Consider the following 57,671-nt stretch of genomic DNA (forward strand, 5'->3'; position numbering starts at 1 on the left):
CTTCCAGAGAACCACAGCTTGCAGGTTCTCGGCCTTGATATCGTTGGCGTCCGTCTTCAGGGGCGTACCCGTAGGGGCGCCTTCATAGATATCGTTGTAACCGGCACGGAAGTCGTAGCTGCCGCTGATACGGATGGCGAGCTTGTCTTTCACCACCGGGATCGACACAGCGGCGGAACCACGATAGTCGAAGTCATCCGCATCCTTGGTTTTGGACAGCGAAAGCTCGCCCTCCATCCCGAATTCCTCGAGGTCTGGATTCTTGGTGCGATAGATGATCACCCCGCCCATCGAGCCCTGACCATAGAGCGTGCCTTGCGGACCGCGCAGCACTTCAACACGTTCGATATCGAAATATTGCAGCGGCGGCGCGGCCTGGAAGTTCGGCACACCGAAGGGCGTATCGTCGAGATAATAGCCGACCATCCCGTCGCCGACCGGGCCGCCGGCCCCTGACCCCCGGAACGAGAAGATGCGGTAACCGGCACCGATTTCCTGTGCCTGCGATGCACCGGGGATCAGCTTGATCAGCTCGGCGCCTTCCCGGATGTTGCGGGCAGCGAGCGAGTCGCCGCTGAAGGCCTGAATGGCCATGGGCACGTCGCTCAGTGCCCGCGCCCCTGTTTTGGTGGCGGAGACGACGATTTCGTCGATAACGAATTCGGTGTCAGCGTCTGCTGCGCCCTGCTCTTGCGCATAGGCCGGAGCACCGGCCAGAGCCGCCAGAATGGCATAAGCAGCCACGCCGGATGAAAGACCCGGACGACGCATAGCTGTCGCCGTGAATCCCCGTTGGTTCATGCTGGAGGCAGAATCCAGCAGGCTCGCGTTGTTCATAAGCATAATCCCTCCCCAATGCTCTCTGTACAATCGATTGGCTTTTCCCTAGCACGGCCCAAAACCCTTTACAAGAGGCCAATACAAACGATTGTATTTTTGTTGGAAAAGTTCCGGACGCTGCTGAGGTGAATACCCCGGACCAACGTAATGGAAAGAACAAGGATTTTCTGAAAGCGCAGCAATCAGCCCTTACATGGCTAACCCAAACACTGAAGCCCCCAGCCGCGATAATCACCACTGAGCCAGTGATCTGAAAGGAGTGGCCTGAGCTTCGCCGCTACCCCAGCATCGGACCGGCAACTACTCTGCTGGCTGATTCAATAAAAACATCAATAAAATCAAAAATTTAAAGTCATTGGTGCCCGCTGCCGGCACCAGAGTCTTATTGAAATCAATAAGCTGAAGGCACTTGGCGCAGTTTTGGCGCATTCAGATCCGTGCTGTCACATGCGAAATCGACGCTAACAGTGCCCTGAGCAGGCCCTCGAGGAATTCTCGTGTCTTTGTGTCCACCAGGACCCCTTCCCTGAATTTTTCCGGCGCGAGGCCAATGGCAACTTCGGGGAAAGGAACAATCGGCGTGAGCGTTGCTGACAGGATGGTCTTCAGATGCTGCTGCGCCCTGACCCCGCCCGTAAGGGCTGGCGTGGCGCTCAGGATGGCGGCAGGCTTGCCCTTTAAGACTGACTGGTAGGCCGGACGACTGGCCCAGTCGATGGCGTTTTTGAGCACACCCGAAGTGCTGTAATTATACTCTGGCGTTGCGAAGATCAGGCCGTTTGCCGCTGCAATCGCCTCGCGCAGGCGCGCCACGCTTTCGGGAGGCGTTTCCCCGTCGAGCGCCGGATCATAGTGCGGCAGGCTGCCGATATCGGCGAAGGTGAACCGCACATGGGATGGTGCCAGCGCCGCCATTGCCTCAAGCGCCAGCCGGTTCCACGAGCCCCGACGCAGGCTGCCGGAAAAGGCGAGGATGGTGATCGGCTTCATGACAACGGCTCCACATCAATATCGCCCCAAAGGGCCGGAAACAGAACCGGCCTCCGAAGAGGCCGGCCATTTTTTGACTGTGCCCGGCCTTATTGGCCGAAGCGCCAGGTGAAGGTCACACCGTAGGTGCGCGGCGCCTGATAGTTGGCATAATAGGTGCCGAAGAGCTCGAGACGGCTGGCATAATTCAGCTCGTCCGTCACGTTCTTCACCCAGGCGCTCAGCCGCCAGCGGTCATCCTTGGCTGCCACCCCGGCATAAAGGTTCAAGGTGAATTCCGACGGGTTCTTCAGGTCCGCTGTATTGGTGTTCTCGAAATAATATTCATCGGTCCACTGATAGTCGGCACCAAGCGACCCGACGAGATTGTCAGCAAGATCCACCTCATAGCTCGCCCCGAGATTGGCGGCATGGCGCGGGGTGCGGCGGCAGGTGTTGCCGTCCACATCCGTGCCGTCTTCATCGATGATGAGCGTGCCGGTGAATTCGCAGCGGCTGTAGGCATAGTTGCCGGTGATGGCAAAGCCCGCACCAAGGAGTGCCTTGAAATCAAGCTCGAGGCCGTAGGCTTCCGCCCCGTTTGCCGCGTTCACAACGAAGTTGTCCGGTGGCCGGGTGGGATCAAGCTGCAGGAACTGCTGGGTCTGCAGGTCCTTGTATTTGGTGAAATAGGCAACCGCGTTGACCATCAGGCGGCGGTCTGCAAGCAGGAACTTGCCACCGGCTTCATAGCTTGTTGCGAATTCCGGTGCGAACGAAACGATGGCATCAAGCGGGTTGCCTGCGTTCTCGCCCGTATAGCCGCCAGCTTTATATCCGCGTTCCACCCGGGCGAAATAATTCTGGCCTTCAGTGGGTGCGTAACTCAGCGTCAGGCTCGGCAGCCAGGCGTCCCAGCTGTCCTTGTCGGTGACAGTAAAACCACCCGGAGGCAGTGGGCTGTCGAAGCTGTCGCCAAAGCGGTTCGACGTGAATTTCTTCTTGTCGTAGGCATAGCGGACGCCACCGTTGATCGACAGGCTTTCGGTGATGTCGTAGGTCACTTCGCCGAAGAGGCCGAGGTTGGTGGCCTTCGATCCCGTCCGCGCGTTGCTGGTGCCGCCAGCCGGTGTGGCCGGTTCACCGCCATAGGCAATCGCGAAAGCAAACTCGGTGATGCCGTCAAAATCCGGGAAGTAGAAGCTGACGCGTTCAAGCCGCTCGATATCTTCCTTCAGCACATAGGCACCGAGCGACCACTGGAGCCGTTCGCCGCCGCCAGAGAGGCGTAGTTCCTGCGAGAACTGCTTCACGTCGTCGGCCTTCTGCTGGTCAAACCAGCAATCCGGAACAGTATTCAGATAGGCGTCGATCCCGGCCGCCATGACGGCATCAATGACCGGTACCTGCGTTTCGGAATCGATCGGCACATTCCAGTACATGCCGCAACCATCTTCCCGCACCTCAATATCGCTTTTGCGGAATGAGGTGATGGAATTCAGGGTCATGCTGTCGCTGATGTCATAATCAACATTAGCCGCGATGCCATAAAGATCGGAATTCTGGTAGCCCGAGAAGTTGCGAGCTCCCTTGCGCGGGTCGCTGCTCTTGAACGGCGCATTCCGGGTCGGCAGCACGAAACTGTCCGGCAGGCCGGGGATCGGCGGTGCGAAGAAGGAATTGTAGGTGACGGCATGGCTGTCACCGGCCACATCCACATCAACCCAGCGCGCACCGTCACGGTGACGGGTATAGTCGGCCGTGATGGTGGCATCGAGCTTGTCGCTCGGGCGGAAACGCAGCGAGCCGCGCACCGACTGGACATTGATGTCCTCCTCATCGCCGCCCATTGTGTTGGTGGCGAAGCCGTCGCGGGTACGCGACGTGGCAGTGAGCCCAGCCGAGACCGTGTCGCTGACCGGCCCACGGATCGAAGCCGCAATATTCACGGCGTTATAATTGCCGTATGACGCCTCGACTTTGCCTTCCGTCTCATCGCCCGGCTTCTTGGTGATATAGTGGATAAGGCCGCCGACGATATTCTTGCCGAAACGCAAGCTTTGCGGGCCTTTCAGCACCTCGACGCGTTCGAGATCGAAAAGATCGACCAGCACGCCCGAAGAACGCGCCATATAAACGCCGTCGATAAAGATACCGACCGAACTGTCAGCGGCCGCGCCCTGAATGTTTGAGCCGATACCGCGCATGAAGATTTCGGGGTCGGTCGCATTCGCGATATTGAATTTGGCACCCGGAATACGGTTCGTGACCTCATATAGATCGCGAATACCGGCCTCTTCCATGGCCGAAGCATCAAACACCTGGACGCTGACGGGCACGTCCTGCAGGCCTTCGTCCTTGCGGCGGGCATTGACGATGATTTCCTCGAGATAGAATTCCTCACCCTGATCCTGGGCCATCACCGCCGGTGCCTCAATGCCACCTATCAGCGCTGCCCCACAGAGGCTGCTCAAGAGCGCCCTTTTCATTCCTGACTTCATATCGTGCACGTTACCCCTCCTGTTCATTGGGTTCTCGCACGGGCATTCGTACCGGCCCGCGCGACCGTCACCACAATGCATTCACTTCCCTTGCCCTTCGGCGCATTGCCTGTGGTTTCAAGAAAAAGCTTATGGGGGGCAGGAATAATAAAATAATATCGTTTCATGTGGGCTCTATTACGGTTTTGTTATACCGACCCGGCGTTATAACGAATGGCAGAATGCCTCTTTCCCTCTCATAGCTCCTATAAGAATCCGGAATATCAGAGGCCGATACCATTACTTTTTCTACCTGACCTGCCTCGCTAGTGTTCACCATTGGGGGGCGCTTGGGGCGCCTTGAAGAGATCAGGAAGGGAGATGACAATGTATCCTGAAAGAAGGACACCGAAAGGGGCGCGATGGCTGATGGCCACTGCCCTTTGCGCACTTATGACGGCACCTGCCGCCCAAACCGCCGACAAGGACGAGGAAAAGCCGGTGCGCTACGAAGCACCGGGCGAAGTGCATGCCCCGAGCCCCGATCCGGATATCCGGGCATGGCATGACCTTACCTACGACCAAAAGCCGCCCCGCCCGATCCCCGACAAGGATTATGGCTACAATCCCGAAACCGGCGCCTTCACCCACCCGAAGGCAACGCCGCTTGTAAAAGATGCCCCTTCCTTCACCGGGCAACTTACCTATTGGGACCAGAATTCCTACACGAAGAATGTCACCGTCCTCGGCTTCTATAACGAGGTCATGTCGGCCGGGCACACCTGGCAGAATATAGTCGACTTCAACGGGCGCCGTTACATGTATGTATCGGGTGGCCGTAACCTCGGCGTCTATGACATCACCGACCCCCGCAATGTGAAACTGGTGCACCTGAAAGGCACCCATGTGGTGGGCGAAGGCCGCGCCAAAGAACCGGAAGTCAATCCTTACGCCGAAAACGACATGTCCGGCGCCATGTCGATCCAGTGGAGCAAGAAGCTCGGCAAATATGTGGCCGTCGTCTCCCACGCCATTCCGCGCTACGGCATCATGGACGAAAAGCTGCTGGAGCCCGAAGGCGTGAAGACCCTGAAGCACTGGAAAGGCCTGAAGGGCTTCCAGGTTTTTGCAGTAAACAGCCCGAACCCTGATGACTGGGAACTTCTCGCCACCCGCACCACGGATGTGAGCCACCCCGATGCGCCGAACGGGCAGCAGCAGGGCTCGGGCTCGCTCGATGTGCCCTCGTGGTTCGGCGGGAAATACATGTTCCTGTCAGCCGCCCCCGACGACCGCTATATGCTGACTGAATTCCCGGATTATCTCTATTCCGCAGGCTTCCAGGCCTGGGATATGTCCGACCCCGCCGACCCGAAATTCGTGAGCCAGTTCACCGCCCCCGGCCAGATCCTTGGCGATCCGGCGCATGAAGAAGCCTATCTGATGAACCCGCGCGCGGGGAACCGCACCTCGTGGTTCGGCTCGCGCATGCCGCCGTTCCTTGTAAAACCGCTGGAAAAAGGCGGCAAATATGCTTTCGGCTCGATGGCATCGCTTGGCCTCTATGTCCTCGACCTCAGCGATCCGAAGAATATGAAGCCGGTCGGGCATGTGAACACGGCGCCGCGCTTTGCGGGCACCGAATTCGACAATGTCGACGTCAGCCAGTATGAGCGCACGGGGTATGTCTTCACCAACGGCTATCCGATGAACGACGAGTGCTTCGAGCCCTACAAGGATATCTGGGTAGTGGACGCCAAGGATGTGAAAAATCCTAAGATCGTTGCCAAATTCCCGCGCCCAACCCCGCCGGACGATGCCGCTTTCACTGATTTCTGCCAACGTCGCGGCAGCTTCGGCCCCAAACGACCGGGTTACCACACCACGCAACCGGGCAAATGGCGGCAGGGCATCATACCCTATGCCTTCTATAATGCAGGCGTTCAGTTCTTCGACGTCAGCAATCCGCTTGATGTGAAGATCGCCGGCTATTTCGTGCCGCGTTTCCCGAAGAAGGGGGAGGCGCCCTCCTACAGCTTCGGCAACCTCACCTACGGCATCTATGCGGAATACGACCGCAACATCGTCTGGGTCTTCACCAACAATGGCTTCTATGCCGTCAGCTCGCCACTCCTCGGCGAACCGCTTTTCGAAGCGCCCAAAAAGCCCTGGCCGCCGAAAGGCTGACAGGCACTCTGCAATAACGGAAAACCTTGCGCCGCTCCCTTGGGGGCGGCGTCTTTCTTTTTGGTGCGGCAGGCCATAAAAAAACGCCGGCAGGACTATCTCCGCCGGCGCAAGTCTGGGACAAACTACTTAAACAGTCAGATCAGGGGGCGACAGGCGTGTAGCCCGCAGCGTTCGAATGGGCGGGGCGTGTCTTGCCAACATGCCCTGCCATCTGCAGAAGGCTGAGGAGCGTGTCGTTATACTCCCCCGGACGTTCGAAAAAGGCCGAGTGGCCAGCGCCCACCACTTCCACAAGGAAGGAGCCTGCGATCCGTTCCTGCATCAGGCGGATGGCCTCAACGGGGAAGAGCTTGTCTTCATGCCCGGCGATGAAAAGCGTCGGAATGCCTGCTTCCGCCAGTGCCTCGGGCGCGATCGGGTAGAATGATCCCGTCACATTGTGGCGTGTCGTTGCGTTGAAACTGTTGATCAGGCGGTAAAGCCGTGCCATCTCCGGGCGTTCACGCGGTGTCCGGTCGCCGAGTACGCGGTCGATCAGGTCCATGTTGGCGGTCGCGTCGCGCGCCTTGTCCATGATCGTCTTTACATCATCCGGCTCGATCAGGCCGTGCAGCGAGGATGAAACGGCAAGGGCAGCTACCCGCTTCGGATAACGCGCCGCAAAGCCGATACAGGTCCCTGCCCCCATCGATTGCCCGAGAAGCGCCACCCGTTCCTCGCCAAGCGCGTCAAGCAGGGCTGCAAGGTCGTCGACGAAGGCACTGCGGCCGCGGCCATCCAGATCCTTCGACAGGCCGAAGCCGCGTTGATCGAACACGATCACCCGGTTGGTGCGGGCGAATGTATCGATCTGCTGGAACCAGATGGCATGGTTGCCGCCCATCCCGTGGGCAAGCACCAGCGCCGGGCCTTCGCCGTGGCTTTCATAATAAAGTTCTGCGCCTTCAATGCTGATGAACGGCATATTTCAATCCTTTCAGGCAACGCCCATCAGACGACCGAGTTCGGCTGCATATTCACCGAACAGCGGGTCCTTGCGGGTCTCGGAGGGATGACGGGGGCGCGGCAGGTCGATCCTGATGTCACGAATCACCCGGCCCGGACGTTCAGACATGACCAGCACGCGGTCGGAAAGAAGGATCGATTCCGCGATGCTGTGGGTCACCAGCACCACGGTCTTCTTCTCCTTCTGCCAGATTTTCAGAAGTTCCACATTCAGATGGTCCCGGGTCAGCGCATCAAGGGCGCCGAAGGGTTCATCCATCAAGAGCACGCGCGGGCTGCGGATCAGCGCCTGGCCGATGGCAACCCGGTGCCGCATGCCGCCCGACAATTCGTGCGGATAACTATCTTCGAAGCCGGTGAGACCGAGCGTCTCGACCATCGCTACAATCGCCGCCTCGTCGGGCTGGCTCGCCTTCCGGTCAAGTTCGGCAGCCAATAGCAGGTTCTTCCTGACATTCGCCCACGGCAGCAAGTTCGATGTCTGGAACACAAAGCCGACGTCGCCGGACGGACTTTCAACCGGCGTATCCAGCAGCGTGATATTGCCTTCCTCGTAGGGCACAAGGCCGGCCATCAGGCGCAGCAGGGTCGATTTACCACAGCCCGAAGGCCCGAGGATCGAGACGAACTCACAGTCGGCAATCTCGGCGTCAACGGTATCAAGGACCTTCAGGTCGCCAAACCATTTGCAGGCGCCTTCGATACGGATCGCCGGACGGCTTTCAGCCTGTACTGCCACCGGCCGGCTCATGTCGAGCGCCACCATACAAACCTCCCAAGGATTTCAACGATATAGAAAAGGCCCAGCGACAGGATGGTCACGGTCAGAAGCGCCGCAAAGGTGAGCGGCGTATTCGATGAGCCGGTCGCCAGCAGGATCAGGTTGCCGAGTCCGTCGTTCGAGCCGACAAATTCGCCGACAATTGCGCCTATCACGGCAAGCGGCATGGCGACCTTGCAGCCATCCACAAAGCTTGGCATCGCGGCGGGCACCCGCAGGCGCCAGAAGGTTTGCAGGGCACTGGCCCGCAGGGCCCGGAAATGTTCCTCCATATTGGCCGGCGTGCTCGCGAGGCCGCCGAGGGTCGAAATGACCACCGGGAAGAAGGCGAACAGGAAGGCCATCACCACTTTCGAGGAAAGGCCGTAACCGAACCAGACGACGATGATGGGGGCGAGGCCGATCTTCGGGATGCTCTGCAAGGCCACCATCAGTGGATAGAGCGTCCGTTTGGCAAGCGACGAGAAAAAGATGACAGCCGCCACAGGGATGCCGAGGCCGACAGCCAGAAGGAAACCCCACAGCACTTCACCCATGGTGATAATGCCGTGCTCGAAAAGCTCGCCCCGCGACACCCAGAGTTCGGCGGCAATCGCGCTTGGCGGCGGCAGCAGATAGGCCTTTACCTCAAAAAGGTCGATGCTGATTTCCCAGATGCCAATGAGGACGGCGAGGAAGAGTGCGCCTTCCATGAAACCGCGCACGGCGCCGGGGCCGTTTGACTTGCGGACCTTTTTCATGCACCGCCCTCCTTCGTGTCCTTGTCGAGGATCGCCTTGATGCGGGCGGGCGGCTCCACCACAAACTCCTGCAGGTTCCAGCGGTCGAACGTTTCCATCTCGCCGCCGTCCCACACGGCGGGCGTATGTGGCGTCTCGTCAGTCACCTGGATCATGTCGGAATAGAATTCGACATTGTTGCCGTCGGGGTCCTTGAACACGATAAAGGTGTTGCCGCCGGGCCCGTGGCGGCCGATGCCGCGATCGATCGGAATGCCGCGCGCCACCAGCATCTCGGTGATCTCGCGGATCTCATCGAGTGTCTCCACATGATAGGAGAAATGCTCGACCATCGGATACTGGCCCTCAGGTGCCGCCGTATGGCCCGGTGGCAGCTGCAGGAGGGCAAGATCGTGATGATCCTCGCCGCAGCGCAGGAAGACCATGTGGCTGCCGATCCAGTCGGAGACCTCGAGACCGACGACTTCGGTATAGAAAGCAAGCGACCGCTGGATATCGCGCACCTTGAGAACAAGATGGCCCAGCTTGCGGGGCTTTGGACGATACATCATAGCCTCCTATTCGGTGGAGTCAGTGGGCAGGAATGCGGTGGAATAGATGTCCCCGGCGGCGATCGGCGCGCTCAGCGACCCTGCTTCGGTGAGGATGTCGAGCGTGCCCTGGATGCGCGCGGCCTCGATATGACCGGGGCCGCCTTCGGTCGCGAACAATTCGCCCGTTTCCACAATCTGCTGGCGGGTGACGGCAGCATCGAGAAGGCTGTGGGCCTCCTTCATGATCGTCACCGCCTCATCGGGATGATTGAAGGCATAGGCATAGCCCCGGTAGGTCGCCCGCAGGAATCCGCGCACCATTTCAGGCTTTTCAGCGATCAGACGGTCGCTTGTGACAATGCCGCTGCCATAGATATCAAGGCCGAAATCGGCATAGGGCAGCCAACCGATGCTGAGACCGGCTTCCATCGCACGCTTCTGGAAAAGCGCGATGGAATTGCCGAGCCAGCATTCACCAAGGTCGATCTTGCCTTCGATGAGCGAGGCAACCACAACGGCAGGATCAAGCTGCATGATGGTCACGTCGCCGGCTTCCATGCCATTGCGGGAGAGCCAAGCGGGCAACAGGGCCTGTACCGGGCTTGCCTGCCCGCCACCGAAAACGAGGCCTTTCATGTCAGCAGGAGTCGCAACACTATGGCGTTCTGTCACAAAACAGGCCCCGGCGGGCCACCGGCCATTGATGGCGCCGACCATACGGGTCTGGCCGCCATTGGCACGGTTGAGCGCGACCGCCATGGGATCGCCGTAACCGAATTCGAACATGCCTTGGTCGAGCTCGTTGACGGTGCGGATACCGCCGAAGCCGCGCACGGCTTCAACCGTCAGGCCTTCCTCGGCATAGAAGCCCTTGGCTTCGGCCACGAAGATACCTGCCATACTGCCTTGCGGCAGCCACGCCATGTTGAAGCGCACTTCGGTCAGACCCGTCTTTTCCTCGGCGCCGCCACACCCGGCAAGCAGAAGCCCGGTCATCAGCACCGCTGCTGCTTTCGCCTTTACGGCCACTCCCAGCCTGTTCATCATCCCCTCCCTTTCATGCGTCATGGTTCGATGCGTTCGGCGGCAACCGGATTGACGATCTCGCCAATCCCGTCGATCCAGGCGCGCATCACGTCGCCGTCTTTCAGGTAAACGCCCCGGCCCATGCCGACGCCTGCGGGGGTGCCGGTCGCGATCACGTCGCCCGGCTGCAGGGTAAGGATGGCCGACAGATACTGGATTTGTTCGAAGACGTTGAAGATCATCTCGCCGGTACTGCCGTCCTGCATCGTCTCGCCGTTGACGGAGAGCCCCATGCGGAAGGCATGCGGGTCACCAAGGCAGTCGCGAGGCACAAACCAGGGACCGAGCGGCAGGAAGGTGTCGTAGCTTTTGCCGCGGAACCAGTCATGCTTGAACGGGAAATCGTTGCGGCGGGTCTGGTCGCGCGCCGACACATCATTGACGACGACATAGCCCGCGATGTGATGCACAGCGTCAGCCAGCGCAATCCGCTTGCCCGGCTTGCCGATCACGACGCCGAGTTCCACTTCCCAATCGGCGCGCTCGACCTGCGCGGGGATCACCACCGTTTCGCCAGTCGCAATCGCTGAATCCGGCGACTTCATGAAAACATAGGGCTGGCTGTTGACCTTCTCGGCCAGCACCGTTTCCATCTCGGCCGCATGCTCGATGAAGTTCGAGGCGGTCGCAAACACGCGGCGCGGGTGGAACGGCAACAGCAGCGATGGGTCGGCGACAACAAGCCCCGAGAGACGGCCATCCTTCAGCGCGTCGGCAGCAACGGCAGCAAGCGCCTTGATGCTGCCGTCCACATCCACCCAGCTCCGGATAAGGCCGTCCAGTGTCGCGTCCACCGGCAGCGCATGGCCGAGCCGGCTGGCGGCACCCACGAGATCAATCAGATGATCGTCAATGACGATCCCGGTGCGGGCTGCGCCGTCATCAGCGCGGTAAGTGGCAAGGGCAAACCAGTTCATAAAAACATTCCTTCTAGAGCGTCAGCGCCGCGCGGTAGAGCATCCGCGCCGCAACGATGGCGAGGAAACAACCGAACGCGATGCTGAGATGACGCGGTGTCATGGCGTGCGCGAGTTTCGCGCCCCAGGGTGCAGCGACCCAGGTGGCCGGTGTGATAACGAGAAAGCCGATGGCATTGACAAAGCCGAGGCTGCCGGCGGGCAGGCGCGGGTCGCCCCAGCCGGTGAGGATGAAGCCGATGGTGGCAGGGACACTGATCAGCAACCCGAAAAGCGAGGCTGTACCGACAGCCCGGTGGATCGGCTGCCCCATAAGGGTCATGGCCGGCACGCTGAGTGTCCCGCCGCCAATTCCCATCATGCTGGAGAAAAGCCCAACAAATGCGGGCGGCAGCATGCCGGCAACCCCGCGCGGGACGGATGACGTGATATGCTTGCCATCAAGCGGGAGGATCATTTTCAAGGTCACGAGTGCAGCGATGGCACCGAAGACCAGCGACAGGACACCACTTGATACCTGCGAGGCGACCAATACCCCGGCTGCCGAGCCGATCAGGATCGGGGCAGCCCAGAGCCGGGTGACATCCATATCGATCGCGCCCTTGCGCTGATGCGCCCTGGCCGAGGAAACTGATGTCACCATGATCGTCGACAGCGACGTGGCGACAGCGACATGCATGCGGATTGCCGGGTCAACGCCCACAAGGCCAAGCGCCACTTCCATCACCGGGACGATCACAATGCCGCCACCAACACCAAGAAGACCGGCAAGGATACCCCCGGCGAGCCCGGTGCCGATCATCATGAGAAGAAGCGGCAGGGCATCGATCAGCTGTGCGCCAAGGGTGTGGTCCATCGGAGGGCCTTTCGGACTGTTCTTTCCTCCTTTCGGACTAGCTCAAACAGGGCAGGTCATAAAATTATAATACCGGCGCGCATTATTCCCGTTCGGCATATCTCGCCATTCAGCCATCTATATGTTTTTCGTTATAACGAAGCCCGAAGCTAATACTTCATGGCATAGAGGAAACTGCCTAGCTTGACGGAAAGCCCCGCGCCCATCGCGCGGATGTGTTTCTCGCTCGCGAAAGGCAGAATTGATGAAGAAAGTTGCAATTGCAGGACTGGGCACGATCGGCCTTGTCGTGGCCAAAAAGCTGGACGCGGGCATCGAAGGACTGAAGCTGGTCGCGGTTTCGAGCGGTAACCGGGAAAAGGCTGAAGCGAAGCTTGAGGCGCTTGCCCACCCCGTGCCCGTCGTTTCCAACGAAACGCTCGCCACCCTTGCCGATATCATTGTCGACTGCGCGCCGACAAAAGCGTTCAATGCAGTCGCCGAATCCGCGCTCAAGGCCGGTCGCACGCTTGTGACGGTTAGTGGTGCAGCGATCCTCAAGAACCCGGGCATTGTGGATGTCGCGCGCACCCACGGTGGCCGCATCATACTGGCCACCGGCGCCCTTCTCGGGCTCGATGCCGTGCGGGCCGCCGCCGAAGGCACCATCCATTCGATCCGCATGCGAACGGCTAAGCCGCCGAAGTCGCTCGTCACTGCCGAATATGTGGTGAAAAACGGGATCGACCTTTCGGGCCTCAAGCAACCACTGAAGCTTTTCTCCGGCACTGCCCGCGAAGGGGCAATGGCTTTTCCTGCCAATGTGAATGTGGCGGCCGCCCTTGGCCTTGCCGGCGTCGGCGCCGACCGGACCGAGCTCGAAATCTGGGCGGATCCGGCGCTTGAGCGGAACACCCACACCATCACCGTCGATGCGGACAGCGCAAGCTTCGAGCTGCGTATCCAGAATATCCCGACGGACGAGAATCCCGGCACCGGCCGGATAACCGCGCTCAGTGTGATCGCGGCCATCAAGGCGCAAGTCGCGCCGCTCCATGTAGGAACGTGACGATCCAGAAAGGAAATTCCATGACCGTTCGCCTGCGCCATGTGGCCATTGCCTCGGCAGACCCCGACAATGCTGCCAAATTCTTTGAAACAGTCCTTGGCTGGACCATTGCCGGCAAGGTCGATAGCCGCAATGCCCGCGGCTATTATGTAACCGACGGCACAATCAATATCGCCCTCCTGAATTTCAAGAACCGCCCGGCGGCGGGCATGGAATTCCCCGAAGGCTACACGGGCCTTCATCACCTGGGCTTCCAGTGCGACGACATCGAAGGCCTTGTCGAGACGTTCGAAGGTTCCGGCTATGCGCCGCGCCACGATGTGAACATGGCCCAGGGCCTTGGCAAGAATCCGTCCAAGGACAATGCCGAATACAAGATGAAGGGCCCGGAAGGCGTGATGATCGATGTATCGGAACGCGGCTGGGTCGGCACCGACAGTTACAAGAAACTCGACTGACCTCCCCCCATTTCCAAGCCCGTCAGTCGGGTAAAAGAGCGGCGCCTGTGACATCACAGGCGCCGCTTCAGTTTTCGGGGGTAGAGTTAGATAGATCTTCAGATATTGAAGAAGGTTGCGGCGTTGCCGCCCAAGATGCGCGCCTTGGCGGTGGCATCAAGGTCCGCATGGTGACGCACCAGATCGCCGATCTGCTGTTCGCCCAGCGGGAAAGGATAGTCCGAGCCGAGCATAACCCGTTCGTCGCCCATCACATCAACAAGGAGCTTGAGGGCCTCATCGCTGAACACGGCGGAATCAACATAGAAGCGATCCAGATAGCTGGACGGCCGGCTGGGGCAGTCCTCCCGCACGATATCGCGGTACTGCCAGGCGTTGTCGACGCGCCCCAAAAGGAAGGCGAAGCTGCCGCCGCCATGCGCGAAACAAAGCTTCAGGCTTCTGGGCAGTCGTTCAAAGGCACCCGAAAGGATCAGCGACAGGATCGAAAGCTGTGTTTCGGCCGGCATGGCGACCAGCCATTGCAGCATATATCTCGGCATACGCTCGCGCGCCATCATGTCCCACGGATGGATCAGCACCGGGGCACCAATCGAGGCCGCATGTTGCAGGAAGGTCATCAGGCCTTCGTCATCAAGGTTACGGTTGCCGAGATGGTTGCCGATATGAACACCGATGTGCCCTGCCGCCATCGCCCTTTCCAGCTCCTTGCAGGCAAGATCGGTATCCTGCAGGGGAACCTGACACATGACCTTCAGACGCCGTGGGTCAGGCGCACAAAGATCGAGTGCGAGATCATTGAAGAAGGCCGCACTTTCGGCTGCATCCCTAGCGGGCCGCGAATAGCCGAACATAACGGGCGTTGCACTCATCACCTGAACGTCCACACCACAGCGGTCCATATCCTCAAGCCGGGCAGAGGCAGCCCAGCAGGCACTGGTGATGGGCCGGAAATGCCTGTCACCGACCATGATATAGCCGTTCTCGGCGTCGGTTTTTAGGAGCCACGGCAGTCCGGAAACCCGGGCCTTTTCCGAGCGGGAAGCGTCCATTTCCGGAAAGAAATGGCTGTGCATGTCAATCACTGTCACGGCGTCAGTCCTTTCCCGGATGGAAAGTGCCGCACTTGGGGCAAAGCCGCTTGTCGTGCCGGTCGTGGAAGGCCTGATAGATCGGCGGCAAGTCTTTCTCGATATCGGTTACCGGTCGTTCCTCCCGATGCAAGTGCGTGTGGCACTTGGGACAGAACCAGTGGAAAATCTCGGTCGGGCGCACCCGCTCCACCACGATGCCGACACTTGAAGGGTCGGGCCGCTGCGGAGAATGCAACAGGCGCGGTGGCAGCAGGAAGACGTTGCCTTCCGGAATATCGATCCGGTCGAGGCCCGCGTCCGTCATGATATTCAGATGGATGTCACCCTTGATCTGGTAGAAGAATTCCTCGTGCGGATCCTCGTGGTAATCGTTCCGCCGGTTAGGGCCGCCCACGAGAAACACGATGAAATCAGTGTCCCGCCACAGGGCCTTCACGTTCGTCGGCGGCGTTTTCAGGAGTTCTTCGTTCTCCCGCATGAAGCGGTGGAGATCGAAAGGAAGCGTGTAGGGTTTCTGGAACAGTGTCATTGTTGGCTCTTCCCTCTTTGCGTCATCCGCGCGGGCGGTAGGCAACCGCCTTGATTTCGATCAGCAGGTGCGGATGGGGCAGCTGATGCACCGCAACGGTGGTGCGGGCTGGCCCCGTTTCGTCAAAGAACTCCCCATAGACTTCGTTATAGCCCTTGAAGTCGTTCATATTGACAAGATAGGCGGAAATTTCGACCAGATCTTTCAGGTCCGCCCCCGCATCGGCGAGAATTTCACCAATATTCAGGATCACCGCCCGCGTTTGCGCCCTTATGTCGAGGGTCGTGGCCCCGAAGCCGTCGGCTTCCGCCCCCGCAATCGTGTTGTCAGCACGGCGCGAACTGGTGCCGGACACGAAGATGAAGTCGCCGGCCCGCCGATAGTGCGGGAAACGACCACGCGGAATAGCTCGCCCTGCGATCACACGTCCTTCGCTCATGCTGCTTCCCCTTTCACCTTCAGGTCCACCCGCCCGAGCCCTTCGGCTTCAAGCGAGACATGAAGCCCGGCTTTCAGGGGCTGCGCCGCCGTTGCGGCCCCCGCCAGCACAATATGTCCCGGTGCAAGGTGGAAGCCGTAGCGCCCGGCAAGCCGGGCCGCCGCCACCAGCGATCGCCACGGATTGCCAAGTATGCCTGCAGACGACCCGATCTCCACCGGGCGGCCATCAAAGCGCATCACCATCCCGAGGTTGGCGATATCCGCCGGCGGCTTTGACCAGGCACCGATCACAAAGCCTGACGACGAACAATTGTCAGCCACCACATCTTCAAGCGAGAATTTGAAATCGCGGTAGCGGCTGTCGATCAGCTCCATGGCCGGCGCCACGGCCTCGACCGCCGATATTGCTTCCGGAAGCGAAACGTTCCCTGAAAGGGGGCGCGAAAGGCGAAAGGCAATCTCGGGCTCGATCCGGGGATGGACATAATCTTCCATCGAAGCCTCGCCGCCGTCCTCCAGCATCATGGCATCGGTGAGCCGGCCCCAGATAAGGTCGGCGACACCCATCTGCACCATCTTGGCGCGGCTCGTGAAGCCCATCTTGATACCGACGAGGCTCTCACCGCGCGACAGACGCCGAGCGATGGAACGCGCTTGGATTTCATAGGCTTCATCAAGGGTGATGGCATCGGCCCCGGTTGAAAGCTGGGCCATGGCACTGGCCTTTGCGGCGGCTGAATCCAGCCGTTCGGCTATTGCGTCAAGGCGGCTCATGCTGCGGCCTCCCGCTCTTTCAGGATATCGAGCGCCACATCGACAATCATGTCTTCCTGTCCGCCGACCATCTTGCGGGCGCCAAGGCGCACAAGGATTTCACGGACATCGAGGCCATATTGCGCGGCAGCTTTCTCCGCATGGCGCAGGAAGGAAGAATAGACGCCTGCATAGCCGAGGCTCAGCGTCTCGCGGTCCACCCGGACGGGCCTGTCCTGCAGCGGGCGCACAAGGTCTTCCGCCGCGTCCATCAGCCTGAAAAGATCGCAGCCATGGTTCCAGCCCTTGCGGTCGGCGGCGGCGATAAAGACTTCAAGCGGGGCATTGCCCGCCCCTGCCCCCATGCCGGCGAGGCTTGCATCCACGCGGCGCGCACCGTTTTGAACCGCCACGATGGAGTTGGCGACACCGAGCGACAGATTATGGTGGGCGTGAATGCCGCGTTCGGTGGCGGGATCGAGTACATCGTTAAACGCCTTCAGGCGCTCGGCGACACCGTCCATATCCAGCGCACCGCCGCTGTCGACCACATAGACGCACTCGGCACCGTAGCTTTCCATCAGCTTGGCCTGCTCGGCGAGTTTCGCGGGCGCCGTCATATGCGACATCATCAGGAAACCGACCGTATCCATCCCGATCTCGCGGGCGACCGCAATATGCTGGGCGGCGACGTCTGCCTCGGTGGAGTGGGTCGCGATCCGGATCGATCGCACACCCAGCGCATAGGCGCGCCGGATATCTTCCTTGGTGCCGATACCGGGCAGAAGCAAGGTCGCGAGTTTCGCCTTCTTCAGGACGGAGGCGACCGCCTCAAGCCATTCCCAATCGGTGTGCGCGCCGAAGCCATAGTTGAAGCTGGCGCCCGCGAGCCCGTCGCCGTGAGCCACCTCGATGGCATCGACGCCTGCCTCATCAAGTGCCTTGGCAATCGTCATCACATGATCGACCCCGTACATGTGCCGGATGGCATGCATGCCATCGCGCAGGGTGACGTCCTGGATATAAAGCTTGTCGGTCATGCTGCTGCCCGCCTGTATTTTTCGGCGGCGATGCGCTCGCCCGTGCCGCGCGCTGCCGAAGTCATGATGTCAAGATTGCCTGCATAGGCAGGCAGATAGTCAGCCGCCCCTTCCACCTCGAGGAAGATCGAGGACTTGATGCCGGTGAAGGTCCCGTAGCCGGGGATTTCAAGGGGGTTGTTGTTGCCGAAGCGCTCGAACTGCACGTCCTGCTTCAGCCGGTAGCCCGGCACATAGGATTGCACGTCGGCGGCCATGGCCGCTACCGACGCCCGGATCGCCTCTTCCTCTGCTTCGTCCGACAGCACATAAACGGTGTTGCGCATCAGAAGCGGCGGTTCGGCCGGATTGAGCACGATGATCGCCTTGCCACGGGCTGCCCCCCCGACCCGTTCGATAGCGCGGGAGGTCGTTTCCGTGAACTCGTCGATATTGGCGCGCGTACCCGGCCCCGCGGACCGGGACGAGATGGAGGCGACAATCTCGGCATAGCGTACCGGCGCCACCCGTGCGACCGCTGCCACCATCGGGATCGTCGCTTGCCCGCCGCAGGTGACCATATTGACGTTCCGCCCGCCGAGCGTTTCCCCCAGATTGACGACGGGCACCGTATAGGGGCCAACGGCGGCGGGGGTGAGGTCGATAAGCGTCTTTTCGGGGTGCGCGGCCAGCAGCTTGTCATGCGCAAGATGCGCCTTCGCGGACGTCGCGTCGAAGAAGATATCGACCGAGGTAAACAGGTCTTCGCCCATGAAAGCCGCGAGGCCCTCATGGAAGGTCGCCACACCGTGCGAGCGGGCAAGCGCCAGCCCTTCGGACTGGGCGTCAATGCCGATCACGGCCGCCGCCTCAAGAAGGGCATCTGCCTTCATTATTTTCAGCATCAGATCGGTACCGATATTGCCCGATCCAATGATGGCGCATTTTACCTTGCTGGCCATCCGTATCCCCTATTCGAAAATGGCGCGTACGGAACCGAGCCCGTTGATGCGCGCTTCAAAAACATCACCCACCCCGGCCGGCACCATGGGGCCCAGAGCGCCCGAGAGGACAACATCTCCGGCCCTCAGCGGCGTGCCAACCTCAACCATTTTTTCAGCCAGCCATTTGACGGCATTGAGCGGATTGCCGAGGCAAGCCGCACCGGCACCCAGCGACACCTGGTCGCCGCCACGCTCCATCACCATTCCACACAGGACCGGGTCGAATTCGCCAAGGCGTTTCGGATGACTGCCAAGGACGAACAGTCCCGACGAGGCATTGTCCGCAATGGTATCGAGGATGCCGATCTTCCAATCCGCGATCCGGCTGTCGACGATCTCAAGCGCCGGCAGGGCATAGGCTGTGGCACTGATGATATCTGCGAACGTCAACCGCTCCGCCGTGAGGTCACGGTCCAGCACAAAGGCGATCTCTGCCTCGATCTTCGGCTGGATAAGTCGCCCCATCGGCACAGGCTCGCTATCGCCAAAGGCCATGTCGGCAAAGAGGGCGCCGAAGTCCGGTTGGCCGACGCCAAGCTGCTTCTGCACGGCGGCAGACGTCAGCCCAATCTTGCGCCCGACAAGGCGCCGCCCGGCGCCCAGCCCGCGTTCGGTGTTGATGAACTGGATACGATAGGCATCTTCAATGCTGCCGCTTGCGATCCTGTCACGCACGGGTGCGACGGGCTGGCGCTTGCCCTCCGCTTCCATCAGGTCCGCCGCGATTTCGGCAAGGATATCGTTCGTCATCGCCCGTTCCTCAAAGCTTGATACAGATGTTGGATGGCTCGGCATAGAAGGCGAGCGAGTGGCGGCCGCCCTCCCGGCCGACACCCGAAAGGCCGACCCCGCCGAAAGGCGTGCGCAGGTCTCTCAGGAACCAGTCATTCACCCAAACAATGCCGACTTCCATCTGCCGTGCGACCCGGTGGCCACGCTTGATATCCTGCGTCCAGACAGCAGCCGCGAGGCCATAGTCGGTGTCGTTCGCCAGTGCCACCGCCTCTTCCTCGCTGTCGAAGGGGGCGATGTGGCAGATGGGTCCGAAGATTTCCTCGCGCACCGTGCGTGCGGTTTCAGGAAGGCCGGTCAGGATGGTTGGCTCCACAAAGGCACCGGCATCGCGTTCGTCCCCGAATACCGGGACACGCCCACCAGTGACGAACGTGGCACCTTCGGCACGGGCAATTTCGAAATAGCCTGTCACCTTCTCGCGGTGCTCGCGGGAAATAAGCGGCCCCATATCGACACCGTCCTCCGGCCGACCGATGGTGAGCGCCCGGGCACGCTCGGCAAGAGCCGCCACGAACCGGTCAAAAATCGGGCGCTCCACATAAACGCGTTCAGAGCAAAGGCAGACCTGTCCGCAGTTTGAAAAGACCGAACGAACGGTACCCGCAACGGCGGCATCAAAATCCGCGTCGGCAAAGACGATGGCGGCATTCTTGCCGCCAAGCTCGAACGAGAGCGGCTTCACGGTCGGTGCCGCCACCTTCATGATCGCGCTGCCGGTGGCAGAAGCTCCCGTAAAGGTGATGGCATCAACATCCGGGTGGGCCGTCAGGAACTCACCCGCCGACCCCGGCCCGAAGCCATGAACCAGATTGAACACGCCTGCCGGCACACCGGCACCCTGCATCACTTCAGCAAGCAGTGTGGCAGTGGACGGCGTTTCTTCGGATGGCTTTGCCACAACGCAGTTGCCGGTGGCGAGCGCCGGTGCAACCTTCCACGTCAGCAACAGAAGCGGCAGGTTCCAAGGCGAGATAACGCCCACAACCCCATGCGGACGGGCAACGCTGTAATTCAGCGCACCCTGCCCATCAGGGGTATCCATTTCAAAGCATTCCTGCCCCGCCACCTTAACCATATCGGCAAAGACACGGAAATTGGCAGCACCGCGCGGGATATCGATGGTGCGGGCCTGATGCTGCGATTTGCCCGTATCGGCAATCTCGGCTGCGACAAATTCCTCGAACCGCGCCTCGATGCCATCGGCGATCCGGTGCAGCACCTTCGCCCGCTCGGCAACGGGCATGCGTCCCCACACCTCGCGCTGGGCCCGCTTGGCGGCCTTGACGGCAGCGTCGACAGTTGCTGCATCGGCCTCGCACACACGCGCCACGAGCGAGCCGTCGACCGGCGAGACATTATCGAAGCGGACTTGGCCCTCCACAAAGACACCGTCCACAAAGTTGCGCAGCACCGGCACGGTTCGGGCCTTGCTGATTTCGCTTTCAAGTGATGCTATGGGGAACGCCATATGTTTCTGCTCTCGTAACCGGTGGAATGCTCGGACAAGAAGCAGCCTAGGCGTGCCACTATATGAAAAATAATATCTCTTTCCGTTATTGATATAACAGAATGGCTATAGGCCGTGTCACAGTCGCCGGGCAGTCAATAGGAGGCCCGCATGGCCAAGATTCATGAGAACTTCCTGATCTCGCGCCTGAAACTGAAGCAGCTGAAGCTGCTGACCGTCGTCGCACAGGAAGGCAATATCCTGAAAGCGTCGCAGGTGCTGAATATCGCACAGCCTGCGGCCACGAAGAATATTCGCGAGCTTGAGGAAACGCTCGGCATTCGCCTGTTCGAGCGATCATCGCGCGGCGTTTCCCCCACGTCATATGGCGACGTGATGATCAAGCATGCCAAGCTCATCCTTGCCCAGCTGCGCCACGCGAGCGAGGAACTGACCTCGCTTGAGGAAGGCTCCGCAGGCCGCATCTTCGTCGGCACCCTTCTTTCTGCCTCATCCGCGCTTCTGCCGCGTGCCGTGGCGCTGATGAAGGCAGAACGGCCGGGGATCGCCATCACCATCATCGAGGGCATCAACGACAAGCTGATGCCGAGCCTCAGGACCGGCGATCTTGATATCGTCCTTGGCCGCCTGCCATCCTACCGCGAGCGCGACGGCCTGACGCAGGAAATCCTCTATACCCATCCGATCTCCATCGTGGTGCGCAAGGGCCATCCGCTCACTGAGCGGCCTTCGCTGACCCTCAAGGACCTTGCGCGTGCCGAATGGATCATGCCGTCGCAGCAAACGACCCTGCGCCGCCAGATTGTCACCGCTTTCCTGAACGAAGGGCTGGAGCCGCCGATGGACCTTGTCGAATCCGTCTCGATCATGGCGAACCATGCACTCCTGACGAACACCGACATGGTCGCCGCCATGCCGTTCGAGGTAGCCAACGCCTATCCGGGCCTCGCGCGGTTGCCGATCAATCTGGCCTCCGCCGACGGCGAGGTGGGCGCCACAACGCGCGCCGGCGCCGACCTGTCACCCGCCGCCGCCCATTTCATGGCGGTGCTGCGCCGGGTAGCGGAGGAGATCAAGGCCGAGCTCCTGTCGGAAGTTGGTGAGCCGAGGCTGCTTCAACCGAGCCTAAACTCAACGACAGCGGCGCCAGCCCCGTAGATTGGCCCGTAGGCCTTGACATCGGCACCCTGAATGGTGGCGCAAGTACCCAGTATCCAGGCGATATGCTTCATCCCCATATCGGTGCCGGTGCTTGCGGCATAATCGAGCGCAGCCTTGCGAAGGCCGTCCTGATCGGCGTTGCGGATCGCTGCCAGAAACCGACGGTTGGCAGCATCGTCCTCGCTTTTCGCGATATGGTCGTCGGTCAGATCGATCACATGATCGATATAGTTCGATGAAAGACCACCAACCGCGAGCACGACGGCGCGCTTGTCCCCGGCGAGCACTGCCTCGCGCGCGACGGCGCCCAGGGCCTCTGTCTTCGCAAAGTCATGATAGAGGTTGCAGGCTGCAATCAGTGTCGGGATTTTTGCTTCAGGGTCGATAAAGCCGGTGGCGACAATCGTTCCCGTATCGATCGGGAAGCCGTCATAATCGACCCCTTTCGACTTGATCCCGGCGGCGTTCGCGCGGGCGACGCAATCTGCCGCAAGCGCGGTATCGGTGCGCAGGCGGAACGGCAGGTCACCATAGTCGTGCCACTGCTCATCCACATGGATCCCTTCAATCTCGGCGCGAGCCTGCCAAAGCTGGTCGAGAACGGCGTACCACTGGGTCGAATAGATCATCAGGACATCGGGTCTGGCAGTGCGGATTGCCTCGCCGACCTCTTGGTATGCTTCTACAAGCTGCTGCCAAGGGTCGGTGTCGGGATGCAAGGCTGGCAACGGATTGCCGGGAAGCAGGAAGGCGGAAACGATAGCCATGAGTTGAATTCCTTGAAATGAATGCTGAAGGTGAAGCTCAGGCGTCCAGTCGCCATTCCATCACGGCATTGCCGGTACCGATCACGGTCCCATAGCCATGCAGTTCAGCCGGTATGTCCGGGTAATCCATGGCAGCCAGCATCCAGGGGAAAGCCCCGGACTTCACCTCGGCAAAGGCCGCTTCCACCCATTCGGGGAAAAGCCGCATCACTTCGCGCAGTTTGCCCTGCCGCATCAGCTCGATCATCCGCATGTCCCATTTGTAGCCTTCATAGCTTTGGGGATGCTCCTTGCTCATGTCTTCCGGGATGTCGGGCTCTTCTTGGAAATGCCAGTGCGAGAAGGTGTTGGAACACAGGAGAACCGCACGCTTGCCGGATTTCTCGATAGCGCGCCGGGTGGCCACACCCAGCCGCTCCATCTCGTCCACACCCTCATCAAGAGTCAGATAATAAGGTGAGTTGTTGGCCGAGATGCCGACAACGGGAATATCCCACTGCGGGCGCATCATGTGCAGCGTCGTGATGGTGCCATAGTCGACCCGGAAACGCGGGTTGCGCATCATGCGGGTAGTCAGCCCCTCCACCTTCGCTTCCTCGCAGCAGGCTTCGGCAAGATCCACATCCACATCAAGCCCGAAACTGTATCGGAACAGGTTCGGAAAGATCGGGTCAACCGACTTGCCCTCCAGCCGTGGCACACCAAGGAAATGATGACCGACCTTCGTCTGCCAGTGCGGCGAATGCACCAAAAGCACATCAGGCTTCAGTTCATCGAGGCTTTTGCGCGCTCGTTCGTACGCCCAGCGAAGGGGCTCCCAACCACCTTCGGAGCGCGGTTCGTTCTGCGGCGGATTGTCGGAATAAACAAGGTGGGGCGGGTGCGGCGCCACAAAGCCCGCAACGATTTTCCCGTCAGCCATTTTTACTTACCTCCCGCGTAAAGATGAGCCTGACCCGACGGCCGCCACCAGAGGGCGCCACAAGGTTCTGCCATGGGTCTCGCACATCCAACTTGTGGTGAATAATAAGGAATCAGGCCGCGCCTATATCCGCCGGGCATAGCCGGCAGCGCCTGATATGCCCGGCGGGTGATCATATGCCCGAATTTTATATCGTTGCGCTCCCCTATAACCAGATGTGTATAGTGGGGGAGCCGCGTGTTTGCGGCAGTCAGGAGTGACCGGTGGCCAAGATTCACGAGAACTTTCTGGTCTCGCGGCTGAAGCTGAAACAGCTGAAGCTGCTGACCGTGGTGGCGCAGGAAGGCAATATCCTGAAGGCGTCGCAGATCCTGAATATTGCCCAGCCCGCCGCCACCAAGAATATCCGCGAGCTTGAAGAAACGCTCGGCATCACCCTTTTCGACCGTACATCAAGGGGTGTGACCCCCACGCCCTACGGCGAGGTGATGATCAAGCATGCCAAGCTTGTCCTTGCCCAGCTCCGGCATGCGAGCGAGGAACTGACCTCCCTTGAGGAAGGCACGGCCGGTCGCATTTTTGTCGGCACGCTTCTCGCCGCTTCATCGGCCCTGCTGCCGCGTGCGGTTGCCCTTTTGAAGAAGGAACGGCCGGGGGTCGGCGTCACCATTGTCGAGGGCACCAACGACAAGCTGATGCCGAGCCTTAGGACCGGCGACCTTGATATCGTGCTTGGCCGCCTGCCGGTTTACCGTGAGCGTGAAGGGCTGGCACAAGAGGTTCTTTACAAGGACCCGATCTCGATTGTCGCCCGCAAGGGACACCCGCTTGCGGAACGATCATCGCTGACACTGAAAGATCTTGCTGGTGCCGAATGGATCATGCCCTCGCCGCAAACCACCCTGCGCCGCCAGATCGTGACGGCCTTCCTGAACGAGGGGCTGGAGCCCCCCGCAGATCTGGTGGAATCGGTATCAATCATGGTGAACCATGCACTTCTCGTCAGCACCGACATGGTTGCCGCCATGCCGTTCGAAGTAGCCAACGTTTACCCCGATCTCGTAAAGCTGTCGATCCATCTGGCCTCAGCCGACAGCGAGGTTGGCGCCACCATGCGGGCCGGGACCGAACTGTCACCCGCTGCCGGGCATTTCATGGCTGTCCTTCGCCGCGTCGCGAAGGATATTGCAGCTGAAATACCCGCAACCGGCAGCCTTTAGGCCATCGCCCCGCCAATCAGGACTGCGGCCAGGGCGAACGGCGCCACATAGCGCAGGCAGAAACGCCAGAGCGCGAAGGCCCTGCCGCTTTCCGCGACCCCGAATTCATCCCGCGTCAGCCCCTTCGGCAGTGCCCATGCGACGAACAGCGCGATGAAGATGGCACAGCCCGGCATCATCAGCGTGGTCACGAGATAGTCAAACAGTGCAAAGAAATTGCGGCCTTCCAGAAGCGGCACCCCGTCGAACGGATGGAAGCCCGACAGGATATTGAAAGACAGCACGCAAAGGACACCGAGCCCGAAGCTGATGGCTCCAGGCACCAGCGCCGCCGTCACGCGGGACCAGCCAAGCCGGCCCTGCAGCCACGATACCGGCGCCTCGATCATCGAGATGGAGGAGGTAAGAGCCGCGAAGAACAGCAGCAGGAAGAAGGCAGGCGCAATGATACTGCCGCCCGGCATCTGCGCGAACGCAACAGGCAGGGTCTGGAACACAAGCCCCGGTCCGCTGTCGGGCGCAAGGCCAACCGCAAACACGATTGGGAAGATGGCGATCCCTGCAATCAGTGCCACCGCCGTATCCGCACCCACGATGAAAAGCGACGTGCGGGGGATTGACGTATCCCGGTCCACATAGGCGCCGTAGGCCATCAGGTTGGTCATGCCGACACCGAGCGAGAAAAACGCCTGCCCCACCGCGTCCATGACAACCGCACCGGTGATTTTCGAGAAATCGGGATTGAAGAGGAAAGCCATTGCCTTCGCCGCCTCGCCCGCGATCAGCGCGTAGGCTGCCAGCGACAGGAGGATCAGGAACAGCGCAGGCATCATCACCTTGACGACCCGTTCGATCCCCTTCTGCACCCCGAGCGCTGAAACAGCGACTGTCGCCCCGATGAAGAGCGCGAAACAGACGAACAGGCCGGGCGCGCTGGCATTCAGCCCGTCAAACGCGGCACTTGCCTCGGTCGCAGTTACCGGGCTCGCGCCGGTCAGCGCCTTGCCGGCATAGGCAAGCGTCCAGCCGCCAACAACGGAATAGAAGGCGAGCACAATGAGCGATCCAATGCCGCCGACATAACCCATGCCCACCCATGCGGGCGAAGCGCCGCCTTCCCTTGCAACAGTAGCGATGGCCTGCGGCGGGCTCAGGCGGCCACGCCGGCCCACCATCAGTTCGGCGATCAGTATGGGCAGCGAGACAAGCAGCACAGCCCCGAGATACACAAAGACGAAAGCACTGCCGCCGCCGGTGCCGACGCTGTAGGGGAAGCGCCAGAGATTGGCGAGGCCGACAGCCGAGCCGACGGCCGCGAGGATGAAAGTGGCGCGGGAGGACCAGCGCTCGGGGGCCTTGGTGGTCATCTCTAGCTTGTCCTTTTCAGGGTCATGTCACTGCATCGACCGCGCTGTAAACCGACTTCTTCCATTCGTCACTCGCCATGATGCGATAAAGTGTCTCTGCCGCGTTCCAGACATCCATATAGCTTGTATAAAGCGGCGTGAAGCCGAAGCGCAGAATGTCGGGCGCCCGGAAATCACCGATCACGCCATGCGCAATCAAAGCTTTCATGATCGGATAGCCGGTGGCGTGGGTCAGCGCCACCTGGCTGCCGCGCGCATCGGCATCTCGCGGCGAGGCCAGTCCGAAGTCGAAACTGCCGCAACGTTCATCCACCAGCCGGATAAAAAGAGAGGTCAGTGCCTGCGACTTCTGCCGGATGAGGGCCATGTCTGCGCGGGCAAAGATATCGAGCCCGACCTCGGCAATTGCCATGCTGAGGATCGGCTGCGTGCCGGTGCGGAACCGCGCAAGGCCGGGCGCGGGCGCATAATCGCGTGAAAAGGCAAAGGGTGCCTTGTGGCCCCACCAGCCGGTGAGCGGCTGGCGGGCCTCGCCCTGATGGCGCCGGGCGACGAACAGGAAGGCCGGTCCGCCGGGGCCTCCGTTCAGATATTTGTAGCTGCAGCCGACCGCAAAGTCGGCCCTCGCGCCATTCAGGTCCACCGGCATCGCCCCCGCGCTATGGCAAAGGTCCCAGATGGCAAGCGCACCCGCCTGATGGGCCGCCGCCGTAATCCCCTGCATATCAAGGATGTGGCCGGTTTTATAGTGCACGTGGGTCAGGCAAACGGCAGCAACATCCTGATCGATCGCGGCGAGGATATCGTCCTTTTCTGCAAAGCGGATCTGGTGACCCTGCCCCAGAAATTCGACCAAGCCTTGCGCCATGTAATTGTCGGTCGGGAAGTTGCTGCCTTCCATGACGATGACCTTGCGGTCGGGCCGCAGGGCAAGGGCGGCAGCCAGCACCTTGAAGACATTGAGGCCAGTCGCATCGGTGACCAGCACTTCGCCCGCACCCGCACCGATCACAGGCGCGAGCTTGTCTCCCAGTCGCTCCGGCAGGTCGAACCAGCCAGCAGTATTCCAGCTTTTGATCAGGTCCGTTGCCCACTCGCGGGACACAACTTGCTGTGCCCGCGCCAGCGCGGCCTTCGGGGCAGCACCCAATGAGTTGCCGTCCAGATAGATCACACCCTCGGGCAGCGCAAACTCATCCCGAAAGGCACGAAGCGGGTCGGCGACATCAAGGGCGGCGAAGGCTTCGGCAGTCAGTGGCAGGGTATCGATCTGCATGGGGTTCCTCATGAATGTCAGGCCAGCGTGAAGCAGACGACCTTGGTCTGGCTCATTTCTCGCACCGCAAACTTCACGCCCTCGCGGCCCATGCTGCCTTTTTTGGCGCCGCCAAACGGCATCGCATCCAGCCGGTAATCAGTGGACTCGTTGATCATCACGCCGGCAGCCTCAAAGGCGCGGGCGGCACCGAGCGCACGGTTCACGTCACGGGTGAAGATGGCAGCATGGATTGTATGGTCAGGCGCGTTTGCAGCCTTCATGGCGTCATCAAAATCACTGAAAGGCACCAGCGTGACGACCGGTCCGAAAACCTCCGCGCAAATGACGGAGGCGGCCTCAGGCACGTTTTCAAGTACCGTCGGCCACATCACAGCCCCTTCCCGCTTGCCGCCCGCGAGCACGCGCCCGCCGCGCGCGACAGCATCCCGGACCCAGGCTTCCACACGGGCCGCTTCCGCTTCCCCGATCATCGGGCCAATATCGGTGCCCGGCTGCATCGGGTCGCCAACCACCAGCGCTTTGGTATGGCGCACCACAGCATCGCGGAAGGCTGCGTAGGCGCCCTCGTCCACAAGGATGCGCTGCACGCCGATGCAGTTTTGCCCGGCCGCCCAGAAGGCACCTGACACGCAGGAGGCTGCCGCTGTCTCTATGTCGGCATCCGCCATTACGATAACCGGCGAATTGGCCCCAAGTTCCATCGCAAGCTTCTTGATCCCGGCCTTTGCAGCAATGCGGCCCGCCACCGCGACACCCCCTGTGAACGAGATCATCGCGGGTTCTGGCGACGCAACGATCAGGTCGCCGAAGTCGCTGCCCCGCCCTGTAAGCACGGCTAACCCCAAAGCCGGCAGGCCAGCCACCAGCAGCTTCTTCACCAGCATCAGCGCAACGATCGGGGCCTGCTCGGCGGGTTTCAGAAGCACCGAATTGCCCGCCGCAATAGCGGGGCCAAGCTTGTGGGCAACCAGATTGAGGGGATCGTTGAACGGCGTGATCGCGACGATCAGCCCGAGCGGCTCATAGGCATAATAGCCCTGCCGTGCCTCGCCGCCTGCGAAACTGTCGAACGGGATTGTCTCACCTGTCAGGCGCACGGCCTCCTCCGCCGACAGGCGCAGGGTATTCACACAGCGACGAACTTCCTTTTCGGCGGCCTTCAAGGGCTTGCCAGTTTCGGCAACGATCATCGCAGCAAAGGCCGGGGCATCGGCGGCCACGGCGTCGGCGGTGCGGTGGAGAATGGCCGACCGTTCACCGCTCGACAGCGCTTTCATCGCTGCCCGTCCTGCAGCCGCGCTCGCCAGTGCCTTCGCGGCATCGGCTTCAGTCGCAGCGCCGACCGTATCGATCACAGCACCAGTGAATGGGTTGACGATATCCATCCGGCTGGCCGCATCGTGCCAGCTTCCATCATAGTAAAGCGACTGCATGGCGGCTGTCCGGTCAGGGCTTGTCTTTGTGGAGGACGAGGCTGTCGTATTCGTGGCTGCTGACGAGCGCTTCCACAATCACCGGGCCGTCGCCCGCAAAGGCATCCTTCAGGTGAGCGCGGAACTCCTCGGCGCTTGCTGCCGTTTTCACCGGCACGCCGAACAGATTGTCACCACCGATATTGCCCTTGGCCCGGATGGGCGTCCCATAGATCGGGTTCTGCTTCTTCTGCTGCTTGATACGAATGAGCGCGAGGTCGTTATCCGTCAGCACCACAAACACGATCTTCAGCTTTTCACGCACGGCCACAGCCAGTTCGCCAACCGTCATCAGGAAGCCACCATCGCCGAGCACCGCGCACACCTCGGTGTTCGGGCGGGCAAGCTTCGCAGCAATCGCCGCCGGAATACCGAAGCCCATGGCGGACCAGCCGTTCGTCATGATCTGCAGACCCGGCTTCGGTGTCGGCCACTTCTGGCCGATCAGGTGCGTGTGGGCGCCCACATCGCAGGTCATGATGCCGTCTTCAGGTAGCTCATCACGCAGCACATCAAGTGCTGCTGTGGGCCCGAAAACATCGGACTGCGGCGACATGCGGCGGAAGATTTCCGCCTTGCGCTCGGCAACCTCCATCAGATCCCAGGCCTTGGCAGTGCCGCCTTCCTCCATCAGGAAATCAATGCTGGCGACGATATCGCCCGTCACATCGGCACCGAGCGTATATTTGCCTGTATCGAGATCAACCGGAACGACATCGATATTCACAAGCGGCACATCGGGCATCCAGCCCTCAAGATTGAACTCGACAGGGTCATAGCCGATGGCAACCACAAGGTCGGCCTGCTGGTGCGTTTTGCCGACGACATCGGAAAGCGCGTGAAAGAGGACACCCGCGTAAGAAGGATGCGTTTCCGGTACCATGCCCTTAGCCATCGGGGTCAGGACTACCGGCACATTGAACTTCTCAATCAGCGCAATCACTTCGGCCTGCACGCCCGCCTGCACGGCGCCAAGGCCGATCGCTACAACCGGCTTCGACGACGACTTGAAAAGTGCCGTCATGCGGGCAAGGGCTTCCTTGTCCGCCTTGGCCGGGCGTGACGGCGCCCAGGAAACTGGCTTGCCGTCGCCCGAGGGCTCGGCGCTCATGCCAACCGGCAAGCCGACATGGACGGGGCCAGGCCGTCCGTCAAGGGCAACAAGTGCTGCGTCGTGCAGAATTTCGGTCACGCGGTCAGCTTCCAGCCTCGTCGTTTTCTTGGTAACGGGGGCGAAAAGCGCCTGATGGTCGATCCCCATCTGGGTGACGCGACCACGCATCGCGGGCTGCATCTCATCCGTAAAGGCAATCATCGGGGAACGATCAAGGAGCGCACCGCCAACACCGGTCGTCAGGTTGGTGGCGCCGGGACCGAATGTACCGAAGCAAACGCCGGGTACGCCCGTCAGTCGCGCGGTGACATCCGCCATGAAGCTTGCGCCACCTTCATGCGTGGCAAGGACGAAGTCGATCCCGTCCATCTTGCGCATGGCTTCCATATAGTCGACCCAGCCGCCACTCGGCACGCCGAACACATGGCGCACGCCCATTTCCTTCAGTGTCTGGACCAACTTTTCCGCGACATTTGTGGCACTCATTTTTCGCCCTCTTTGTTCCCTTTGCGCCGACCGGGCATTGTATCCCCGGCGGCAGATATGCCCTGACAATAGGCAGGCGGCCTATGATGAAAAAATAATAAAAAACGGGTTCGATATAACAAAGAGAATATAGTCAATCGGCAAGCCGACGAACGAGAACGGCCGCACCCAACGCGGCAAGCCCCATCAATGCTGATACGACGGCAAGACCGATCCCTGCATCGAACATAAGCCCCGCCAAGGCAGGTGCCAATACGGCTCCTCCCCGGCCCACCCCGATCACAAGCCCTGCGCCTGTCGCACGTTCTGCTGGCGCGAAAGCAGTACCGATCAGCGCATACAGAAGGCTCATCCCCGCCATCACGAAGAAGCCGGCAAGACAGGCAAACAGGGTGACAAGCCCGAGGGGTGGTACAGCCTGCCCGAAAAGGGCGACGGAGAATGCCGTTCCGCCGAGTACCGCAACAATGACCCGCGCAAGGCCAAACCGCGATGCCAGCATCCCGGCCAATGCGCCACCCGCAATGCCCGCGAGGTTCGACGCCGATGCCACACCGGCTGCTGTAGCCGGGTCGAAGCCGACGTCCGCCACGATCTTCGGTAACCAGCTGAGGAAGTAATAGATGCTCATGATATAGAGGAAATAGCCACCCATCAGCCGCAGTGTTCGCTGGCGCGCCGTACCGGCCAGCAGGGTACGAACGCCAGACTTCGGCGCCCCGTTTTCCGGCACCGGCAAAACGTCAAGCCGCTGCAAGCCGAAACGCCCGAGCACACGATTGATCCGCACAAGCGCATCTTTCGGCTGGCGTGCCACCAGATAGTCGGGTGATTCCGGCAAGTAGCGCAGCATGATGGGCACCAGCAGCAGGGCCATGCCAGCGCCAAACAGGAAAACAGACCGCCAGTCATACGCCTCCAGCAACAGCCCGCTTGCCGCACCGCCCAGAAATCCGCCGACAGGATACCCGATCGTCATCAGGGAAACGGCAACCGGCTTCATGCGCGCATTCGCAAATTCAGCCGCCAGGGGCGTGATGATCCCGACCATACCCCCGATACCAAGCCCGGTGAACAGGCGACAGGCCGCAATGCTGCCAAGGTTTTCCGTGAAAGCCGACAGCAGCATCCCGAGGGCCATGATGCCGAGGCAGAGAAGCACTGCAGGCCGGCGCCCCACCCGGTCTGCAAGCGGCGACAGGAACAGGGAGCCAAGCGCCATGCCGGCAAGTCCCGAAGAAAGCAACAGGCCAAGCTCCGTCTTGCCCACACCCCAGGCGGTGGAAATGCCGGGGGCGGCAAACGTCATGGCAAGCACATCGAAGCCGTCGAGCGCACTGAGCGCCACCGTCACAGCAATCGCCTGCCACTGCACCCGGCTCATCGGCCCGTTGGCAATCAGGTCGCGGGCGGCTGTAGTGGCCTGCGCCATCAGGCGATGGTGAAATCAAGCGGCTCCAGCCCCTCGATTTCCGCTCGCACACGGTCACCCTGCAGGAGCGTACCAACACCTGCCGGCGTACCGGTATAGATCAGGTCACCGGGCAGGAGCGCCATATAGGACGAAAGTTCGGCAATGACATCGGCTACAGGCCAGATCATGTCGGCGACACAGCCCTCCTGCCGCACCTCGCCATTCACAGAAAGGCGCAGGACAGCGCTCTCGACCGCAGGCGCTGCAGCGATTGGGGTGACAGCGGAAACCGGTGCTGCCTCGTCGAAGGATTTGGACATGTCCCACGGGCGGCGCTTCGCCTTGGCATCAGCCTGCATGTCGCGGCGGGTCATGTCGATGCCCGTCGCATATCCCGTCACATGCGTGAGGGCCGCCTCACGCGCGATATCACGCCCGCCCTTCCCTATCACAACAACGAGTTCGATCTCATGCTGCAGGTCAGCGGTGCGCGGCGGATAGGAAAGTGTGGCAGGGCGAACAACAAGGCAGGTAGCAGGCTTGATGAAGAAGAAGGGCGGTTCCGGCACCGCATCGCCCATCTCGGCCGCATGGTCGGCATAATTGCGTCCAACGCAAAACACACGCCCGGCAGCAAGATCGCCACCACCGAGGACTGGGATGTCAGGAGAAAAAACGGAAGCGTCAGTCACGATACCCCTCAAGGCCAAATATGATCGTGCCCATCTTGGAGGGGCGCTGTCAGGCAAGGAAATATCGAAGACCTCCAGCGTTATAACCACACCGATATATTAAAGACGACGCTTATTCGAATTTCGCGGCATCGCCCGGAGACTTCCCCTAGGCAACAGTTCCAGCCTGACGTTTTCTCAAAACGCCGGCACCCACCTGCGGAAATGGGCCGTCAAGGCCGACTAATATAATATAAAATAATTCAATGAAATCAATTACTTAAAGTAATTTGTGCCCGCTGCCGGCACCAGACTCTTATTGATATCAATCAGTTACATGCGCTTGGCGCAAATTTGGCGCAGAAGAATTCAAGAATCTTGCCCCGCCCTGTACGCCAATCTGGCGGCCTGCCCCGGTGGCCTCCCCTTCTCGGCAATCCGGGGAGCACCTTGGCTCCCCGCATATTCAACTGTGCTCCCATTACCTGCTTGTCACGCGGACAGGCTAGCCCTGCTTCGGCTTCGGCGAGTCCTTTGCGGGATCAGGCCGGGCTTCTTTTTCAGGGACCTTCGGCCGTGCATTGTCGGGTTTCTGGGGGTTGGTTTGGGCCGCTGCTTGCGGGCCTTTCTTGGTGAACATGAGTTCCTCTTTCATTCTGCCTGAAGTCATTTCCAGACACCTTACGATAAGCGGCCCCTGCCCCCGCCGACAGCCTCGGAATCTACTTACGAGGCGGCACCATCTCCATGCCTTTCAAGTATTTGAACAGATCGCTGTCGGTGCTCAGCACCAGTGTTGAATCGGTCGCGATGATGGCCTTGTAAGCCTGCATGGTGCGGGTGAATTCAAAAAATTCCACCGATTGTGGGTTTTTGTTATAGGCGCCGGTATAGATTGCCGCCGCCTCCCCGTCGGCCCGCCCGCGTATTTCCTCAACCGCCTTGTAGGCTTCCGATTGAATCCGGTTCAGTTCGCGGACACGGTCCCCACGAATTCGGGCAGCTTCGCCGTTCCCTTCCGACAGGAAGAGTTCAGCAATCTGGCGCCGCTCGCTGACCATGCGATCGTAAATCTTGGGGCGTACGCTTTCGTTGTAATTGATCCTCTTGAAACGAACATCAAGCAGCTCGATACCGAACACAGCGATTTTCGGCGCGGCGGAGGCAAAGATGTCCTGCTCCACCTGCTGGCGCCCTTTCCTGATCGGCACAAGCGAGCCGATGTTCGGCTCCGATGCGATTTCGGCGATCACTGCATCCCTCAGCGGAACCCTGTCGCGTGTCGTTCGAATGACCTCGATCAGCTCATGCTTTGCCACGGCATTCCTTGTTTCGCTGCCCAGGATGTCATCGAGCCGGGACTGCGCACTGCGTTCATCCCGCAAGCGCAGGAAATATTGGAGAGGATCCGTGATGCGCCAACGGGCATAGAGGTCTACGGATATATAGAGTTTGTCTTTCGTCGGCATGTCCGATGGGTTCCCGTCCCATTCAAGTATGCGTTTGTCGATCGGATTGACCTCTTGAATGAACGGCAGCTTGAACTTCAGACCCGCCGACACAACCGGCTTCCCAACCGGTTTACCAAACTGGGTGATGATGGCCTGTTCGACTTCGCCAAGTGAATAAAGCGAATTGCCGAGCGTGATGCCTCCTGCTGCCAACACAAGCAGCCCTGCAATCTTGACCGACGTTTTCATGGCTTGTCTCCGCTTGAAGGGTTCAGGGAGAGCAGCGGCAGCAGATTGCTGGCCGCTTCATCCACAATCACCTTGGCTTTGATACCCGGCAAGACATCCTGCATGGTTTCTACATAGATTCGGCGCCGCGTCACCTCGGGCGCCTTCTCATATTCCACCAGCAGGGCATTGAAACGGGAGACATCCCCTTCAGCTTCATTGATCCTTTTCAGGCGGTAACCATCGGCCTCGCGGATACGCTGATCTTTTTCACCTTCCGCAAGGGGAATGACCTTGTTGTAGTCGCGTCTGGCTTCATTGATCAGCTTTTCCTTTTCCTGCTGGGCGCGATTGACCTCGTTGAAGGATTCCTGAACCGGCATGGGCGGATTGATATTCTTCAACTGCACCTGGTCGATACTGATCCCCATGGCATATTTGGTGGCCAGCGCCTGCATCTTGACCAGCGCCTCGGATTCGATCTCCTGACGCCCGACAGTGATTACTTCATCGACCGTACGGTCGCCGACCACCTCCCGCATGACGGATTCCGACACATACCGGAGCGTTCCACGCGGCTCGCGCACCTCGAACAGAAAATTTTTCGGACTGGAAATCCGATACTGCACAACCCATTCCACGAGAGCCGCATTCAGGTCGCCCGTGACCATTTGCGTTTCACGGGTAGCATCCTGGCCTGCCGGGCTCTGGTAGGGATCGGAAGCGCCCGGCGTGATAAAGCCGAATTCCTGCTTCAACTGACGCTTGACCGGTACAATTGTCATCCGGTCAATCCCGAAGGGGACTTTGAAGTGCAGCCCGGGCGGAACTTCATCCAGATATTTTCCGAACCGCTGGACGATGGCAACGGAATCACTCGGGACCGTATAATAAGCCGACCATGCCCCCCATGCAGCAACGATCAAAGCCGCCACCGCGACAATACCGGTCGGCCCGCCCGGCGGCAGGATCTGTTGAAGTAAGCGCCTGACTTCAGCTTGCAGGCCTTCAACCCCGGCGCCGTCACGATTCTGGCGCCCACAAGGATTGGGCGGTGTGCCGTTCGGACTTTCAGACATAGACATCTACCCGACGCTTGATCGCAAGACTGGAAAATATCGCCAGAATGACGGATTCCTTGACCCTGTCAGCGCGCATCATGAGCCGTATCAGGGGAGCGGACAGAAGGTCATCCAGCCCAAGCAGACCGGCATCGCGGGGCGCAAGTGCAACAGCCTCGCGCCACCGTGCCACATCAAGCTCTTCCCATGGCACCGTCAACCTTTGCGAAAGTCCGGGATGCTCTGCCTTTGGAAGAAGCTGCAGCGTGATCGTTGTGCGCAGACAATCCGGCAGGAACATGCCCTCCAGAATGTCTTCGTCTGCTTCCAGTCCATAGGTGCCGGGAGGCAAGGTCTCGTCAAAACCTTCAAGCTCGAAGGGACGTGTGAAGGTCATGGTGGATTTTACGGTGCGCATAAACATGGCAATCCCCTTTCTGTAGGATGCTGCAGACAGTGGAATCGCGCCGCGGCGAGCGATACGATGCTGCTGAATTTATTCCCCCCATAAGCTCAAGGTGCGGCGACGCCTCGCCACCGCTAGCCTTCCATTCCGCGGCATCCCGTCATCGTCGGCACGGGCCAATGCCAGTTTATCAAACGGAGTCAATGGACTGCCTGCGTGGATTGCCGCCTTCGGGGCCTGTTCGGGCCGTCGACTGTTCGCCCTTGACAGCGCGACATCGTGTTCGAGCGCTAAGGCAAAGGCGTCCGCATCGACCGACAACATTCTCGACATGCCGGGATGGGAAGGGTCATCGTGCAGGAACATATGAACTGTCCGCCGCATGACAGGCGCAAATGTCAGGCCCTCAAAGATTTCTTCATCAATTTCGATATTGTATCGCCCCGCCTCGATCATCTCGTCGAAACCGGCGACGGTGAAAGGGTGCGCGAATGTAACGGATTTTGAGGTGGATCGGATCATCGTTTTGCCTTTCCGAATTCGGCTCTATCGCGGGCCCACCCGTTCGAAACTGTCGCCACGAATGTCCCGGCGCGCTTGGGAAATTGCGTCTCCCAAGGTCGAATACTTGAAGTCTTTGTAGTGAAAATAGAGGACGGGTACACAAGTGATCCCGTATTTCTCCATGTCTTGGCGGGCGAGATGTCTGGACGACGCATCCCGACCGAGGGCATCTCGGCTGGACATTATTGTTCCTTCCTATATGGGCGAGCCGGGCAACATCCCGGCGGATGCACGAATTCGGTGCCGCGGCGAGGGGGTGCTGGAGAGATAGATCTCAGGATTGTCAGGCCTGTCCAAGGCGGTCGCACCCGGAGAGCGACGTTTGAATTCGCTGCGAAAGCGATTTTCCGCTCAGTAGCGCGAATTTCACCTTAGACGAATTACTGCGTGGCAGGGAGGGTCGGAATATACTCACGAATGGAAGTCAGGGCCGGGCGTCCAAGATGAGTATTTTATTGCAGTAACATTGCCGGACGGAAAAACCTGCTGCGCGGTGAAAGCAACGTTACACCGAGGCGCAAGTCGCCATCTGTCGGACGCATGAAACGCGCCCCTGCGACAAGGCTTGTCGAGCAATCGGATCGAGGCTTGATCGCCACAGAATGGTGCGCAAAGTCATCAGCATGCATGTTCAATTGAAATCGCTCCTGACGTCATTGGCTCGGGCGAGAGCAAGCTGGTCAAACCAGTTTGCACTGGTCTGTGGCCGTGGAGCCCTTGGGCTCACGCCCCCTGCCCCCTGCTGCGCGGCGGCCCTCACACGGGCAATGTCCCTGTTCAGCGCCAAAGCGAACGAATCTGCATTCAGGGTCAGCATTCTCGAAACCCCAGGGCCGCCTTCACGCCCATTCAGGAAAATGTGGACCCTTTTCCGGACTGCTGCAGCAACACGCTGACCCGCCAGAACTTCTTCTTCATAGTCGACGTTATAGGTCCCGGCAGCGATCACTTCGTCAAACCCTTCAACGGTGAAGGGGTGCGCGAACGTGACAGTTTTTGAGGTCGTGAGAATCATCTCATTCAACTCCTGCAGCCCATGACTGGATCCCGGATGGCTCATGCTAGATGTCTGACTCGTGCGCATACTGGTCACGTTTTGCCTGACTGACCGCCTCCTCGAGGTTCGGGTACCTGAAGCCGCCGTATTGAAAATATTCAACCGAAACACAAATGATCCCATACTGACGCAGGAGATCACGCTTCTTCACATCCTTTGATGTCGTCTGTACGGGCGAGTGTTGAGCCGCCATGTTCAAATTCCCTTGTTCATGCTTCCGGCGCCGGACAAGCCAGTTTCCTCTCGCAATAGCTACGACAGCTTTCTCAAGCAGCTGATGCGCGAAACAAGAGCGGCGAGGTCTCGTGCGGGCCCAACCGGCACCATATCTCGTGCCATCAGCTCTGGCGCCACATACCCAGCATCAATCAGTCCGGGATTACCGGACAGGTACGGATTCTACGCATAACAATAAAAACTTCTCATCCGACCAATAATAAAAAACCATAAAAACAAATTTGAATAATAAACCCATACTCATTCAATATACTTCAATAAAAACTCTATTTTATTTAAATATACATATACGGAAGATTTATATTTAAAATTGTGATACAATGCAAAAATATTGCTCATTTCGGGCATACTCACCACATCTGGAAGCAATGAATAAAAACCCCAGCCGGTCACGGAACGACGCAAGTTCCCGTGGCAACAGTCGCCACTCATCCCTCCCTCTGGAGCAGCCTCTGAAGCTGTTTCCATTCTCGGTCGTCGGTATCGGCGCTTCAGCGGGGGGGCTGGATGCGTGCAGAAAATTCCTGACCGCCCTGCCAGCCAACAGCGGAATGGCCTTCATTCTGGTCCAGCACCTTGATCCGACCCATGAAAGCATGCTGCCCGACCTCCTGGCCGGCTACACCCACTTGACCGTATATCAGGCATGTGACGGCATGCCGGTCGAGCGAAACCACCTTTACATCATCCCGCCGGGATACCAGCTCTGGGTGGAGGGCACGACCCTACGGCTTTCACGCCCGCCGCCCGTAACGGGCACCAGACTGCCGATCGACTTCCTGCTGCATTCGCTGAGCAGGGCCTATCGGGAGCGCGCGCTGGCCGTCATCCTATCTGGCACCGGCACAGACGGAAGTCTTGGACTGAAATCCATTCATGAAGCGGGCGGACTGGTCATCGCCCAGGATCCGGACGAGGCTGATCATAACAGCATGCCACTGAACGCCATCCAGTCAGGGATGGTAGATCTGGTTCTGCCGGTTGCCGAAATACCTGACGCACTGATCGCGTTCGACCGTCGCCTCGGCGAAATCCGGGCACACAACGCCCGGTCACCCACAAAAAGTGAAACCAATTGGCTGCCGGAAATCATTGACCTGCTGCACAGCCACACGCGGCATGACTTCCATCTTTACAAGTCCGGCACGTTGCAACGCCGGATAGAACGGCGCATGGCGATGGCCGAAACCGGCCCGGAAAGCGTCGCCAATTATGTCAATCTCCTGCGCCGAAATCCGGCGGAACTGACAGCCCTGATGAAAGACCTGCTGATCAATGTGACGGCATTCTTCAGGGATTCCCCTGTCTTTTCATACCTTGCCAAGACCATTTTGCCGGATCTGGTGAAAAGACTGGCACCGAGCAAGGCGATCCGCATCTGGGTTGCGGGCTGCAGCACCGGCGAGGAAGCCTATTCCCTGGCCATGCTGCTTCGCGAAAGTATGGGCCCTTCCCAGAAGATCCGCTTCAACATCCTTGCGTCTGATGTTGACGCAGAAGCGATCGCCACAGCCCGGGCTGGCACATATTCCCGCAATATCGAGGCGGACGTTTCGCCCGAACGGCTGGCGCGCTTCTTTGTCCGTGAAGGTGACGGGTACCGTGTGACAGCTGAGTTGAGAGAAGATGTCGTCTTCACGGTCCACGACTTGCTCAAAGACCCGCCATTTTCACATATCGACCTGATTTCTTGCCGTAATCTGATGATTTATCTGCAACCCGAAGCGCAGGAAAAAATCATTTCGCTTTTCCATTTCTCACTTCGAAATGGCGGCTATGTGCTGCTCGGGAGCGCGGAACGGATTCCGGCTGACGACAAGCGGTTTGTCATTCAGTCAGATACCAACCAGCTGTACCGTCACACCAATTTCCGCCGTCCCGGCGACTTCGGGATGTTGATGGGCCTCGGCGCTGATTTTCAGTTCACACCGTCCGGCCCCAGTGCAGGGCTTGCCACAAAACAAGGCTCGCTCGCCCAACTTTGCCAACAACTGGCGCTTAATGCTTTTGCACCGGCGTCGGTCCTAATCAATGACCGACGGGAATGCCTCTATACCCTCGGCCCGACAGACAAGTATCTGCAAGTTGCGCCTGGCAGCGTAACGCAAGACCTGCTCGCCATGACCCGGCCCGACATTCGGAACAAACTGCGTCAGGCTATCCAGCAAGCTCTGCGCGACAAGGAACGCGCGCTCGTCCAATGCATCAGAGCCGACAAGGAAGGGGAAAATCATTCGATCACCATAAGCGCGCAACCTGTGCGCAGCGAAGATGAGGACCTTCTGTTTATCAGTTTTAGCGAAAACGAAAAGCGTATCGCCCGACAGGACGCCCAGCCGAACGATTCAGAAACGCGCCAAAATTACGACCTGCAGCAGGAACTGGATATGACCAGGTCGGAACTTCATGAAGTCACCCTTGCCCTTGAAGAATCAAAAGGCGAGCAACGTGCCATTTATCAGGAAGCCCTGTCCTTCCGCGAAGAATTCCAGGTGACCAATGAGGAACTGCTCGCTTCCAAAGAAGAGCTTCAGGCGCTCAACGAAGAACTGACCGCCCTCAACAGTCAACTTCAGGAAACCCTTGATCATCAGAGAACGACCTCGAACGATCTGCAGAACATCCTGTTCAGCACCAATGTGGCCACGCTTTTCCTGGACCGCAGCCTGAATATCCGCTTTTTCACGCCGGCAATCAAAGGCCTCTTCAACGTCATCGACAGCGACATTGGCCGCCCTCTTGGCGACATGCGGTCACTGGTGGCAGATGATGCTCTCTTAACTGACGCCCAAGCTGTCCTCGACAATTCCGGGTCGGCGGATCACGAGATCATGGGGCGGAGCGGCACCTGTTTCGCCCGCCGTATCCTCCCCTATGTGACCCGGGAAGGGAATGTTGCAGGGGTCGTCATCACCTTTGTCGACATCTCCGACCGCAAACGCGATGCCGACGAGCTTCAGGAAGCAAAAAGGCAGGCCGATCAGGCCAATATTGCAAAATCGCACTTCCTGGCTGCGGCCAGCCACGACCTGCGGCAGCCGCTGCAGACGCTGGCGCTCATGCAGGGCATTCTTGCCAAGAATATCGAGGGCTCCCGTGCCCGGGAGATGGTTGACCGGATGGATGACACCATCGGCTCAATGTCCGGGATGCTGAACGCCTTGCTGGACATCAACCAGATCGACGCTGGCGTCATTCGTGCCGATGTAATCGATTTTCCGATCAGCGGCATGCTTGAGCGGCTTACCGACGAATTCAAATATCATGCAGAATCCCATGGGCTTCAGTTCCGCGCGGTATCATGCGGATTACAAATCCAGAGCGACCCCAGCCTGCTTGAGCAGATGGTGCGCAATCTCCTTGCAAATGCCTTCAAATACACACGAAAAGGCCGGGTACTTCTTGGCTGCCGCCGCCTTGGCGATGCGCTTTCGGTTGAGATTTGGGACACCGGGGTCGGCATTCCGGAGGAAGAATTCAAGCTCATTTTTGAAGAATATTACCAGCTCGACAACGCAGCACGGGAGCGCAGCAAAGGGCTGGGCCTGGGGCTGTCAATCGTCAAGCGGCTCGGGAACCTGCTTGGCCACCCGCTTCATGTTCGGTCATGGCTTGGCAAGGGATCGGTGTTCAGCATCGAGGTTCCCATCGCCCGGCCGGCCGATGGGTCTGAGCACTCGTCGGCGCCGAAGCAGCGCCATAGCAGCGAAGCCGTTGCAGACGAAGGCCTTAAAGGTACGATCCTTATTGTGGAGGACGATTCCGATGTAAGGGAACTTCTGGAAGACATTCTCCGCGCCGAAGGGCACCGGATTCTTTCCGCGGCCAATGGCGAGGACGCCCAGAGCCTGCTCTCGCGTGGCGATGCCAGACCCGACCTTATACTCACCGATTATAACCTGCCCAAAACCATGACCGGCCTGTCGCTGGCCCATGAACTGAGAAAGAAACTCGGCCGCGATATTCCTGTTGTCGTGCTGACCGGCGATATTTCGACCCGCACCTTGCAGGAAATAAAAAGACTGCACTGCGTACAGCTTAACAAGCCGGTCAAAGCCAGAGCCCTTTTGGCGATTGTTCAGGACTTGCTGGGCCGCAAGGATAAAGACACGACAGATGTCGAGGCTTCTTCGTCAACAACCGTAATGGCAAAATCCGAGGGCCCGACAATCTATATCGTCGATGATGACCGACAAGTCCGCGAAGCACTGCGATCGGTTGTCCAGGATCTGGGCCACAAGGCGCGGACCTTCCCAAGCGCGGAAGAGTTCCTGTCTTCATACAAACGCGGTGAGAACGGCTGCCTGTTAGTCGATATTGGCTTGCCGGGGATGGACGGCTTTGGGCTTTTGACGCAGCTTCACGAAATGGAGCCCCGCTATCCGGCCATCATGATCACAGGGAACGGCGATGTTGCAATGGCGGTTCGAGCCATGAAGGCCGGTGCGTCCGACTTTATCGAAAAGCCTGTCAGTACCGCGGAACTTGCCGCAAGCCTTCAGCTAATTCTGGACCATGCAGAAAGCACCGAACTGCACACGGCATGGAACACACATGCCTGCCAGATGATCGAGCAACTTACAGTGCGTCAACGTCAGGTCATGGATATGATCCTTGCTGGCCACCCAAACAAGAATATCGCAGCCGACCTCGGCATCAGCCAGCGCACGGTCGAAAATCACCGCGCCGCCATCATGCACAAGACGGGCTCCAAATCCTTGCCTGCCCTTGCGCGACTGGCCGTGGCCGCCTCCAATACAGCTTCAGACAGCTGAATGACAAAAAGAATGCCCGGCCTCTTTTGTGGGCGACCGGGCATCAAGGGCATCAGGCAAAAAAATAGCTTTGATCGTAGCAATAAATCATTTTTGCGGAGCACCACTCCCTGTTCGACCGAGAGCGATAAACACTGCGAGTATTTCAGCATCAAGATCAGCCTTGTCCCGCCTTCAACTGGCTGTTTGGGACTGGACTGCTCCATCGGCGGCATCGGCTCGTTTAAGTGAGGTACCGTCGTCGTCCACGACGCTTTTTCCGAACAGATATGCCGCAAACAAAACGATCGCCGCCATGATCACCAGCCCTGCGTATTTGACGACCTTGACCCGCACCAGCATGCTTTCGTAGTCAATCTCGCCTTTCTCAGGGATCGATTTGGGTTTGTAAGTGTATTTCATTGCAATTGTCCTGCTTGCCGCCATTTGTAAAAGGGCGGCCTTGCGCCTCGGCCTCACCGTTTGATTTTGGATATTTTGGTACCCTCTATACTGAGGCTGGCCATCAGCCCTTGCTGGCTGAAAATGAAGGCATAGGCGTCGTCTTGCAGGGAGGAGCTGGACAGATTTTTGGCCGCCCCTTCGTCGACTACGACAATAGAAGGGCCAATCCCAAGCTCCCATCCTGCGGTTTCAGAAACATAATCGAGGGCGTCCTTGGTCATCAGGAAGACGACATAGGAAAAGGACTCCGCGCCGGCCTGAAACCCCCAGGACCCCGAAACCGAATTATAATAGTCAACAACGGTTCCCTTTTTCAGAAGAACCCCTTCACCATAAGCCCCCCCAAATATCAGGCCGGCCTTGACGATGTTCGGAAACACCAGAATGGCAACGGCCTTCTCCGCCATGTCGGCAGCAAGGTGATTTGTCTTGGACAGGGTTTTGAGGGCCTGAACGGCATCCCTGTCGAGGTCAGCCGCGGTGGCAGCCTGAACCGGCCCCGTAATCAATGCGGTGCAAAGGAGGAACCCTAGCGCGAACGCCCCCGCCAAATAACGCTTTGGCGCCCCAAGCCGCCAGGGCCTGCGCGCTGTTTCGGCAAGATAAGGGCGTTCAAAGTCAAGGTCGCTGCGCATCATTGGTTGCTCCTTCTGTTGAAGCCTTTCAGCCGGCATACCGTGCCGCCTGACTGCCCACTGGAACACCGACATCTGTATGATGGTGGTTTTCCTATTTCCGGGCTTACTTCCAGAAAATAACAATACGCAGAGTTGGGACGGCGAGGTCAGCCCCGGAATCTACCCACAGAAGACCAAGCAATGACATGACAGAGGCCGGTTCGGTATGTCGCCAATACTGGCTTCACCTCCGGCCCTGCGTAGTTTCCGAGGCTGACAGGACACTTCATCTGCAGCCTATACTTCCCGTTCAGACCTCATGTCCGACTGATCCCGCAAGTACGACACAACGTCTTCCGGGACAGACACACGGCACGTGATTTCCCCTGAAAGGATAAAAAATGACCAATCCAATCAAAATGATGCTCGGCGCCGCACTAGTGGCGTCTGCGTTGACCTTCCCCTCGGCGGCTCAGGTAACGCCGCAAACATTCGCGAAAACGAATGTCGACCAAACCGCGCTTTCAACCGGCTATCGCACATCCAAAGTTGTCGGAAGCCCGGTCATGAACAAGGCCGGTGAGACGATCGGCACGATCGATGATCTGATCGTCACGCCCAACGACAAAGTACCTTTCGCCATTTTGTCGGTTGGTGGTTTTCTGGGGATGGCCACAAAATATGTGGTTGTGCCTTACAGCGACTTTGTCATCCGCGACAAAAAAATGACCCTGCCGGAAGCGACGAAGGACACTTTGAAGGCCCTTCCCGAGTTCGAATACAGCAAGTAACCGACAAAAGGGTTTGGGCGCGCTTTGACGGGCGCGCCCTGATGCTTCTGAACCGTCGATGCCAATTCCCGCATTGAACTTGCCTGATTTCCAAAGGAGTGCTTTCCATGAGCCTCAGTACAATTTTTCTGATCATTCTGGTGCTGTTCCTGATCGGCGCCTTGCCAACCTGGCCACATAGCCGCTCCTGGGGATATTTCCCGAGCGGGATTATCACCATACTTGTGGTGATCTTCCTCGTCCTGTTGATAATGGGACGCGTATAGCCAGGGGGGTCTCAGGATTGGTGCTGTCAGGCGGGCGGACTGCCAAACGCGGCCCAAATTCTGAGCACAAAATACATGAGAATAAAAACGACAAGAAAGCGAGACCCCAAAAAACCTCCGGCCTCCCTTCGGTCTGGCGATTTGCCGGCCCTACTGATATTCGGCAACCTTGCACACAGGCGTGTTGCGAGCGACCTGGCTCCCAGCCGATCGACAGGGTTGTTTGACGGCAGGGCACGGATCAGTTCTGCCAGCCTTTCAATGGCCATCTCGGTCGGCATGCGGTCGAGCGCCATTGCTTCGCCCCACGGATCAAGATTTTGGCGGGCCAGAGCGGAGAGAACACTTATCGGCATGCCGCTTGGCTCCTCACCGATCTGGAACTGCAAAAAGCGGTCGAATTTTGCTTCCAGAATGGGGGTCAGGGCCGCGTGTTTCATCTCCATTTTCATCCTCGCCTTCGATAGAGCTGACAGAATCCCTAACGATTCCAGTCTTGGCCCAGTAACGGAAAAATACTCCATGGCTAACCGTCCTGGCAGCATCGGCAAATACCTATCGCCCGACCGACAGCCCCCGAGACTTGCCGCCATGAATGGCTTCAAGCGGCAGACAAGTCGCATATTGAAGATTAACTGATGACATCGACCATTGATTATCTTCAGGCCTTCCTGAAACAGGAACAAACCGCGGGCATCCTGCTCATGGCAGCTGCAGCAATCGCCCTGGTCACCGCCAACACGCCTCTTGTCACCCTCTATGGGATATTTCTGGAAACCCCTGTTGCCGTCCAGGTTGGCGCCCTTGTCATCCACAAGCCCCTTCTCCTGTGGATCAATGATGGCCTGATGGCGATCTTCTTCCTGCTCATCGGCCTTGAACTGAAACGGGAATTTATTGAGGGGGATCTCTCCGACCGCCGCACCCTGATGTTGCCAGCCCTCGGCGCACTGGGCGGCATGCTCGCACCAGCCGCCATTTATGCCCTGCTTAACGCCGGCGATCCCGTCGCCTTGCATGGCTGGGCCATACCGGCGGCCACCGACATCGCCTTTGCGCTGGGCATATTGGCCCTGCTCGGCAACCGCGTGCCCATCGCGCTCACCGTTTTCCTCACGTCACTCGCGATTTTCGACGATCTGGGCGCAATCCTGATCATCGCGATTTTCTATAGCGGTCATATCTCGCCATTGGCCCTCGCCGTCGCCATAGCGATGACCGCCATTCTTTGGCTGCTCAACCGGCTTGGCGTCATGAAGCGCAGCCTCTACTTCGCCGCCGGGATTGTCATGTGGATAAGCCTGCTGAAATCGGGCGTTCATGCGACTTTGGCAGGGGTCGTGCTCGCGCTCTTCATCCCGATTGCCAATCCCGACAATCCATACCAGTCCCCGCTCAAGGACCTGGAGGAAGACCTGCATGCCATGGTTGCCTTCGTTATTCTGCCCGTCTTTGCCTTCATGAACGCCGGTGTGCCGCTTACGGGGCTTGGCCTTGATGCCTTCATGCACCCCGTTCCATTGGGCATTGCCGCTGGTCTCTTCATTGGAAAGCCTATCGGAATCCTGCTTTTCTGCTGGCTGGGCATCCGGTTTAAAGTAGCCGAGCTGCCGGCTGGCGCGTCCTGGGGGGCTTTTTTCGGCGTTTCGGTCCTCGCAGGTGTCGGCTTCACAATGAGCCTTTTCATCGGAGCCCTGGCCTTTGAATCCGTTTTACTAACCAAAGAGTTCGACGAACGCATCGGCATCCTGGTCGGCTCGATCGCCTCAGGATTGCTCGGGTATACGATCCTGCATTGGTCGCTGCCACGACACCCTGTACATGGCGGATAGAAAGGAAGGCGTCATCCACCATAGCCACGGTACAGCGCGACGCGCATCTGTCTTCGCTGTACCGGCTTCAGCCCAGCACCCAAGCAGCGGAGCACAGCGATGACAATCACCAAGCAAGGCAGGAGAAAATCAAGAATAATACAATAAAATCAATAACTTAAAGTCATTGGTGCCCGCTGCCGGCACCAGACCTTTATTGATATCAATAAGTTACAAGCACCTGGCGCAAATTTGGCGCACGAATTTTTGGCGATTTGACGATGCCGCCAACCCGAAGAGTTCACCCTGGAGCGGGGGCTAACCCTCCGGGGGATTTCCCATCAAAACGGTCTGCTTGCCAGCTTTTCAGCGAAATCCAGCCGGGCCGCCAAGGGATCGACAGCATGACGGGCGCCGTCGGCATTGATCAGCTGCAGCTTGCTACCGCCCGAGCTGAGCGGTGGCCAAGGTGGGATCGCGCTGTCACCGCCGTCCGGCTTGCCGGTCCTGGCGAAATTGGCCCAGTAGCGGTGCGTGAGCGCCGCGACAGGGGCTTCAGCCGCGATCATCTTCGGTCGCACCCGTTTGGCCACCGTATCGAAAACATACGGGATTTCGCTCGCATGCGGCGCACCACCCATCACGGCCTCTACCTCCGGCACTGCATAGGCGAAGCGGTACAGGAACACCGGCTGACGCTCCGAAAGTGCACGGGCAACGGCACGGGCGGGCTCGATCATCATGCGGTCGGCGCTTGTCGCGGTGGCAACGACCAACCCGAGCGTTTCACCTGAAGGATCATATAGCGCACGGGCCTCGTCCGCATCATTACCAAAGGCCGCGAAGATTGCTTCCTTGTCGGTCGTCATCGGGAAACCGTCGGCACTGTTGGCCCCGATAATCAGCGGCACTTTCGCCATGATGCCGGCACGCGCCGCATCAACCGGCGACCCGAGCAAGGTGCGGCCATCAATCATCGGGCCGCTGTAGCCCGCCTGAGCCATTGTCATCAGGCTGAGGTCGCCTGTGACCTTGGCCACAGGAAGGGCCCGCAGTTCGGCAGCTGTCAGCCCCGGCGCGAAATCGTTGCCGGTGGCAATCGCCTTGGCAAGCACCGGGGTTGGCAGGGCCCGTTCCCGTCCGCCGCCCGACTGGACGATGGCTTTTGAAAAGAGCCCGCGTGCCGCTGGTGCCTGCAACAGCATATGGACCGATATGCCCCCAGCACTTTCCCCGAACACGGTGACCGCGGCGGGATCGCCGCCGAAGTTGGCAATATTGGCTTTCACCCATTCGAGGGCGGCGATCTGGTCCAGAAAACCGAAGTTTCCGCCATAGCCTTCCGCTTCGAGCCCCGAATGAGCGAAGAAACCGAACCGGCCAAGCCGGTAATTGAAGCTGACGAACACAATGCCATCACGAGCGAAGGCCTCGCCCGAATAAACACCCGGCGAGGAGCCACCATTGACGAACCCCCCACCGTGAATCCACACCATCACTGGCAGGTTGCTGCCAGCACGCGCGGATGCTGGCGACCAGACATTGAGATAAAGGCAGTCTTCGGACGGCGTGGTTTCGATGGGGGCAGCATCTGGCGGGAATGGCGCTTGGGCGCAGTCGGCCCCGAACGCGCCCGCCTCGCGCACGCCCTGCCACACCGGCGCCGGTTGCGGCGCGCGCCAGCGCAGGTCGCCGACCGGCGGTGCGGCATAGGGGATACCCTTGAAGGCGGTGATAGCCCCTTCATCCGTGCCGCGAACGAGGCCGCTTGTGATGGACACGTCAGCCGCCAGTAGAGGCGCTGCCCCCAGCGACAGCATCAAGGCTGCTCCTGCGATCAATGCGTTTGCCATGCGTTTCATGATCGCCTCCGTTCCCTCAATCCCGCCATGTGCGCGCGGCCATCTTCACGGTCACAGGCTTGCCGAGCGTTTCGGCATTTTCCCCGAGCGCGAAGCTGTAGTCGCCTGCCGCGATGGTCCATCCGGCGTCGGTCCAGTCGGCAAGCAGGCGCGGGTCGATGTCAACCGAAACCTGCTGCGTCTGGCCGGGCGCCAGCTCCACCCGGCTGAACCCGACAAGGCGCTGTTTCACCTTGCCGTCGCGCGCCAGGAGATACAGTTGCGCTACCGTCGCGCCGGCCCGTTTGCCGGTGTTGGTGACCGCGAAGCTGGCGGTCGCGCCATCCGTTCTAAGGCTGGACGACGTGAAGCTTGTATAGCTGAGGCCATAGCCGAACGGGAACAGCGCCTTGTGCCCCTCGCGGGCGTTATAGCGGTAGCCGAGATCCGACCCTTCGATATCATAATTCACACTGAGCGTTTCGCCTGGCTTCGGCGCGCCCAGAAAATCGGGCTCTAATTCCTTGGCGCCGTCAAGTTCGGGCCGCGGCAGGTCGTTCAGGCTTGCCGGGAAAGTGATAGGCAGGCGTCCCGCCGGGTTGGTGTCTCCAAAGAGGACCGAGGCAATCGCCTCACCGCCGCGGATACCCGCATACCACGCTTCCATTACCGCTGCCGTTTCGCCAAGCCACGGCATCAGCACCGGTCCGCCGGTTTCGAGCACCACGATCGTGTTCGGGTTGGCCTTGGCCACCGCCGCGATCAGCGCATCCTGCCCGTTCGGCAGGGAGAGATCGGGCACGTCCAGCCCTTCGGTCATCCACTGGGTGGCAAAGACGATGGCGACATCGGCCTTCTCGGCTGCCATCACCGCATCGGCGACATAACGACCGTTGCGGTAATAGACTTTCGCCTCCGGCACCACGTTCTTGATCGCCTTCAGCGGCGAGGACGCATGATAGGTTTCCGACAGGAGCGCCGAGAAAGGGTTGCCCGGATCGGTCGGCACCACAACGGACGGGCCACCTTCAGCATGCACGAGGCTCGATCCGCTGCCCGCTGGCACGCCGGCATTGGCATAGCCACCAATCACGGCAATGGACTTCACCGATTTCGCGAGCGGCAACAGGCTTTTCTCGTTCTTCAGCAGAACGATGCCCTGCTTTGCCACCTCTTCGGCCACATCGGCATGAGCTTTGAAATCAATGGTGCCGCCCGGTTTGGCAGGATTAGCCTCAAGGCCGTTTGCATAGATGGCGGTCAGGATGCGCTTGTTCATGTCATCAAGCCGCACCTTGTAGGCCGCGTCGCTTTTGGCGGCGTCCTTCAGGGTATCCCCAAAGAAAACAGCAGGATCGAGCTGGGCGCCCGACTGCTGGTCGAGCCCCTTGAGCGCAGCTTCAAGACCGGGAACGGCGCCCCAGTCCGACATGACGAACCCCTCATAGCCCCAGTCGTCCTTCAGTACCTTGTTGAGCAGCCAGTCACTGGCGCACGACTGCGCTCCGTTCACGGGATTGTAGGCGCACATCACCGAGCCCGGATTGCCGATCTCGATCCCGATCTGAAAGGCCAGCAGGTCGCTTTCCCGGGCCGCCGCTTCACTGATCAGGGAATCGGCGAACTTGCGGCCGGTTTCCTGCCCGTTGAGGGCAAAATGTTTGATCGTGGAAATGATATTGTTCGACTGGATACCCTCGATCGAGGCCCCGACCAGCACGCCGGTGAGGAGCGGGTCTTCGCTCAGATATTCAAACGTGCGACCGTTGCGCGGCTCGCGCATCAGGTTGGCACCACCTGCCAGCAGCACATTGAAGCCCTTGGCGCGCGCCTCTGCCCCGATGGTCGCCCCACCCTTCTGCAACAGGGCCGGGTTCCAGGTAGAGGCCATCGCCACGCCGGACGGCAAGGCCGTGGCGCCATCACCCCGCAACCCGCCAATATAGGATACCCCCAGGCTCGCGTCCGTTTCTGTCAGCGCCGGGATGCCGAGGCGCGGGATACCGGCAACATAGCCTGCACCGGGGATCGCTTCCTTCGGGATTTCAACATCAAAGCCAAAGGGCAGCGGCATGATCCCGTGGGTGAGGACAACCTTTTCCTCAAGGGTCATCTTTTCAACCGTTGCTGCGGCTTTGGCAGCTGCTTCGCTTTCCTTGCCAACAGCAGCTTCGGCCGACGACAGGGCAAGACCTGCACAGCAAGACAGGGCAACAAGCGATGTTGCCATCCCGGATTTTTTCATCATTTCCTCCCGCGTGAATCCCCAGACAAAAGGCTGGCGAAGCCGCCAATCTCCCATTGGGGCGTCACCGCGGGTGCATTGTTCATGGCGCTCGTATATCTGTTAAATTGTTTTATCGGATGCATTGATCCGAAAAACATATGATAAGAACTTGCATCGAAGGCAGCACGACTAGGATGTCCCGCCCGCCATCTTTTTCAGGTCCTGCTGCAGGTGGCGCGACAGGGCGGCGGCCGCAGGGGATGCAGCGGCACCGGCCAGTCGCATGAGGGAAATCTCCCGCCGGACATAAGGTTCCACCAGATCAAATTGCGGCAGGTCAGTCAGCTTGACCGTGGGCGATTCCGAGCAAGGCAGGATGGCACAGCCAAGGCCGGCACGTGCGAAGGCAATCGCCGTAGGGATCAGGCGGGGCTCCATCACGATATTCGGGGTGAAGCCTGCGGTGGAGGTAGCGCCGTCGGTCAGCGCCCGGATGGTCGAACCCGGCGCCATCGCAATGATCGGCTCCTCGGCAAGCTCGTGCCATTTGATCTGGTTGCCCGCCGGGCGGATCGTTTGCGGCGTACCGACAAGGACAAGCCGGTCGTTCAGAAGCGGCAACGCGTCGATCTCCCGATGCTTCTGGGTGCGGCTGACGGCAAAGTCGATCTGTTTGTTCAGCAGCAGGTCGACGATTTCGGTACCCAGCACATCCGAAACCTCGATGGTGATATCGGGATACTGCGACCGGAAACGGGCAATGGTTTCAGGCAGGATGGTACTGGCGAGCGACGGCAGCACGCCAATCGAAACCTTGCCACGTGTCAGGTCGCTATATTTGGTGACATTGGCCAGAGCCTCATCAAACTGGCCAAGCAGCCGTTTGATCACGTCGCCGAACTCAAGCCCGATGGCGGTCGGCTCCACATTCCGCGTGCTGCGATTGAACAGCTTGACGCCAAGGTCTTCTTCCAGCTGATGGATAAGTGCGCTGAGCGCCGGCTGCGAAAGCCCGATGGACTCCGCCGCCTTGGTGAAATGGCGATTCTGCATCACGGCCTCGAAGGCACGAAGATGCCGCAAATTGATCATCGACATTGGAATTCCCTCCTCCGCAACAGCACCGGATTCCAGCTTTGACACTCATAATCTATACAGATTAAATGATTTGTAAAATCCATTTATCCAATGAGATTGTTCGTCATACAATGCTTTTGACTGAGGGGAAAGAATGCAAAGCAAGCGCCTTCACGGGCCAGGCTTTGCTGAACGGGAGGACGGCGCTGTTGCCCAGCAACAGCCCACGGGGACTGGCATCTTGCCCAGTATCTGTCGTCTGACCTCTCCCCTGAAAACGAGATGGGGTCACTGCATGTTGAGATTGCTGAACGGAATTAGAATACTTGATTTCACAACTGTGGTGTTGGGCCCATATGCCACGCAGATATTGGGTGACCTAGGCGCGGATGTCATCAAGGTGGAGCCTTTGACAGGCGACGTGTTCCGCTATGTCCGGCCCGGCCGCAGCGACAGCATGGGCGCCAACTTCATCAACTGCAATCGCAACAAGCGCTCCATCGCCATTGATCTGGCAACGCCGGCCGGCAAGGCTGCTGTCAAGAAGCTGGTCGCCAAGGCTGATGTGGTTGTCCACAACATGCGCCCGAAATCCGCCGACAAGCTGGGCATCGGGTTTGAAGACCTGAAGGCGGTGAAGCCGGATCTCGTTTACTGCTACGCCAGCGGCTTCGGGCAGGAAGGCCCGAACGCGGACGAGCCCGCCTATGATGACACGATCCAGGCCCTATGCGGCCTCGCCTACCTGAATGCCAACGCAAACGGCGAGCCCCGTTTCCTTCCGACCATTGTGGCGGACAAAGTGGGCGGCCTGCATCTGGCCATCAGTGTGCTTGCCGGGCTCGCCAGCCGCAACCGGGGCGATGCCGCAACCTGTATTGAGGCGCCGATGTATGAAAGCCTTGTCTCGTTCCTTTTGGTGGAACAACTGGCCGGTGCCAGCTATCAGCCGCCGATGGGCGGCACTGGCTACGAACGACTGCGGTCGCCTTACCGCAAGCCCTTCCCGACCGCGGACGGGTTTGTTGGCATCATCCCCTATACCACCACGCACTGGATCAGGTTCTTTGAACTGATCGGCCGGGAAGACATGAAGACTGACAAGCGGGTCACCGATCCCACCGCGCGCAGCCGCAGCATCGATGATCTTTACGCGATGATCGAAAGCGCCACGCCGACCCGGACAACCGACGAATGGCTTCAGTTGCTGCGGGCACGCGATATCCCGTGTGCTGCCGTCAACCGGCTTGATGATCTTTTCCATGACCCGCATCTCAATGCCGTCGGCATGTTCAACCGCTTCACGCACCCGAGTGAGGGCGAGATGCTGAGCGTGCGCACGCCCTTCAACGTGACCGGCGCAAGTGGCGCAGCGGACCTGCCCGCCCCGGGCCTTAGCGGTGACGCCCGCGAGATACTGGATGAAGCCGGCCTCGGTGACGAGGAAATCGAAGCGCTGTTCCGCGATGGCACCGTGGCAGCAAACACCAAAGCGGAGGGCGCACAATGAACTGGCTGAAATCTCTTTCCCTGACGGGCGCCTTCATTGCCGCAATCGCTGCCGGCGCCTGCTCGGGCAATGAAAACTCGAACGAGGCTGCCGCCGCCGCGCCGATCGCCGAGGCGACAAAGGCGCTCGATCAGCTTGTCGCAAAGGGCAGCCTGCCGGGCGCCATTGTGATTGTTGAACAGAATGGCGAACGGCTGGCAGACATCGTCACCGGTTATCAGGATGTGGAGAAGAAGGAGCCGCTGACCAAGGACGCGATCTTCCGCCTCTATTCCATGTCGAAGCCGATCACCAGTATCGCCATTCTCATGCTGGCGGATCAAGGCAAGCTGAAGCTTGATGATCCGGTCGGCAACTACCTGCCGGCCTTGGCCGACATGCAGGTTTATGACAGCGGCGATGTCGACCATATCGTCACGGTGCCGGCCAAACGCCCGATCACCATCCATGATCTGCTGACGCACACCTCGGGCATTCCCTATCATTTCAGCGGGAACACGCCGGTTCACCAATATTACCGGAAGCACGGGATCATGCGTGACACGCCGGTTGGCCGCACGCCCGAAGACGGCCCGCCCGCCAGTAACCTTGCCCAACTAGTGGACCGGATCGGCCATGCGCCGCTCCTTTTCCAGCCTGGTGAAAAGTTCGAATACAGCTATTCGACCACCGTGCTTGGCGCCGTTATCGAAGCGGTGAGTGGGGAACGGCTGGACCAGTTCCTGCAGAAAAATATCTTCGCGCCGCTCGAGATGAACGAGACCGGCTTCTTCATCGAGGACACCGCGCTTGACCGGTTCGTCACAGGCTATGCCGCCACGCCTGAAGGCCTTGTCGCCATCGAACAGCCGGAAACATCCGACTACCGCGATCATGACCGCCTTTTGGATGGTGGCGGTGCGCTTGCCGGCACGGCAGAGGACTATCTGAAGTTCGCGACGATGCTGGCCCGCAAGGGCGAATACAAGGGCAAGCGGCTTGTCAGCGAAGCCTTGATCGACCAGATGTTTTCATCGCAGGTAACGATCTCCGGCTGGGGGCCCAACCCTGTCCAGTTCGGATATGGGCTGGCAATCGGCGACGCCAATTCCGATGCCCTTGGCATGCAGCCGGATGGCAGCGTCAGCTGGTCCGGATCCGGTAACACCTATTTCTTCGTGAACCCGAAAACAGGGGTCGTTGCCCTGCTGATGACACACATCATCGTGTCGGGTACAGAACAGGCCCGCACGCTTGAATTCCGTTCACTCGTCAATCATTTGGCAAAGGAAATCACACACTGATCTGTCCTGCCGCGAGCTTCCCAGGAGGCTGACTTCGGTCCCTCCGGTAGCCCTCCAGCCTGTCATCGGCCGGAGGGCTTATCGCGTTCAAAAGAGGCGCCATACAATCATATAAATTACAGATTAATCGATCCGATAAAACAATTTAACAAATGCAATTGTCTGTCTGAAGATGAAATTACGGGAAGTTTCTGTCGTCTGGGAGGGACAGAAGCGCGGCGCCTGGGAGGGCGCCAAAGCTGGCTTCTCGTAACCAAGGGAACAAGGGGAGGAAAAATGCCTATCCATTCAGATGAGCTGCGGACAGTGTCGTTCCGCGGAAAACTGCTGTCGACTGTGGCAGCAATCGGAATCTTCGGCGGCGCGGCACATGCACAGTCCACTGCCGGCAGTGAACAGGGCGCGTCGGATGAGCCGGCGATGCTTGAAGAGATCGTCATCACCGGCAGCTATATTGCCCGCTCGAGCCAGGAGACGCTGTCATCGCCGACCCTGATCGTCGGCGCGCAGGAAATCGCCAGAACCGGTTTCACCGGCGTTGACGACCTGCTGCAGCTGAACACTGCCAACATCGGCAGCGTCGGCGGTGCGCAGGATCTTGCAGCCGGTGGCGCTGATGACCGCGATACCCGGTCTGCCAACCTGCGCGGCCTTGGTGTCCAGTCCACCCTCGTCCTCATGAACGGGCGCCGGGTGGCCAACACCGATGGCTACACGAACCTCGTGGCGCTGACCCCGACCATCGCGGTCAAGCGCGTTGAAACGGTGCTTGATGGCGCATCGGCAACCTATGGCTCCGACGCCATCGCAGGCGTCATGAACATCATCACCGACGATACATTCGAAGGCCTCAAACTCAGTGGCCAATATACCCATATCGCCGATGCTCCGCGCTATGTGGTGGAAGGCATGTTCGGGGGCGGGAACGAGAAGTTCCATGCCGTCGTGTCGGCAAGCTACGAATATCAGGACAAACTGCAGGGTTATGAGCGCGAAGTCACCAACTTCGACAACACTTCAGGCCTTGCCCAGCCCGGCAACTATATCCTGACCGAGCGCCCGACCACGGCGGGTGGTGGTGATGTCATCATCGATAACGGCATCAACGGCCCGATCAACTATTCCGAACTTTATGACGTGATCTCGGCCCGCAATGGCGGCGGCTCGGTGCAGTTTGCCGATCCCTGGTGTACCGATCCGTCGACCGGCGGGATCTATTCGGGATCGCGCGCTTTCCCTGATGGCGCCTGCCGCTTCAGCTACCAGCAGCGCAACCCGGTGAAGCCACGTTCGCGCGTCACGCTTGTCCATCTTGATGCGAACTACCAGCTTTCGGAAGACCACACCCTATACTTCGAAGGCCGCTACTATCAGCAGGGCACCGAACGCTTCGGGATCGCCAGCTTCCCGATCACCACGGGATCGCTCGTCGTGCCGGATTCGAATCCCTATAACCCGTTCGGTGTGGATGTCACGTTCGCCGGGCGTCTGCTTGGCAACATGTCACCCGACCGGGTTGAAAAGGTCGACCTTGATTCGATGCATATCGTCACCGGCATCAAGGGCGAGCTGCCCGGTTTCTCGAACTGGAACTATGATGTCAAAGGCGTCTATTCCCGCGAGGATTACACCCTTTACACCAGCGACACCGACCTGATCTCGGCCCAGAATGCCTTCAACGGCTATGGCGGCCCGGACTGCCAGATCTCGCCGATGGGCGTACCGGCAGCAAGCGAAGTGGCGGGTGCGGGCAACTGCGTCTATTTCAGCCCCTTCGGCCGTGACCAGCAGGATAATGATCCGCGTACGGATTATAACGTCCTCACGCCGTACCAGCGCGGCGAGGTGGCCGAACTTCGCTATGTCGAGGCGATCGTCACCGGCGATCTCTTTGAACTGCCGGGCGGCACCGCAGGCGTAGCTTTCGGCGGCCAGATCCGCGAGGAATACCAGTCGATCTCGCTTGATGCCTCCGTCGTCAACGGGCGCTTCGGCTTCACCGGCAAATCGCTGCCGGGCGAAGGCGAGCGGACGATCAAGTCCTTCTTCTCGGAACTTTATTTGCCGGTCATCTCCAGCGTCGATATCCAGCTGGCGGCCCGCTACGAAGACTATGGCCTCTTCAGCACGTTCGACCCGAAGGTAGGCGTCAACTGGCGTCCGACCGACTGGCTGGCTGTTCGCGGCTCCTACAGCACCGCGTTCCGCGCGCCGGATGTGGACGAAACGGTTTCGAACCAGGTAAATTCGGGCGTCGGCCAAACCGTCGACCCGCTTGACCCGACCGACACCGGCACGTTCCGCGTGATCCGCACGGTTTCGAACCCCGATCTGCAACCCGAACAGTCCCGCAACCTCAATCTCGGGGTTTCGGTGAAGCCGATTGACCGACTGCTGCTGTCGCTCGATTATTTCGACTTCAAGTTCTCGGATCAGATCGCGCTTGAAGCCGCCCAGCAGGTGATCAACTCCGATCCGAACGGCCCACGGGTCGAGCGGGATGAATTCGGACGTCTGCTTGCTGTCAATATCGGCTACTTCAACTCGGGCCGGACACGCACCAACGGCTTCGATTTCCGGGCGAACTATTCGTTCGATCTGGGGTCGGGCACCGTATCCATCGATAATATGGCAACGCTCATCACCACCTATGAAGTTCAGCTTGGTGTGAACGCGCCCGTCATCGATGCGCTCGGCAGCCGGAACAACAGCAACCCCGGTGCGCCGTCGCCCAAGTTCCGCGACAATCTTCGGGTCGGCTATACGATGGACCAGCATGCGGCCAACGTCGCCATGCGCTACACGTCCTCGCTTGATGACGACCTGAACGGCGGAAAGATCGGATCCTGGACAGTGTTCGATGCCCAGTATTCCTACAGCTTCGGTGATGACGACCAGATGCGGGTCACCATCGGCGCCAACAATATCTTCGACCGCAAGCCGCCGGCGGCCGCCTTCACGGGGTATCTGCCTTCCCTCCATGATGCCCTCGGCCGCCAGGCCTATATCCGACTGACCGTCGGGCTCTAGGCGGGCGTCACCCTCCGCCGTGGCCCGGTCAGTGATGCACCGGGCCACGGTTTGTGCTTTAAGAGAATCGGGAGACCAGAGGGAAGGGGTTTGCTGTGCTGGCTGTTGTCGGACTT

At 59.5% G+C, this 57,671-nt stretch carries 50 protein-coding genes (2 of these 50 cut by a window edge); 13 read left to right on the plus strand and 37 right to left on the minus strand.

Annotated features, from left to right (window positions below; genetic code table 11):
• The 3 genes from OU694_RS07920 to OU694_RS07930 all read right to left on the minus strand — a co-directional run.
• Positions 1-843, minus strand: the 5' portion of a protein-coding gene (locus tag OU694_RS07920) for a TonB-dependent receptor (RefSeq protein ID WP_308910442.1). The gene continues 1,371 nt to the left of window position 1, outside the view; only the first 843 of its 2,214 coding nucleotides appear in the window; its start codon is at positions 841-843; its stop codon lies beyond the left edge, outside the window.
• 426 nt (positions 844-1,269) lie between these two features.
• Positions 1,270-1,830, minus strand: coding sequence for an NADPH-dependent FMN reductase (locus tag OU694_RS07925; RefSeq protein ID WP_308910443.1), 561 nt, complete (start codon positions 1,828-1,830; stop codon positions 1,270-1,272).
• A gap of 89 nt (positions 1,831-1,919) precedes the next feature.
• Entirely contained in the window at positions 1,920-4,298 is a 2,379-nt protein-coding gene (locus OU694_RS07930; RefSeq protein WP_308910444.1) for a TonB-dependent receptor, read from the minus strand.
• Between the two features lie 420 nt (positions 4,299-4,718).
• On the opposite strand from OU694_RS07930, the gene OU694_RS07935 reads away from it, so the two are divergent.
• Entirely contained in the window at positions 4,719-6,476 is a 1,758-nt protein-coding gene (locus OU694_RS07935) for an LVIVD repeat-containing protein (protein ID WP_308910445.1), read from the plus strand.
• A 142-nt stretch (positions 6,477-6,618) separates the two neighbouring features.
• Here the strand turns inward: OU694_RS07935 and OU694_RS07940 are convergent, their stop codons facing one another.
• The 7 genes from OU694_RS07940 to OU694_RS07970 are packed head-to-tail and all read right to left on the minus strand — an operon-like array spanning position 6,619 to position 12,397.
• Entirely contained in the window at positions 6,619-7,443 is an 825-nt protein-coding gene (locus tag OU694_RS07940) for an alpha/beta fold hydrolase (RefSeq protein ID WP_308910446.1), read from the minus strand.
• 12 nt (positions 7,444-7,455) lie between these two features.
• Complete coding sequence (locus tag OU694_RS07945; RefSeq protein ID WP_308910447.1) at positions 7,456-8,250, minus strand: ABC transporter ATP-binding protein; 795 nt, start codon at positions 8,248-8,250, stop codon at positions 7,456-7,458.
• Positions 8,232-9,005, minus strand: a complete 774-nt coding sequence (locus OU694_RS07950; RefSeq protein ID WP_308910448.1) for an ABC transporter permease — start codon at positions 9,003-9,005, stop codon at positions 8,232-8,234. The genes OU694_RS07945 and OU694_RS07950 overlap by 19 nt, the downstream gene beginning before the upstream one ends.
• On the minus strand, positions 9,002-9,556 hold the full coding sequence (locus OU694_RS07955; RefSeq protein WP_308910449.1) for a VOC family protein: 555 nt from the start codon (positions 9,554-9,556) through the stop codon (positions 9,002-9,004). Before OU694_RS07955 ends, OU694_RS07950 begins: the two co-directional genes overlap by 4 nt.
• A gap of 6 nt (positions 9,557-9,562) precedes the next feature.
• Positions 9,563-10,582: an ABC transporter substrate-binding protein gene (locus OU694_RS07960; protein ID WP_308910450.1), complete on the minus strand. Its 1,020-nt coding sequence runs from the start codon at positions 10,580-10,582 to the stop codon at positions 9,563-9,565.
• Between the two features lie 20 nt (positions 10,583-10,602).
• A complete protein-coding gene (locus OU694_RS07965; RefSeq protein WP_308910451.1) occupies positions 10,603-11,541 on the minus strand; it encodes a fumarylacetoacetate hydrolase family protein in 939 nt (312 codons plus the stop codon).
• 13 nt (positions 11,542-11,554) lie between these two features.
• Complete coding sequence (locus OU694_RS07970; RefSeq protein WP_308910452.1) at positions 11,555-12,397, minus strand: sulfite exporter TauE/SafE family protein; 843 nt, start codon at positions 12,395-12,397, stop codon at positions 11,555-11,557.
• A 244-nt stretch (positions 12,398-12,641) separates the two neighbouring features.
• Here OU694_RS07970 and OU694_RS07975 point away from each other — a divergent pair, with 244 nt between their 5' ends.
• Both OU694_RS07975 and OU694_RS07980 read left to right on the plus strand, forming a co-directional pair.
• Positions 12,642-13,445, plus strand: a complete 804-nt coding sequence (locus OU694_RS07975) for an aspartate dehydrogenase (protein WP_308910453.1) — start codon at positions 12,642-12,644, stop codon at positions 13,443-13,445.
• Positions 13,446-13,465: 20 nt separating this feature from the next.
• Positions 13,466-13,903 carry a VOC family protein gene (locus OU694_RS07980; RefSeq protein ID WP_289502844.1) on the plus strand — a complete coding sequence of 146 codons (438 nt, stop codon included), beginning with the start codon at positions 13,466-13,468 and terminating at the stop codon, positions 13,901-13,903.
• Positions 13,904-14,001: 98 nt separating this feature from the next.
• On the opposite strand, the gene OU694_RS07985 is transcribed toward OU694_RS07980, so the two are convergent.
• From OU694_RS07985 to OU694_RS08020, 8 genes are read right to left on the minus strand one after another with little or no spacing between them, the layout of a single operon-like run.
• Positions 14,002-14,979, minus strand: coding sequence for an amidohydrolase family protein (locus OU694_RS07985; RefSeq protein ID WP_373460279.1), 978 nt, complete (start codon positions 14,977-14,979; stop codon positions 14,002-14,004).
• A gap of 19 nt (positions 14,980-14,998) precedes the next feature.
• Positions 14,999-15,526, minus strand: a complete 528-nt coding sequence (nbaC, locus tag OU694_RS07990) for a 3-hydroxyanthranilate 3,4-dioxygenase (protein ID WP_308910455.1) — start codon at positions 15,524-15,526, stop codon at positions 14,999-15,001.
• Positions 15,527-15,548: 22 nt separating this feature from the next.
• Complete coding sequence (locus OU694_RS07995; RefSeq protein ID WP_308910456.1) at positions 15,549-15,965, minus strand: RidA family protein; 417 nt, start codon at positions 15,963-15,965, stop codon at positions 15,549-15,551.
• Entirely contained in the window at positions 15,962-16,741 is a 780-nt protein-coding gene (locus OU694_RS08000) for a 2-keto-4-pentenoate hydratase (protein ID WP_308910457.1), read from the minus strand. Before OU694_RS08000 ends, OU694_RS07995 begins: the two co-directional genes overlap by 4 nt.
• Entirely contained in the window at positions 16,738-17,760 is a 1,023-nt protein-coding gene (gene dmpG / locus OU694_RS08005) for a 4-hydroxy-2-oxovalerate aldolase (protein ID WP_308910458.1), read from the minus strand. Before dmpG ends, OU694_RS08000 begins: the two co-directional genes overlap by 4 nt.
• On the minus strand, positions 17,757-18,701 hold the full coding sequence (locus OU694_RS08010; protein ID WP_308910459.1) for an acetaldehyde dehydrogenase (acetylating): 945 nt from the start codon (positions 18,699-18,701) through the stop codon (positions 17,757-17,759). Before OU694_RS08010 ends, dmpG begins: the two co-directional genes overlap by 4 nt.
• Positions 18,702-18,710: 9 nt before the next feature.
• A complete protein-coding gene (locus OU694_RS08015) occupies positions 18,711-19,493 on the minus strand; it encodes a 2-keto-4-pentenoate hydratase (RefSeq protein ID WP_308910460.1) in 783 nt (260 codons plus the stop codon).
• Positions 19,494-19,503: 10 nt separating this feature from the next.
• Positions 19,504-21,006: a 2-hydroxymuconic semialdehyde dehydrogenase gene (locus tag OU694_RS08020; RefSeq protein WP_308910461.1), complete on the minus strand. Its 1,503-nt coding sequence runs from the start codon at positions 21,004-21,006 to the stop codon at positions 19,504-19,506.
• 150 nt (positions 21,007-21,156) lie between these two features.
• Between OU694_RS08020 and OU694_RS08025 the strand changes: the two genes are divergently transcribed.
• Positions 21,157-22,164, plus strand: coding sequence for a LysR substrate-binding domain-containing protein (locus OU694_RS08025; RefSeq protein WP_308910462.1), 1,008 nt, complete (start codon positions 21,157-21,159; stop codon positions 22,162-22,164).
• On the opposite strand, the gene OU694_RS08030 is transcribed toward OU694_RS08025, so the two are convergent.
• Positions 22,122-22,934 carry a DODA-type extradiol aromatic ring-opening family dioxygenase gene (locus tag OU694_RS08030; protein ID WP_308910463.1) on the minus strand — a complete coding sequence of 271 codons (813 nt, stop codon included), beginning with the start codon at positions 22,932-22,934 and terminating at the stop codon, positions 22,122-22,124. The two genes, OU694_RS08025 and OU694_RS08030, sit on opposite strands and share 43 nt — an antisense overlap.
• Positions 22,935-22,971: 37 nt before the next feature.
• The gene (locus OU694_RS08035) at positions 22,972-23,856 is read right to left on the minus strand and encodes a DODA-type extradiol aromatic ring-opening family dioxygenase (protein ID WP_308910464.1); all 885 of its coding nucleotides are present in this window, start codon (positions 23,854-23,856) and stop codon (positions 22,972-22,974) included.
• A 263-nt stretch (positions 23,857-24,119) separates the two neighbouring features.
• On the opposite strand from OU694_RS08035, the gene OU694_RS08040 reads away from it, so the two are divergent.
• Positions 24,120-25,076, plus strand: coding sequence for a LysR substrate-binding domain-containing protein (locus OU694_RS08040; RefSeq protein WP_308910465.1), 957 nt, complete (start codon positions 24,120-24,122; stop codon positions 25,074-25,076).
• Here the strand turns inward: OU694_RS08040 and OU694_RS08045 are convergent.
• From OU694_RS08045 to OU694_RS08095, 11 genes are all read right to left on the minus strand, one after another.
• Entirely contained in the window at positions 25,073-26,443 is a 1,371-nt protein-coding gene (locus OU694_RS08045) for a sodium-dependent transporter (RefSeq protein ID WP_308910466.1), read from the minus strand. The genes OU694_RS08040 and OU694_RS08045 overlap by 4 nt on opposite strands.
• Positions 26,444-26,465: 22 nt before the next feature.
• A complete protein-coding gene (gene kynU / locus OU694_RS08050; protein ID WP_308910467.1) occupies positions 26,466-27,719 on the minus strand; it encodes a kynureninase in 1,254 nt (417 codons plus the stop codon).
• Between the two features lie 17 nt (positions 27,720-27,736).
• The gene (locus OU694_RS08055) at positions 27,737-29,155 is read right to left on the minus strand and encodes an aldehyde dehydrogenase family protein (RefSeq protein WP_308910468.1); all 1,419 of its coding nucleotides are present in this window, start codon (positions 29,153-29,155) and stop codon (positions 27,737-27,739) included.
• Between the two features lie 13 nt (positions 29,156-29,168).
• Positions 29,169-30,794, minus strand: coding sequence for a thiamine pyrophosphate-binding protein (locus tag OU694_RS08060; RefSeq protein WP_308910469.1), 1,626 nt, complete (start codon positions 30,792-30,794; stop codon positions 29,169-29,171).
• 133 nt (positions 30,795-30,927) lie between these two features.
• Positions 30,928-32,226 carry an MFS transporter gene (locus tag OU694_RS08065; protein WP_308910470.1) on the minus strand — a complete coding sequence of 433 codons (1,299 nt, stop codon included), beginning with the start codon at positions 32,224-32,226 and terminating at the stop codon, positions 30,928-30,930.
• Positions 32,226-32,900 (minus strand): fumarylacetoacetate hydrolase family protein, encoded by a 675-nt coding sequence (locus OU694_RS08070; RefSeq protein ID WP_308910471.1) that lies wholly within the window; start codon positions 32,898-32,900, stop codon positions 32,226-32,228. Before OU694_RS08070 ends, OU694_RS08065 begins: the two co-directional genes overlap by 1 nt.
• Before the next feature lie 701 nt (positions 32,901-33,601).
• Positions 33,602-34,579 (minus strand): protease modulator HflC, encoded by a 978-nt coding sequence (gene hflC / locus OU694_RS08075; protein ID WP_308910472.1) that lies wholly within the window; start codon positions 34,577-34,579, stop codon positions 33,602-33,604.
• A complete protein-coding gene (gene hflK / locus OU694_RS08080) occupies positions 34,576-35,637 on the minus strand; it encodes an FtsH protease activity modulator HflK (RefSeq protein ID WP_308910473.1) in 1,062 nt (353 codons plus the stop codon). The genes hflC and hflK overlap by 4 nt, the downstream gene beginning before the upstream one ends.
• Positions 35,630-36,043 (minus strand): hypothetical protein, encoded by a 414-nt coding sequence (locus OU694_RS08085; protein ID WP_308910474.1) that lies wholly within the window; start codon positions 36,041-36,043, stop codon positions 35,630-35,632. Before OU694_RS08085 ends, hflK begins: the two co-directional genes overlap by 8 nt.
• Positions 36,044-36,115: 72 nt before the next feature.
• Positions 36,116-36,547: a hypothetical protein gene (locus OU694_RS08090; protein ID WP_308910475.1), complete on the minus strand. Its 432-nt coding sequence runs from the start codon at positions 36,545-36,547 to the stop codon at positions 36,116-36,118.
• A gap of 673 nt (positions 36,548-37,220) precedes the next feature.
• Entirely contained in the window at positions 37,221-37,604 is a 384-nt protein-coding gene (locus tag OU694_RS08095) for a hypothetical protein (protein WP_308910476.1), read from the minus strand.
• Between the two features lie 647 nt (positions 37,605-38,251).
• On the opposite strand from OU694_RS08095, the gene OU694_RS08100 reads away from it, so the two are divergent.
• Complete coding sequence (locus tag OU694_RS08100) at positions 38,252-42,658, plus strand: chemotaxis protein CheB (protein ID WP_308910477.1); 4,407 nt, start codon at positions 38,252-38,254, stop codon at positions 42,656-42,658.
• A gap of 174 nt (positions 42,659-42,832) precedes the next feature.
• On the opposite strand, the gene OU694_RS08105 is transcribed toward OU694_RS08100, so the two are convergent.
• Both OU694_RS08105 and OU694_RS08110 read right to left on the minus strand, forming a co-directional pair.
• Complete coding sequence (locus OU694_RS08105; protein WP_308910478.1) at positions 42,833-43,060, minus strand: hypothetical protein; 228 nt, start codon at positions 43,058-43,060, stop codon at positions 42,833-42,835.
• A 53-nt stretch (positions 43,061-43,113) separates the two neighbouring features.
• Positions 43,114-43,740, minus strand: a complete 627-nt coding sequence (locus OU694_RS08110; RefSeq protein WP_308910479.1) for a lipid-binding SYLF domain-containing protein — start codon at positions 43,738-43,740, stop codon at positions 43,114-43,116.
• Between the two features lie 380 nt (positions 43,741-44,120).
• Here OU694_RS08110 and OU694_RS08115 point away from each other — a divergent pair, with 380 nt between their 5' ends.
• Positions 44,121-44,510 (plus strand): PRC-barrel domain-containing protein, encoded by a 390-nt coding sequence (locus tag OU694_RS08115; RefSeq protein WP_308910480.1) that lies wholly within the window; start codon positions 44,121-44,123, stop codon positions 44,508-44,510.
• 107 nt (positions 44,511-44,617) lie between these two features.
• Positions 44,618-44,776 (plus strand): DUF3309 domain-containing protein, encoded by a 159-nt coding sequence (locus OU694_RS08120; RefSeq protein ID WP_308910481.1) that lies wholly within the window; start codon positions 44,618-44,620, stop codon positions 44,774-44,776.
• A gap of 26 nt (positions 44,777-44,802) precedes the next feature.
• Here the strand turns inward: OU694_RS08120 and OU694_RS08125 are convergent, their stop codons facing one another.
• Complete coding sequence (locus OU694_RS08125) at positions 44,803-45,300, minus strand: hypothetical protein (RefSeq protein ID WP_308910482.1); 498 nt, start codon at positions 45,298-45,300, stop codon at positions 44,803-44,805.
• A gap of 114 nt (positions 45,301-45,414) precedes the next feature.
• On the opposite strand from OU694_RS08125, the gene nhaA reads away from it, so the two are divergent.
• Positions 45,415-46,608 carry a Na+/H+ antiporter NhaA gene (gene nhaA, locus OU694_RS08130; RefSeq protein WP_308910483.1) on the plus strand — a complete coding sequence of 398 codons (1,194 nt, stop codon included), beginning with the start codon at positions 45,415-45,417 and terminating at the stop codon, positions 46,606-46,608.
• Positions 46,609-46,928: 320 nt separating this feature from the next.
• Here nhaA and OU694_RS08135 read toward each other — a convergent pair whose 3' ends face one another.
• The 3 genes from OU694_RS08135 to OU694_RS08145 form a co-directional block, all read right to left on the minus strand.
• Positions 46,929-48,449, minus strand: a complete 1,521-nt coding sequence (locus OU694_RS08135) for a carboxylesterase/lipase family protein (protein WP_308910484.1) — start codon at positions 48,447-48,449, stop codon at positions 46,929-46,931.
• 16 nt (positions 48,450-48,465) lie between these two features.
• Positions 48,466-50,673 (minus strand): beta-glucosidase family protein, encoded by a 2,208-nt coding sequence (locus OU694_RS08140; RefSeq protein WP_373460280.1) that lies wholly within the window; start codon positions 50,671-50,673, stop codon positions 48,466-48,468.
• Between the two features lie 171 nt (positions 50,674-50,844).
• A complete protein-coding gene (locus tag OU694_RS08145) occupies positions 50,845-51,753 on the minus strand; it encodes a LysR family transcriptional regulator (RefSeq protein ID WP_308910486.1) in 909 nt (302 codons plus the stop codon).
• A gap of 274 nt (positions 51,754-52,027) precedes the next feature.
• Between OU694_RS08145 and OU694_RS08150 the strand changes: the two genes are divergently transcribed.
• The 4 genes from OU694_RS08150 to OU694_RS08165 all read left to right on the plus strand — a co-directional run.
• A complete protein-coding gene (locus tag OU694_RS08150) occupies positions 52,028-53,242 on the plus strand; it encodes a CaiB/BaiF CoA transferase family protein (RefSeq protein ID WP_308910487.1) in 1,215 nt (404 codons plus the stop codon).
• Positions 53,239-54,525 (plus strand): serine hydrolase domain-containing protein, encoded by a 1,287-nt coding sequence (locus OU694_RS08155; RefSeq protein WP_308910488.1) that lies wholly within the window; start codon positions 53,239-53,241, stop codon positions 54,523-54,525. Before OU694_RS08150 ends, OU694_RS08155 begins: the two co-directional genes overlap by 4 nt.
• Positions 54,526-54,801: 276 nt before the next feature.
• A complete protein-coding gene (locus OU694_RS08160) occupies positions 54,802-57,555 on the plus strand; it encodes a TonB-dependent receptor plug domain-containing protein (protein WP_308910489.1) in 2,754 nt (917 codons plus the stop codon).
• Positions 57,556-57,650: 95 nt separating this feature from the next.
• Positions 57,651-57,671, plus strand: partial view of a CitMHS family transporter gene (locus OU694_RS08165; RefSeq protein WP_308910490.1) — the 5' end (the start) only. The gene runs 1,281 nt beyond the window's last position; 21 of the gene's 1,302 nt are visible here — the first part of the coding sequence; its start codon is at positions 57,651-57,653; its stop codon lies beyond the right edge, outside the window.

Source organism: Pseudokordiimonas caeni, from assembly GCF_026719705.1.
Taxonomy (GTDB): domain Bacteria; phylum Pseudomonadota; class Alphaproteobacteria; order Sphingomonadales; family Kordiimonadaceae; genus Gimibacter; species Gimibacter caeni.

Excerpts from the sequence above, each read along its gene's own strand:
- OU694_RS08025 (WP_308910462.1), top strand. The coding sequence starts at position 21,157 with ATGGCCAAGATTCATGAGAACTTCCTGATCTCGCGCCTGAAACTGAAG.
- OU694_RS08160 (WP_308910489.1), top strand. The coding sequence starts at position 54,802 with ATGCCTATCCATTCAGATGAGCTGCGGACAGTGTCGTTCCGCGGAAAA.
- OU694_RS07960 (WP_308910450.1), bottom strand. The coding sequence starts at position 10,582 with ATGAACAGGCTGGGAGTGGCCGTAAAGGCGAAAGCAGCAGCGGTGCTG.
- kynU (WP_308910467.1), bottom strand. The coding sequence starts at position 27,719 with ATGCAGATCGATACCCTGCCACTGACTGCCGAAGCCTTCGCCGCCCTT.
- OU694_RS08125 (WP_308910482.1), bottom strand. The coding sequence starts at position 45,300 with ATGGAGTATTTTTCCGTTACTGGGCCAAGACTGGAATCGTTAGGGATT.
- OU694_RS08110 (WP_308910479.1), bottom strand. The coding sequence starts at position 43,740 with ATGATGCGCAGCGACCTTGACTTTGAACGCCCTTATCTTGCCGAAACA.
- OU694_RS08140 (WP_373460280.1), bottom strand. The coding sequence starts at position 50,673 with ATGAAAAAATCCGGGATGGCAACATCGCTTGTTGCCCTGTCTTGCTGT.
- OU694_RS08120 (WP_308910481.1), top strand. The coding sequence starts at position 44,618 with ATGAGCCTCAGTACAATTTTTCTGATCATTCTGGTGCTGTTCCTGATC.
- OU694_RS07980 (WP_289502844.1), top strand. The coding sequence starts at position 13,466 with ATGACCGTTCGCCTGCGCCATGTGGCCATTGCCTCGGCAGACCCCGAC.
- OU694_RS08055 (WP_308910468.1), bottom strand. The coding sequence starts at position 29,155 with ATGCAGTCGCTTTACTATGATGGAAGCTGGCACGATGCGGCCAGCCGG.
- OU694_RS08065 (WP_308910470.1), bottom strand. The coding sequence starts at position 32,226 with ATGGCGCAGGCCACTACAGCCGCCCGCGACCTGATTGCCAACGGGCCG.
- OU694_RS08135 (WP_308910484.1), bottom strand. The coding sequence starts at position 48,449 with ATGAAACGCATGGCAAACGCATTGATCGCAGGAGCAGCCTTGATGCTG.
- OU694_RS08035 (WP_308910464.1), bottom strand. The coding sequence starts at position 23,856 with ATGGCTGACGGGAAAATCGTTGCGGGCTTTGTGGCGCCGCACCCGCCC.
- OU694_RS07925 (WP_308910443.1), bottom strand. The coding sequence starts at position 1,830 with ATGAAGCCGATCACCATCCTCGCCTTTTCCGGCAGCCTGCGTCGGGGC.
- OU694_RS08145 (WP_308910486.1), bottom strand. The coding sequence starts at position 51,753 with ATGTCGATGATCAATTTGCGGCATCTTCGTGCCTTCGAGGCCGTGATG.
- dmpG (WP_308910458.1), bottom strand. The coding sequence starts at position 17,760 with ATGACCGACAAGCTTTATATCCAGGACGTCACCCTGCGCGATGGCATG.
- OU694_RS08155 (WP_308910488.1), top strand. The coding sequence starts at position 53,239 with ATGAACTGGCTGAAATCTCTTTCCCTGACGGGCGCCTTCATTGCCGCA.
- OU694_RS07955 (WP_308910449.1), bottom strand. The coding sequence starts at position 9,556 with ATGATGTATCGTCCAAAGCCCCGCAAGCTGGGCCATCTTGTTCTCAAG.
- OU694_RS07975 (WP_308910453.1), top strand. The coding sequence starts at position 12,642 with ATGAAGAAAGTTGCAATTGCAGGACTGGGCACGATCGGCCTTGTCGTG.
- OU694_RS08020 (WP_308910461.1), bottom strand. The coding sequence starts at position 21,006 with ATGGCGTTCCCCATAGCATCACTTGAAAGCGAAATCAGCAAGGCCCGA.
- OU694_RS08085 (WP_308910474.1), bottom strand. The coding sequence starts at position 36,043 with ATGTTTATGCGCACCGTAAAATCCACCATGACCTTCACACGTCCCTTC.
- OU694_RS08090 (WP_308910475.1), bottom strand. The coding sequence starts at position 36,547 with ATGATCCGATCCACCTCAAAATCCGTTACATTCGCGCACCCTTTCACC.
- OU694_RS08100 (WP_308910477.1), top strand. The coding sequence starts at position 38,252 with ATGAATAAAAACCCCAGCCGGTCACGGAACGACGCAAGTTCCCGTGGC.
- OU694_RS08045 (WP_308910466.1), bottom strand. The coding sequence starts at position 26,443 with ATGACCACCAAGGCCCCCGAGCGCTGGTCCTCCCGCGCCACTTTCATC.
- OU694_RS07970 (WP_308910452.1), bottom strand. The coding sequence starts at position 12,397 with ATGGACCACACCCTTGGCGCACAGCTGATCGATGCCCTGCCGCTTCTT.
- hflK (WP_308910473.1), bottom strand. The coding sequence starts at position 35,637 with ATGTCTGAAAGTCCGAACGGCACACCGCCCAATCCTTGTGGGCGCCAG.
- OU694_RS08105 (WP_308910478.1), bottom strand. The coding sequence starts at position 43,060 with ATGAAATACACTTACAAACCCAAATCGATCCCTGAGAAAGGCGAGATT.
- OU694_RS07950 (WP_308910448.1), bottom strand. The coding sequence starts at position 9,005 with ATGAAAAAGGTCCGCAAGTCAAACGGCCCCGGCGCCGTGCGCGGTTTC.
- OU694_RS08000 (WP_308910457.1), bottom strand. The coding sequence starts at position 16,741 with ATGAGCCGCCTTGACGCAATAGCCGAACGGCTGGATTCAGCCGCCGCA.
- OU694_RS08015 (WP_308910460.1), bottom strand. The coding sequence starts at position 19,493 with ATGACGAACGATATCCTTGCCGAAATCGCGGCGGACCTGATGGAAGCG.
- OU694_RS08010 (WP_308910459.1), bottom strand. The coding sequence starts at position 18,701 with ATGGCCAGCAAGGTAAAATGCGCCATCATTGGATCGGGCAATATCGGT.
- OU694_RS07985 (WP_373460279.1), bottom strand. The coding sequence starts at position 14,979 with ATGCACAGCCATTTCTTTCCGGAAATGGACGCTTCCCGCTCGGAAAAG.
- nhaA (WP_308910483.1), top strand. The coding sequence starts at position 45,415 with ATGACATCGACCATTGATTATCTTCAGGCCTTCCTGAAACAGGAACAA.
- OU694_RS08115 (WP_308910480.1), top strand. The coding sequence starts at position 44,121 with ATGACCAATCCAATCAAAATGATGCTCGGCGCCGCACTAGTGGCGTCT.
- OU694_RS07935 (WP_308910445.1), top strand. The coding sequence starts at position 4,719 with ATGGCCACTGCCCTTTGCGCACTTATGACGGCACCTGCCGCCCAAACC.
- nbaC (WP_308910455.1), bottom strand. The coding sequence starts at position 15,526 with ATGACACTGTTCCAGAAACCCTACACGCTTCCTTTCGATCTCCACCGC.
- OU694_RS07965 (WP_308910451.1), bottom strand. The coding sequence starts at position 11,541 with ATGAACTGGTTTGCCCTTGCCACTTACCGCGCTGATGACGGCGCAGCC.
- OU694_RS07930 (WP_308910444.1), bottom strand. The coding sequence starts at position 4,298 with ATGAAAAGGGCGCTCTTGAGCAGCCTCTGTGGGGCAGCGCTGATAGGT.
- hflC (WP_308910472.1), bottom strand. The coding sequence starts at position 34,579 with ATGAAAACGTCGGTCAAGATTGCAGGGCTGCTTGTGTTGGCAGCAGGA.
- OU694_RS08060 (WP_308910469.1), bottom strand. The coding sequence starts at position 30,794 with ATGAGTGCCACAAATGTCGCGGAAAAGTTGGTCCAGACACTGAAGGAA.
- OU694_RS08030 (WP_308910463.1), bottom strand. The coding sequence starts at position 22,934 with ATGGCTATCGTTTCCGCCTTCCTGCTTCCCGGCAATCCGTTGCCAGCC.
- OU694_RS07995 (WP_308910456.1), bottom strand. The coding sequence starts at position 15,965 with ATGAGCGAAGGACGTGTGATCGCAGGGCGAGCTATTCCGCGTGGTCGT.
- OU694_RS07945 (WP_308910447.1), bottom strand. The coding sequence starts at position 8,250 with ATGGTGGCGCTCGACATGAGCCGGCCGGTGGCAGTACAGGCTGAAAGC.
- OU694_RS08095 (WP_308910476.1), bottom strand. The coding sequence starts at position 37,604 with ATGATTCTCACGACCTCAAAAACTGTCACGTTCGCGCACCCCTTCACC.
- OU694_RS08150 (WP_308910487.1), top strand. The coding sequence starts at position 52,028 with ATGTTGAGATTGCTGAACGGAATTAGAATACTTGATTTCACAACTGTG.
- OU694_RS07940 (WP_308910446.1), bottom strand. The coding sequence starts at position 7,443 with ATGCCGTTCATCAGCATTGAAGGCGCAGAACTTTATTATGAAAGCCAC.